The sequence below is a fragment of the Geobacter hydrogenophilus genome (assembly GCF_018501225.1).
Lineage (GTDB): Bacteria > Desulfobacterota > Desulfuromonadia > Geobacterales > Geobacteraceae > Geobacter > Geobacter hydrogenophilus.
Window position 1 is genome coordinate 690547 of sequence record NZ_JAHCZI010000001.1, and the last position, 56678, is coordinate 747224.

A 56678-nucleotide genomic window follows, 5' to 3' on the forward strand; every position below is an offset into this window, starting at 1 on the left:
CTCCATCGTGCCCACGCGGCTACGATCTCCCTCGTCACCTCCGGGTGAAACTGGAGCCCCCAGGCCCGTGCCCCCATGCGGAACGCCTGGTGCGGACAGGCGGGGGACGAGGCGAGGAGTGCCCCTCCATCAGGGATAGCAAAGGTGTCGTTATGCCACTGGAAGGTACGGAAAGAGGAAGAAATACCGGCAAACAGGGGGTCGCTCCCACCGTCGGGGGTCAGGGTGACGGTGAGGGTTCCCTTCTCGCCGTTGGCCCCTGTGGTCACCGGCGCCCCGAGGACATGGGCCAGGAGCTGGCCGCCAAGGCAAATGCCGAGATAGGGGATGCCTGCCGCCACCGTCTTGGCGATGAATCCTTTGACGGCTCTGAGAAAGGGATGTTTGGCCGTGTCGTGAACGCCCATGGCCCCGCCAAGCACCAGGACGGCGGCCGCCTCTTCCGCTGGCGGAAGTTCCTCCCCAGCAAAGGGGCACAGCAGCCGGAAAGACACCCCCATCTCCTCCAGGTAGTGGGCGTAGGCCCCAGCCGGAACCTCGGGATCATTCTGCACGATCAGGAACATTGCAATCCTCCGTTTGCATCGGGTTTGGGCAGAAAGGGGTCGCTGCGCCCCCCTTTGAACCTGTGATGCACGGAGCAGGCCGGAATCGATCCGCGCCGATCGCTGACAGAAGGAGCCCTATCCCTCCGGGCGCTCCCGTCTCCCCTCCCCCTTCAGGTGGACGTACCAGTAGGCAGAGGCCACGAATACCACGCCGCCAAGGATGTTGCCGATGGTCACGGGAAGGAGGTTCGCCATGAAGAAGTTCCCCCAGGTGAGCCCTGGCTCGTTCCTCCCCAGCTCCCCGGACAGAAGGAGCCCCGTGGGGATGAAGTACATGTTGGCCACCGAGTGCTCGAAGCCACTCGCCACAAAGGCCATGATCGGCCCATAGCAGGCCAGGAACTTGCCGGCCACGTCCCGGGCCGCCGTGGCCATGAAAACGGCAAGGCAGACGAGCCAGTTGCAGAGAATCCCCCGGACGAGGGCCACGCCGAAGGGGAGCTGACACTTGACCACAGCGATCCGCAGGGAGTGGTCGACCATGTTCCCCGACGACCAGAGCCGCGACTCGAACATGAGCCACGCAATGAAGAGGGATCCCACCAGGTTGCCGAGAATCACGATCAGCCAGTTTTCCAGCACCTTCCCCCAGCTGATCTCCCCCTGGAGGGCCGAGCCGGATAGGAGGGTGTTGCCGGTGAAGAGCTCGGCCCCGCAGACCACCACGAGCATGAGACCGAGAGAGAAGACGCTCCCGCTCAGAAGCCGCGCTATCCCCTGCCCCACGAAGCCGGCGGCGTCCTGGGTCACCACCGTGGCCAGCTCGGCGCCGAAGGCGATGTAGACCCCGGACAGGAAACTCAGGACGACCGTCCGCAAGCGCGACTGGGTCAGGACCCGCCGGCCGTTTTCCACGATGGCCCGGATTGTTTCGGCCGGGGTCAGGAAGCGCTTTTCCATGGGAGAATCTCCTGGCACGGCGTTCGGTCATCTGCCGAAAAGCCGGTATTTTCCGCACCGTGGGTGCGCGGGGTGAGTGGGTTATACACTGAGCCGGACTTCGGAGCAAGACTCCAGCGCAGTGCTGCAGACAAAAAAAGACCCACGTCAGCGCGGGTCTTTTTTTCCGGAATATGATGGGGGGTGTTTATGCCCGGATCATCACCAGGAGCATCTTGAAGCGGGTCACCGCCCGCAGGGCGTGGGGGTGGTTGGCGGGCATGATGATGAACTGCCCCGCCGTCACCCGGTGATCGGTGCCGTCGATGGTGATGTCCGCCTCGCCGTCGACGATCTCCACGAAGGCGTCGTAGGGGGCCGTGTGCTCGCTCAGCCCCTGTCCCTCTCCGAAGGCGAAGAGGGTGATGGTGCCGACGTTCTTGTCATTGAGGGTCCGGCTCACCACGGAGCCCTCCTGGTAAGCGATCAGTTCCTTCAGGTCAATGGCGCGTCCCACCAGGGTTTCGGTTGTTTCGCTCATGATTTCCTCCTCAATGGTGAAATGGTCTTCCTCTGCAATAACAGTACACCATTCCGGGGCAGGGGGATTTGATCCCCGTCAAAAAACTTTTTCTTCCTAATTTTGAGCTAAGTTTCCCCTGCTATCGTCCTAACCATACAGCACGAACTGCTGACACCAAAAGGGAGGAAACACCCATGAAACGAGCACTGAAGGCAGGATTAGCGCTTGTCGCCATCGCCACCATCGGGACTGTAACAGCAAATGCTTCCAAAGTACCGGAGAATGATGCGCTCATCATCCGTCACGCAGAAACCTCACTTATCCAGGCGGTAAGGGCAGCGGAACAGCAGACCAATGGAAAGGCAACGCGGGCCGAGTTGGAGCAAGGAAAAAAGGGGTGGTTCTACGAAGTTGAAGTCGTTGCCAACGGCACCACCTATGATGTCGCCGTTGATGCGGCCAAGGGGATCGTTCTGGCCTCTACCGTCGATAAAGCCGACAACACCAACGATCAGGACAAGGAAGATTGATCCCGACAGAAACCATCATCCGGGGTAAACAATCTCCCCGGACAGGTAAACGACAATGGAAGTACTGAATCATAGGCTATTTATGCTTCTTAACGCTCCAGCCCATCCCAGCGAACTCATGCTGTTACTGGCCCGCGGTGCGGCCGAGGATCTCATCCTGCTGGTGCCGTTACTTCTGGTGTACGGCTGGCTGTGGGGAAACGAGCAGCGACGCATCGTTATGCTGGAAGCAACGGCAACCGGCTCGCTGGGCCTGCTGGCCAACCAGGTCATCGCCTTTTTCTGGCTGCATCCACGCCCGTTCATGGTCGCCATGGGGCACACATTCTTGCATCATGCGGCGGACTCTTCCTTTCCCAGTGACCACCTGACCCTCATCTGGGGTGTCTCATGCTCGCTCATGATGCGGAAGCGCTTTCGACGGGCGGGTATTGCACTGGCTGTAGCGGGAGTGCCGGTGGCCTGGGCGCGGATCTACCTAGGAGTCCATTTCCCGTTTGATATGGCAGGAGCTGCCTTGGTGGCTCTTATGAGCGCCTGGCTGGTGTTCCGCAGTGAGCGTCTGCTCATTGCTGTCTGTTACCGCCCGATGCTCGCAGCTTACCACCTGATTGCAAAACCACTGATTCAGGGAGGCTGGGTCGATGAATAAGCCATCCATTAATACCGAGAGGGAGATTTCTGACATGAATACACCATCCGAGCGGACAACCAGGCAACTCCTGAACAAAGTGCCGGAAGTCACCATCACCTTCTGGCTCCTCAAGATCGCCGCAACAACCCTCGGCGAAACGGGGGGCGACGCCGTATCCATGTCCATGAACCTGGGGTATCTAGTCGGCACGGGGATCTTCGCGGCGATCTTTGCCATAGCCGTCACCGCCCAGGTTCGCGCCGGACGCTTCCACCCCCTCCTGTACTGGAGCACCATCATAGCCACGACAACGGTGGGAACCACCCTGGCCGACTTTGCCGACCGCTCCCTGGGCATCGGCTATGCCGGCGGGGCATCGATTCTCTTCACCCTGCTCATGGGATCCCTCTTCGTCTGGCATCGAAGCCTCGGTTCCGTCTCCGTCGACACGGTCCGAACCAGGAAGGCGGAGGTGTTCTACTGGGTAACCATCATGTTTTCCCAAACCCTCGGCACCGCCCTGGGAGACTGGACGGCGGATACGGCCGGCCTCGGCTACACAGGGGGGGCGATGATTTTCACCATCCTGCTGGCAGGGGTTGTGGCGGCGTACTACCGGACCCGCATATCCCGCACAGCCCTTTTCTGGACGGCGTTCATCCTGACCCGCCCCCTTGGAGCGGTGGTCGGCGACCTGCTCGACAAACCGGTCAACGCCGGGGGATTCGGATTGAGCCGCTACACGGCATCGACGGTTCTTTTCAGCTTCATCCTCCTGGGGCTGTATGCCTTTCCCCATCGAGCCGCGGAGAAAAGCCACTGAGCCGGGGCGGGGATATTTCCCTGGTGACATCCGCCCGGCCTGGGGTATGGTATAGCTGACGGCATTGACACTGGCTGCACGCGGATAACGGCGGGCTAGCGGCTGTGCCCGCCAAGCCGTCCCCCCGGAGAGATGATGCGGATTTTGCTGATTGAAGATGACAGGATGATCGGCGAGGCGGTCGAACAGGCACTGAAGGATGCCGCCTATGCCGTGGACTGGGTCCGCGACGGTATCGCCGCCTCCGATGCCGTTGAGACCGGTGAGTATCAACTGGTTATCCTCGATCTGGGTCTTCCCGGAAGGGACGGCCTGGAGGTGCTGCGGCGGATGCGCGGGGCGGGAAACTCTGCACCCGTCCTCATCGTCACCGCCCGTGACGCCCTTGACGAGCGGATTCGCGGTCTCGACCTGGGTGCCGACGACTATCTTCTCAAACCATTCGCGGTGGGAGAACTGCTGGCAAGGATACGTGCCGTCACCCGCCGCCAGGCGAGGAGCGCCGTCCCCCTCCTCAGCAACGGAGTCCTGGCCCTCGACCCGGCCACCAAGGAAGCCGTCTGCGGCGACCGGCGCTGCCGCCTCACCAGCCGGGAGTTTTCACTGCTGCAGGCCCTGCTCTTGCGCCCCGGCGCGATCCTCTCCCGCGATGACCTGGAGACCCGCATCTACGGCTGGAATGAGGAAGTGGAGAGCAACGCCGTCGAATTTCTTATCCATGCGGTACGCAAGAAACTGGGGAGCGACGCAATCAAAAATGTCCGGGGGATGGGATGGATGGTGGATCGCAACCAGTGAACGGCTCCCTGCGTCGCCGCCTGTGGCGCTGGATAGCCGGGGTAACTCTTGCAAGCGGCCTGGCGGCAGGGCTCTGTTCATACCTGATATCATTCCGGGAGGCCCAGGAACTTCAGGACGATCAACTCCGCCAGATGGCCCTCCTGATGGAACGCCACCCGGAAACCGCCGATGGCTGGATGAGCCCCCTGGGAAGTGTGGACGGCAATGATCGCGATGCGCGAACTGTCGTCTGCCCCCTGGGGGTCGCCCCCAAAAACCCGAAACTCCCGCTCCTCCCCGGAACCTTGCCTGAGGGATTCCAGACGCGGGTCCACCATGGAACGGCCTGGCGCCTCTATGTCTTTACCCTTCCGTCCGGTGTCCGGCTCGCCACGGGGCAGATGACGGCGGTACGCAATGAGATCGCCCGGGACAGCGCCCTTCTCACCCTGATTCCAATACTGCTGCTGGTGCCGGCCCTCTCTCTTCTGGCAGCCTGGATCATAGGGCGCGCCCTGGCACCGGTAACACATCTTTCCCATCAACTGGACACACGGGATGACACCAACCTGACCCCCCTATCCGCCCATGGAGTCCCCTCGGAGATACGCCCCTTTGTCGCCGCCATCAATGGGCTCATGCAGCGTCTTTCCACGGCCCTTGAGCAGCAGCGCCGTTTCATTGCCGACGCCGCCCACGAACTGCGCTCTCCCCTGACGGCACTAATGGTACAGACGGACAACCTCGAACAAAGCATTTCGTCGCCCGAGGGGAAGCAACGGGTCATGCAACTGAAAGCCGGTCTTGAGCGGGCCGGGAAATTGCTGGAACAGCTCCTGAGTCTGGCGCGGCGCCAGGCTGGCGCCGCGCCCGCGACCGATGTCCCCTTCGACCGCCTGGTTCAGCAGGTTATCGAGGATTACGTGCCGTTCGCCGCAACAAAGGGGATTGACTTCGGCTGTGAGCGGTTTGAGGAGGTTACTCTGACCGCACCGGCAGAAGACCTGCTGGTGCTGGCACGTAACGCCGTTGACAATGCCCTGCGCTATACGCCGCCGGGAGGCAGGGTTGATGTCAATCTGTACCGCGACGGGGGGGAGGTGGTCTTTCAGGTGGAGGACACGGGGCCGGGAGTTCCCGCCGGCGAAGAGGAGCGGTTGTTTGAGCCATTTTATCGTGTGGTGGGGAACGATGAAACCGGCAGCGGTCTTGGACTGGCCATCATACGGAGCATTGCGGACCGCCTGGGGGGCACGGTGAGCCTGAACAACAGAAAGGGGACGAAAGGGGCGCTATTCCGCTACCGGCAACCCCTTACCCAACACAACCGGTGATGGCATCGTCCGGTGGCGTTGACCGTTATCCCCGGTACGCACGCAACTCACGCCTCGGGAAACTCGTCCAGCCCAATGAGAGTCTCCCGCAATTCGTACCGCGCAACGGCGAAGAGCTTCTCCAGGAGGCGCTCCGTGGGGGCCGGAGGATAGAGGGGAAACGAGAGCCGGTAGATGAGGTCCAGGTAGCCGTCGTTCTTGTTCTCCTCAAGGAAAAGGGAGCCGTACGGGTAGATGGGTGCGTAGATGAGCGCCTCCTCCATGACGGCGTCGTCGCTCCAGAAGGGAAGAATCATCTCCAGACAGAGGCAGAGCCCGAGCCCCGTGGGATCGTCGGCCACGAAGAGGAGCAGCTCGTCCTGGGGAGAGCCCCCATGTTCCAACACCTCGGGGCAGACCGTCGCGGCGGGGATCACCATGAGACGCCCGTGCTGGGGGTCGAGGCCATAGAGCCACCCCCTGCGCTCCAGATGGCGCTCGATCCGCTCGTAGGCCTTGACGTGCTGCGGGGCGATACCCGTGTAGAAATCCGCCCGAAGTTCATGGCGCTTCGCGATCAGCACCTCGAAGGGCATGCTGGCATCCTCGCCGGTTGCGGGACGGCTCCCCCGCAATTCGGGGTTGTTCACCACCAGCCGAAGTTGGGGCCGCTTCCGGTCGTCCTTGTCCTGCGTCATGACGTTGTGCACCCTTTCCTGTGTCGAGTCGCAAATCCCAGCTTGTTTCCGTGGGATTATACCCCGAAACGCCGCCGGTGCCTATCCCTGTCAAACCTTTCGGCTCTTGCGGGCACAAAAAAGGGAGCCTCCCGAAGGAAACTCCCCTTTTTCCTATCTATCCAGAGATGACCTACCGCGCCGGACGCATCGCCTCGGCCACCACCTCGGCAATGTCCCGAACCTTTGTCTGGCCGGCCTGCTTGTCCTTGAGGCCGTCCTCGAACATGGTCATGCAGTAGGGACAGGCGACGCAGATGGTGTCGGGATTCTTCGAAAGGGCCTCGGTGACCCGGTTCAGGTTGATCCGGGTGCCGGTCTGCTCCTCCATCCACATCCGGCCGCCGCCGGCGCCGCAACAGAACGACTCTTCCCGCGCCCGGTCGAACTCGGCCGGGGCCGCGCCGGTTACCTTCGTCACCACCTGCCGCGGTGCCTCGTACACATCGTTGTGGCGCCCCAGGTAGCAGGAGTCGTGGAGGATGATCTTCCCCAACTCGCTCACCTGGCGGTTCAGCTTCAGCCGCCCGGCGTCCAGCAGCTGCTGGATCAGCTCGGAATGGTGGATCACCTCCAGCTCGATACCGTACTGGCGGTAGTCGTTCTTGAGGGTAGTGAAACAGTGGGGGCACTGGGTGATGACCTTGGTCACCCCCCGCTCCCTGAAGAGCGCCACGTTTTCCCGGGCCATCCGGTCGAAGACGTATTCGTTCCCCAGCCGCCGGAGGCTGTCGCCGCAGCACTTCTCGTCCTTGCCGAGAATCCCCCAGGAGATGCCCGCCGCGTCAAGGATCGTTGCCACGTTCACCGTCACCTGTTTGCTCCGGGAGTCGAAGGAGCCGGCGCACCCCACATAGAAGAGGTACTCGGTCGCCCCCTTCTCGAAGGGCTTCACCTCCAGGAGCGAGGTCCACTTGGTCCGCTCGCCGGGGGCAATCCCCCAGGGGTTGGAGCGCTGCTCCATGTTCTCGAAGAGGTTCAGGAGCTCCTCGGGGAATTTCGCTTCCATCTCCACCAGGTGCCGCCGCATCTCCACCAGCTTGGGAAGGTGCTCGATGAAGACCGGGCAGGCCTCCATGCAGGCGCCGCAGGAGGTGCAGGACCAGATGGCCTCCTCGCAGACGCTCCCTTCCCCCTCCTCCCCGATGAGGGGGACCGTGGCCGCGCCGCCACGCTTGAGGAGCGGGCCGTTGGCCAGGAGGTTCAACCGGATGTCGTTGATCACCTGACGGGGGTTCAGGGGCTTGCCGGTGGCGCCGGCCGGACAGACGTTCTGGCAGCGTCCGCACTTGGTGCAGGCAAAGCTGTCAAAGAGGTCCTTCCACCCCAGCCGGTCCACCTGGCCTGCCCCGAAGATCCGCCCCTTCTCGAAGACTTCGGGCTCCTGGGTGTTGGGTTTCTCCTCCCGGCGGAGGAAGCAGTTGACAATGGCGGTGAAGACGTGCAGGTGCTTGGTGAAGGGGATCAGCACCGTGATGAAGGCGATGAGGGCCGCGGCGTGGAGCCACCAGTAGAAGTTGAAGGTGGCCTCGATGTGCTTGTCTGACAGCCCCGACAGGAGGTTCCCCAGGAAGGAGGCAACGGGCATGAAGGCGGCGGCCCGTTCCCGCCCCATGGCGATCTCGGCGGCGCTCACCCCGAAGAAGGCAATCATGTGGACGCCGATGAGACAGAGGATCAGGTACGACTCGAAGGTGCGCGCCTCGGGGTATGGCGGGAAGATGGTCCGCCGCACCAGGGCCAGGACGATGGCCACCAGGGTAAGGGCCGACATGACGTCGGAGAGAAAACGGATCGGAACATAGAAGAAATCGGGGAGCACCGCCAGCCGCGCGGCCGGGAAGATGCCGCTCGCCACGAATTCAGCATTGATGACGACCAGAACGATGAATGCCCAGAAGATGATCAGGTGGTTGAAGCCGAAGCCTTGCCGCAGGACCCGCTTCTGGACGAAGGCGTAGAGGAACATCTCCCGGAGCCCTTCGCCGATCCCCCGGAAGGAATAGCCGGGGCGCCCCAGGGTGACGAGGCCGAGCCTGCGGTAGAGGCTCCAGGCGAAGAAGGCAAGGGCCGCCAGAATGAGCGGAGTGAAAATGGCCGGATTTGGATGCATATACAGAAACCTCGTAGTAATGAGCGAGATAGTGAGATGGAGAGGGAGTAGGTTCTTAGATTGTCCCCGGTCCCTGATTCTTCAGTTCCCTGATGCACTGGGTGAGGGCCGGAACAATCTGGAAGAGGTCACCCACGATGCCGTAGGTGGCTACCTGGAAGATGGGAGCCTCCTTGTCCCGGTTGATGGCGATGACCACATCCGAATCCTGCATCCCCACGAGATGCTGGATGGCGCCGGAGATGCCGCAGGCGATGTAGATCTTGGGGCGCACCGTCTTGCCGGTCTGTCCCACCTGGCGGTCGTGGGGCATCCAGCCGGCGTCCACGGCGCTGCGCGAAGCGCCCACCACCCCTCCCAGTTCGTCGGCCAGTTCCTGGAGCATGGTAAAGTTCTCGGGCGCCATCATTCCTCGTCCGCCCGAGACGATGAACTCGGCGCCGGCAATGTCGACCCCCGCCTTCTTGTCCTTGATGATCTCCAGAACCTTGGTGAGGATGCTCGCCTCGTCGATCTCGAACCGCTCCTGGATGATCTCGCCGGTGGCATCTCCCGTTTTTTCCGGCATCTGCATCACGTGGGGACGCACCGTGGCCATCTGGGGACGGAACTTGTCGCACATGATGGTGGCCATGATGTTGCCGCCAAAAGCGGGCCGCGTCTGACGCAGGTTCCGCTTGTCGTCCACATCGAGGCCGGTGCAGTCGGCGGTAAGCCCCGTCTTGACCCGGGTGGCCACGGCGCCGGCCAGGTCACGCCCCATGCCGGTGGCACCCATGAGGATGATCTCCGGCTTGTACTTGGCGATGAGATAGCAGCAGGCGTCCAGGTAGGGCTCGGTGCGGTAGAAGTGGAACACTTTCTGGTCAAGGAGATAGGCTTTGGTGGCGCCGTAGGCGAAGGCCTCGTGGCAGAGATGCTCCACGTTCTCGCCGATGACCATGGCGCAGAGCTCGACACCCAGGCTCTTGGCCAGTTGGGCGCCGACCCCCATCAGTTCCCAGGAGACCTTGGCCGGCTCCCCCTCGGTCTGTTCCACGAAAACCCAGACTCCCCGGTAGGCGGCGAGCATCGTGGCCAGGGCCGCCTCTTCGGCGTCCTCCTCCTCGGCAGCGGCCACACCGCTGGCCTCCTGCTGCTTTGCCAGTTCCTGAAGGATCTGCAGTTCCTCGGGGGTGAAGAACATCTCCATGGCCTCGGCCGGGCAAACCTTCACGCATTTGAGGCAGCCGATGCACTTGTCGGAGAGGACGATCGGCTCCCCGGCCTCATTCATCTCGATGCAGTCCACGGGGCAGGCGCTCTGGCAGCGGGCGCCGCAAGCGATACATTTCCCCGGGATGAGCCGGGCCTTCCCCCGGGGCTTTTTCAGTTTCTTCGGTTCAGTCATGAATTTCCTCTGTGGGGGCGCTGCGTTGCCACGCCCAACGGATCGTATAAGACAGGGACGCGGCAAGCGGCGCCCTGCATTCCATAAATTTATACCGCCAGCAGGTCCTTCTCCAGCAACTGGTCGATGAGGAGGCGGGCCGTCCCTGTCGGGTCGACCAGGCCATCACCGATGATCTCACCCTTGTCCCGCTCGGGGGAGAAGATTCGGCTCACCCAGGTGGGCGACCCCTTGAGGCCAACGGTGTTCGCGTCCATCCGCAGCACCTCGTTGGTCCAGACCTTTACCTGGGCATCGGCGGCGGCAAGGCGCATGGGAACGGAGGGGTAGCGGGGGCGGTTCAGCTCCCGCACGGCGGTTATCATGACCGGCAGAGGAGCTTCAACAACCTCGTAGCGTCCTTCCAGCTTGCGCCGGACCTTGATCCGCCGGTTGACCGGGTCCAGGGCCTCGATGCGGTCCACGAGGGTCAGCTGGGTAAAGCCGAGGCGCACGGCAATGCCGGGGCCCACCTGGGCGGTGTCGCCGTCGATGGTCTGCTTGCCGCAGAAAACGATCCCCACCTCTTCCCCCGTCTCCTGGGCGATCCGCTTGATGGCAGAGGCGAGGACATTGCTCGTGGAGAGGGTGTCGGCGCCGCCGAAGCAGCGGTCGGAGCAGAGAATGGCATCATCGGCCCCCATGGAGAGGGCCTTGCGAAGAGCGGCCTCGGCGTTGGGTGGACCCATGGAGAGGGCCACGGCCCGGAAGCCGAAGCGGTCCTTGATCCGGAGGCTCTCCTCCAGGGCATGGGTGTCGTACGGGTTGACGATGAACGGGATCCCCTCGCGGACGAGGGTGTTGGTGGCAGGATCAATCTTTACCTGGGTAGTGTCCGGCACCTGTTTGATACAGGCAATGGCGAGCATGAAAATCCTCCCGCCCCGTGAAGGGCTCGAAAGTTAGAGACGGGGTCAACGGGTCATTGCCTCCATCTTCAGCAGCAGATAATAATATCAAAAAATCAAACTTGATTTCAAGAATAGTTTGCTTAAATTTTAGGCATATTTTTTATTGTGAATAAAAACTATATTCACCCCGCGCTCCCCAATGTGGCAAGGGCGAAAATCCTTTCCGGCTCATAGGCCGGCTCGTCCCCCGCGCACATGAGGACCGTCCGGCCGCTGGCGGCAAAGCCGGCATGAGAGAGAACAGAGGCGGCGGCACTATTGCGGACCGGCACGTCGAGGAGAACCTGTGTCCCCCCCGGCATGCGGGAGAGCGCCCGCCCCAGGAGCTCCCCGGCAACGCCCCGCCCCTCTGCCGCCCAAGGGCCCAGCTGGAAGCCGCTTCCGCACGGATGGGCCACCAGGAAGCCCCCATCTACCCGCAGCACCATTCCCCGGGCAACCACGGCGCTCAGGATGCACCTGCGGTCATCGCCCCATCCGGCACGATCGAGGGGAACCAATTCGTCCGGAGCAACGGGATCATCGTGCCGTTGCGCCCCCCCCGTGGCCGTTCCGCGCCAGCGAACCACGCCGTCCCGCTCCCGGAAACCCATTTTCTCGTAAAGGGGACGTCCCTGGGTCGATGCGGTGAGCCAGACGGTCCTGGCTCCGGAGTCCAGAAGCTCGCCCATGGCCCGGCCCATGAGGAGGGTTCCGTATCCCCGTTCCCGGCACCCCTCCGCCACGATCAGATTGCCGATCCACCCGCTCGCGCCGTAGCGGACCGCTGTGACGAACGCCACGGGCCGCCCGTTTTCCTCCACGGCGAGGCAACCACGGGGAAAGCTATCGAGGATGAATGCGAACTCCCACGGGTCGCTGATCCACCCCTCGGCAGCGGCAAGGGCCAGGAACAGGGAAACGTCATCGGGACAAAAGGGCCTGATCTTCATGTCAGCCTCAAACGGCAACGGGAAGCGGAGTGCCAGGCTCCGCCACGGTCACGTCCCGTCCGATGAGCCCCACGGCGTCGGCCCGGCACTGGCGGCAGTGCTTGAACTGGCCGATGATCGACTCGTTTCGCTTCCGCACCCGGTCCAGCTCTTCGGGCGGCGGCGGGCTGATATGGGCGAAATCGGCCTGTGGTATGAGTGGCATGATATTCATGACGAAAGCGCCCAGCTCCTTGATTTTTCTACCGATAAGGGGCACCTGCTCTTCGTTGACCCCGGGGATGTAGACGGTGTTCACCTTCACCGTCATTCCGTATCCCACGGCCCGCCGGATCCCCTCCAGCTGGTTGGTCACCAGGATCTCCGCCGCCTCGACGCCCCGGAAAACCTTGCCGTGATAGCCGATGTGTCCGTAAATCCGCGCCCCCACCGCCGGATCGAGGGCATTGAGGGTGACGGTGAGGCTGTGGAGGTCCAGTTCGTGGAGCCGGTCGATGGCGTCGGGGAGGAGGAGCCCGTTGGTGCTCATGCACTTCATGAGATGGGGGAACTCCTCCCCCACAAGACGGAAGGTTTCGAAGGTCTCTTCGTTGGCCAAGGGGTCGCCGGGGCCGGCTATGCCGATCACCTTGATGATGGGGCCCACCACGGGACTCGCCATCACCTCGCGAACCTTGATGATCGCTTCTTCCGGGGTAATGAGCCGGCTCGTGACGCCGGGGCGGGACTCGTTGGCGCAGTCGTGCCTGCGGGTGCAGTAGCCGCACTTGATGTTGCAGCGGGGCGCCACGGCCAGGTGCATCCTGCCGTTCTTGTGGTGGTTGCCGCCGAAACAGGGATGTCCTTGGATCTTCTTCAACTGATCGCATGATGTGGCCATGTCTACCTCCCGTGCCCGGTTGGGCTGCATGAACGAAAAAAGCCCGGCGGATCTCTCGCGCCGGGCTTCTGTGCCTGTCTTCCTCTCCACACTTCGTCGTATGGCCTTTGCCTTATCCATTAACATGAAGCGTGCCAGATCTTCCCTAATCAAGGAATTGACTGCAACATCTTGTATTTAGAGGTATTTTAATCACACTAAAAATAATTATTGTTGCCTGTTTTTTCCAAGACGGATTAAAAAACAGGCAACAACCGAGCAAGAGAACTCCCCCCACTGCTTCACCAACTCGCCACCGTGCTCTCACAACACCTCGTTCCACCAAGGCTTGTTTATTGCAGCAACTTCCACCATGCCCCATTTCCTCGATCATCACGATATCCGCTCCCGGGCCCGGGCCGCCTTCATCGGGCTGGCGGTGGGAGACGCCCTCGGCGCGCCGGTGGAATTCATGACGGCCGGGGAGATACGGTCAAAGCATGGCGTCCTGCGGGAGATCGTCGGTGGCGGATGGCTGCGGCTCAAACCGGGCCAGGTGACCGACGACACCGAGATGTCCCTCTGTGTGGCCCGGGCCATCGTTGCCGCTGGCGGCTGGTCCCTGCGCGGCATCGCCGACGAGTTCGCGGGATGGCTGAGGACAAAGCCGGTGGATGTGGGGGACACCTGCCGCCGAGGCATCCGGAACTTCATGCTCAAAGGCATTCTCGAAACCCCCTTCAACCAGTGGGACGCCGGCAATGGCGCCGCCATGCGGATGCTCCCGGCGGCCCTCTACACTCTCGGCGACGATGACCTCCTGCAGTGCTGCGCCCTGGAGCAGGCCCGCATCACCCATAACCACCCCCTTTCCGACGCCGCCTGCATCACCCTCGGGCGCCTCGTCCACCTGGCGCTCCAGGGCGCATCCAGGAACCGCCTCCGCCGGGAGGCAGACCTCCTCGCCGCCGACCATCCCGCCTTCACCTTCACCCCCTACCGGGGGCTCGCCACCGGCTACGTGGTCGACACCGTGCAGACCGTCTTCCACCATTTTTTCCGGGGACGGAGCTTCGAAGAATGCCTCGTGGGGACCGTGAACCAGGGGGGGGATGCCGACACCACCGGCGCCATCTGCGGCATGGTCGCCGGGGCCTTCTACGGCATGGAAGGGATTCCCCAGCGGTGGCTGAAGCGAATGGAGCGGAGAACCATGACCGAGATTGCAGACCTTTCCGCTCGGCTAATTGCCCTATCGCCGGCCCTTCGCGAATAAACCGGTATTTTGTAGCCCCCTCCTTGACGGTAGATGCTTTTGCTGCTAAACATTAAGCGTAAATTAATCAACGCAGCATAATCACTACCGGTTTTGGTCAAGGAGGAACCAATCATGAAGCGAACGTCGCGCCTCGCCACCACCCTCTTCGTCTGTTTCGCAATCGTCAGTGCCGCCGTGGCGGCCCTGGCAGCATCCCCCGTCTTCCCTGTAGACCGGGAGTTCTACCCCTACTACCCGTCCCTCATCAAGTGGAACAAGTCCTCCGTCCCCTTCAACGCCCCCGAGGTCTGCGGCGGCTGCCACGAGAAGCAGTACAAGGAGTGGAACGGCTCGGTGCATAGCCTCGCCTTCAAGGATCCGGTCTACCAGGGAGAGCTCAATAAGGGGGTCAAGGCCGTGGGTCATGAAATCGCCCGCCAGTGCGAGGGATGCCACACCCCCATCGGCGTGGTCACCGGCGAGATTAAGGGACCGGGGATCAGCGGCCTTTCCCCCATTGCCCTTGCCGGCGTCTCCTGCGACGTCTGCCATTCCATCAGCGGCGTGACCCACCAGCAGACCCCGGCCCGGGTCGCCGAGAACGGTTCCTTCATCATGACCCCCGGCGTGGAGACCGCCAGCGGCCAGACCCTTATCAAGCGGGGTCCCATCCCCAACCACAAGGAGTGCGGCGGCGGCTTCCACCAGTGTGAGGAATCGCCCCTCCACCTCCAGGCCAACCTCTGCGCCTCCTGCCACCAGGTCTATCACTACGACGATCACTTCCCCATCGAAGCCACCTACAACGAGTGGATTGCCGGCCCCTACGCCCAGAAGGCCATCATGTGCCAGGACTGCCACATGGTGGATATCCAGACCTTCAAGCGGACCGCCGACCAGTTCGTGAAGCCGGAGCGCAAGGAGTACAAGCACTACTTCAGCGGCGCCAACTACCTCCTCACCTATCTGGCCTCCGGCGCCGCCAGGAAGGCGGGGGACGAAGAACTGGCCAAGAGCCTCATGAACCAGTACGAGATGGCCGTGGAGCGGCTGAAGTCCGCGGCGGACCTGGAAGTATTCCCCATCTACCACGAGGGCAAGCTCGACGAACTGAAGGTGCGGGTGAAGAACGTCCGGGCCGGGCACAACCTCCCCACATCTCTCACCAACGTCCGCCAGATGTGGCTGGAAATTACCCTCAGGGATGAAACGGGCAAGGCCGTCATGACGAGCGGCACCCTCAACCCCGACGGCTCCCTCTCCGAAGTCGCCCGCAACTTCGCCTCCGACGGCATGACCAGCGAATTCCACTTTGCCGTCGATCCCTGGAAGGTTGTCGGTTTCTCCAAGCACGACACCATTCCGCCCAAGGGATACCGGGACACTTACTACGGACTCCATTTCCCGGCAGACCTCAAGAAAGTAAGCATCGAAGCCAAGCTCCGCTTCCGCCAGGCCGACCAGAAGGTGGCCGAGGCACTCCTGGCCGCCGTGCCCAAGGACATCAACCTGGAGCAGATGTACGGCCTCAAGGCAGTCCCCCCCCTCCCCGTGGTTGACATGGTGGTGAAGCAGGTGACGGTGGATACGAGCAAGTAGGCGGACATATATGTCCTGAAACGTCAAAGCCCCGGCGGATCGCTCCGTCGGGGCTTTTTGCATTCCACAGCCGTATCCCTACACAGTACACATAACCCGCCGCACCCGGTACTCCCCGCCGATAACCAGGTACTCCCCCTCCCCCTTGAGAATGCTGCTGGGGAGGAGTTCGTCGAAGAAAAAGACTTTGGCCAGGGGTGCCCGGATCTCCCAGACCGTAGAACCGAACTCCCAGGCCCGCTCCTCATGGGAGGTGAAGGAGACGAGGTTGTTGAAGCGGATGATTTTCTCCCGCCTGCCGAGATCTTCCACCACGTCGTAGTCGTCAGCCGCGAAGGTCCCACGGTAAAGGGTTATCCACCGCTCTTCGGGGAAGCGGCGGGCCAGTTCGTACTGGCAGAACTCATAGAGGATGTCCAACTGGGAGTTGATGGCGCTGGTCCGCTTGCTGCCGGCGGTGCGGTCCACCACGTAGTCATAGTACGATTCGGTGTGGATACCGGCGATGCAGGCTTTGTGGAAAGTGGGGACGATCCCCATGCGGCTCTCGACCCACCCCTTGAGGACGGCCCCCTCCACGGAATTTGAATCCATCATCCAGCCCCGGAGATAGCGGAGATAGCTGTTTTTCAGGCTCCTGCGGGCCGATGGCGTTGCCTGCTCCTGCCAGAGGTGGAGCTGAAACTTAACCGACATGTAGTCGTTGAATACGGTGGCTCGCTCGTCGGGGGAGTCGATGGCGGCGAGCCGCTCGAAGAGGAAGCGGTTGGCGAGGCGGACCCCCTGGACCTCCAGGGGGTGGGGATTATCGTTGAAGTGGCGGGAGGCGATGACCCACGGCGGCAGGTTGCAGAGATTGAATCCCGAATTGTGCATGGGTCATCACCTCGTTGTGACGGGAAACCGTTATTGGGGGCGGCCAAAACCTGCCCCTACAGTGCCTTGGCGATTTCGATCAGGGTCGGCTTGATGGGGCCGTCGGCTATGAAGGCGTCGATGCCGAGCCGCTCCATCTCCATCTGGGGTGCCTGGCCGATCTGGGCGCAGACCATGGCCCGGCAGCCGGCAAGGGCACCGGCAATGGCCTCAAGGATGTGGCTCCGCAGGGGGTGGTCCACGTCGTAGGAGCAGTAACGCTCCACCTTCTTCTCGTCCACCAGCTTCGCGTCGTTCCCCTCCACCTCGTAGATGAGGAAACGCTCCGCATGGCCGAAGTGCTGGTTGATCTCCCTTCCGTCCTTGGATGCTACGGCAATGAGCATGGCAACCTCCGGTGGAGGAGCGAAGATTTCCGGAACCTGGCGGCGTTGGGCTGCCGGTCCCGTTGTGCGGCGTAGCGCTGCTACGCCTCCGCCCGGACCGTTGCCCGCCTTGCCAGAACCCGAAACTCTTCGCTCCTGTAGAGTTCTAAAAAATGATCGATTCCGGAAGAGCTTGCTCCTACATCTCCACCGGGGCGAAGCTGAAGCACTTCTTCGAACAGGTCCGCCCACAGGCCTGGCAGCCGATACAGTTGCCGGGATTCGAGACCTTCATGAACATCTTGGCCGAATCGTCCTCGTCCACCTCCTCGAAGGTGAGTACGTCATGGGCGCAGACCTTGAAACAGCGGGCGCAGCCGATGCAGGTCTCCTCGTCAATGGAGACGACGAATTCGGGGGTATATTCCGTCTTGTTTCTTCTTAATCCGGTGATGTAGGCCATGGTGCTTCCTCCGTTATGGTTTTGTAGGGGCGCTGCTTGCCGCGCCCATTGATATGACAGGGCGCGGCAAGCAGCGCCGCTTATTCTTCGTCGAACGACACACCCTTCCCCTTGTTCATGGCCTTGCGCAGCCACGGCGGAGGGTTTCCCTTCAACACCTCCTGAAGCCGGCTCACCGTATCGGGGAGGCTGACCGGAGAATTGGTTTTCATGGGATGGATCTTCAGGGCCACGAGCTTGGCAGCGGCCGGCCCGCCGATGGCCATGGTATAGACGATGGCGCACTCCCCGAGGACCGCGGCCCGGGCAGCGATCTTATCCTCCTCGTCATCGCCGTGGGCCCCGATAGTGACCGTCTCCAGGAATGATGAGGCCTCAGGCCCGATCTCCCAGATCTGGAAATTCTTGGCCATGCCGAAGTGCTCGTCGATCATCTCGCCGGTTGTTGATGTGAATGCGACTTTCATGTTGTCATCCTTTCGTCCCCTCACCCCAGCCCCTCTCCCCCAGGGAGAGGGTGGCCGAAGGCCGGGTGAGGGCTTAATTGTGCGCCAATTTCTGGCCCTCCGAGGCGTTGGCCTGGAACAGGTTCGCCGTCTCGAACAAGAGATTCATGGTCCCCCGGTACCCCACCCACATCTTCTGGTGGGCGCCGAGGCGGTCGAAGACCGGGAGCCCCGCTCGCAGGTGGGCCTTGATCCCGAGCTTCGCCGCGGCTTGGCGGCCGTTGGAGTTGGCCACGACCAGGTCGCTCCCCCTGGCCGCCGTCTCCAGATCCTCCAGGTCCCCCACGAATATTTCCCGTGCCGGAAGCGCATCGAGCCCCCGGACCCGTGTCGCCGCGATGGCTGCCTGTATCTCGCACCCCATGCCGGACAGAAAGCCTGCCATGGTCTTGAGGTTATCCGCCTCCAGGGCAACAGTCACCTTCTTCAGGCCGAACTGGTAATGGCTGTCCACCATGGCATCCATGAGCCGGCTCCGCCAGCGGCGAAACTTCTCGGGGATGGGCCTGCCGGAGATGGCCGACAGGGTCTCCATGAAGCGGTCCACCTCGGCCAGCCCAGTGATGGAGGTGAAGCCGTAGTTGGGCATCCCGCATTTCTCCGTCAGGGCCTCGGCCGCCTTTGCCAGGGAATCGCCGATGAAAATGGTGGCGCAGCTTCGCCCCGCCTCCCGAATCCGCGCCATGGAGACCCCACCGGTGGAGAGGGGGGACACCGTCTCGTCGATGTGGCCGTCCAGGGCGTTGGCGATGTCGGGGACGATGATCGGGTCGAGACCGAAGGCCTCGCAGATCTCCCGCACCTCCTCCACGTCGGCCGGGGTCAGGTGGGCGCCGGGGAGGACCGTCACCTGGCCGGGAAGCGTCTCCCCCGATTCGGGAACGCTCCTGACAATGGCCTCCACCGCCGCGGCGTACCCCTCCTGGAGGGAGCCGCAGTAATCGGGGGTGGAGGCCCAGACGATGGGCACCCCGTCGTGCTCCGGATTCTCCTGGCGAAAGTGGACGATGGCGCTCCGCACGTCGTCCCCCATGGTTTCAGTGAGCCCCGAGGTCATGACCCCCACCACCTCCGGACTGAACTTCTCGATCACCTTTTTCAGTCCCTTCTTCAGGTTCTCCCACCCGCCGAAGATGGCGGTGTCCTCGCTCATGGCGGTGGAGTTCAGGGCGATGGGCTCCTTGAAGTGGCGGGAGAGCTGGAGCCGGATAAAGGTGGAGCACCCCTGGGCGCCGTGGAGGAGCGCCAGCATCTGGTCGATCCCCAGGTAGGCCAGGGTCGCGCCGAGGGCCGGCGAGTTCTTCTGGGGGTTCACCGTGGCGTTCTTCGCCGGCACCTTCACTTTCGAATCCTTGAGGTCCTCCGCCAGGTGTGCCGCGGCATGGCCGGCCGCAAAGGCCACGGCGGCCGCCAGTTCCTCGCCGCTCTTCTCCCATGGGGCCGGTGCGTTCAGAACCGGCCAGATGGGGTTGTTGACCGTCAGGTCCAGCTGCTTCGCAAAGGTGACCATCCCCTCGTACCCGGCATAGGGGTGGGAGCGGCCGTGGTTGATGTCCAGGAACGGGGTCTTGGTCTTCAGGGCCAGGAACTTGGTCTTCCCCCCGGCAACGATGAGGTCCGGCATCTTGTCATACATGACCTGGAGAAGCCCGGCGCTGGAGGTGTCCTCGATGATCCGGGCGTCCTGGTGCATGAGGGCCTTCATCCGGTAGAAGTCCTCCAGGGTCGAGTTTTGGGTCCCGGCGGCCAGGATCTCCACCCCCAGCTCCCGCAGGGCGTTCACCATGGACCAGGTCTTGACCCCGCCGGTGAAGAGGACCGACCGCTTCCCCTCCAGCCGCTCCCGGTAGGGGGCGAGACGCTCCCGGCATTTCGCCTCTTCTTCCTCAAGGAGCCTCTCCACCCGGTCCTGCATGGTCCGTTTCTCAAGACCGCCCACGGCGTCGTCCAGCTCCCGAGCGATGTCCCGCAACGCCTTGGCCGTGTCGGTCATGCCGTAGAAGGACTCCTCCAGGTAGGGCATGCCGTAGTTCTTCTGCATCTTCTTGGCGAGGTTGGTGAGGCTCTTGGAGCAGATGATGATATTGAGCTTTGCCCGGTGGGCGTAGCGGAGCTCCTCGAACTTGGCGTCGCCGCTGAAGCAGGAGAGGACCTGGATGCCGAGCCGCTCGAACAGCGGGAGCATCCCCCAGAGATCGCCGGCGATGTTGTACTCGCCAATGAGGTTGATGGGGTAGTCGCCCAATACCGGCGGCTCTGCGGTGCCGATGACGTGCTTGAAGAGCACTTCGCCGGCCAGCCGGTTGCCGATGTTCTTGTCGCCGATGAAGCCGGGGGTGTTGACCGGGATGAGGGGGATGGAGATCTTTTTGCCGGCCGCGGCGCAGACCGCCTCAATGTCGTCGCCGGTCATGGCGGTAACGCAGGTGGCATAGACGAACATGGCCTTCGCCTGCCCCTCATACCGCTCGGCCAGCTCCAGAATCGCCCTGTAGAGCTTCTTCTCGCCGCCAAAGACCACATCGTTCTCCAGCATCTCGGTGGTGAAGCCCCGGCGGTAGAGCTGTGACCCCGAGGAGCGGGCCCCCCGGTTGTCCCAGGAGTTGCCGGCGCAGGCAATGGGGCCGTGCACTAGGTGGATCACGTCGGTGATCGGCATGAGCACCACCCGGGCGCCGTCGTAGGCACAGGAGCGCTCGGCCCCCTCCCCCGGCTCCGACTTCTTGCAGAACTTGGGGGCGCCTTTTTCGTGGGTATCGCAGTCGGCTGCGTCGTAGTAGTCGGGCTTTGCCATAGTGTGCCTCGAAACGGAAAAAGGCGCCCCATTCCATGGAATGGTAGGCGCCTTTGCCAGAAGACCGTCGGAAAACTTCTCGTATTGTTTAACCTTAAGCAGGTGACGTGCCAAGGACGTCAACCTCAGCTAACATGCCGATTTTTCGGCAGCCTCCCTCAAAGCCTCCTGCACAGCGACAAATAATGCACACTATTTAAGCAGCATCCGTCGCCGGACGCACAGCACATAATCGCCACCATAGACTAGAAAATTCAATCCTCCATTGACTCCATACTTTAACTGTTTATAATTTTTTCACCAAAATTCCCGACAACTCAAGGACTAATAAAAGGAGGCTGTATGAAAAACAGAACAAGCCTGAGAGATGCCTCAAAGAGACGACACATCGGAAAATCGATCCTGATGGCAGGGGGAGCGTTGCTCCTTGTGGTTGGGGCAGGGGCCTCGACAGAGGCCAGCTGGTCAAGGGACGGATCGAGCAGTTCGTCATACTCCAGCAGCAGTTCCGGCAGTTGGTCGGGGAGTGGCGACAGCAGTCAGACACCGAAATGCATCGCCTCCAACCTCACCCTTTCACTGACCAAGACAGACTGCCTCAAATGCCACCCCGGCGGCGAGACCTCAACCGCCAATGCGGAAAAACACCACAACCTTCTCAAACCACCGAGAAACCTGCAGTGTCTTGACTGTCACCAAATGGTGGAAAACCCGCCAGGAACCTTCACGCCGGTAGTCATCAGAGACTGCATCGCCTGTCACACCTCTGCTGTCCACAACACTGTAACCCATTGCGTTGTGGACACCTGCCGCGGGTGTCACCCGGGCTCGCTCCCCCAGATCCATTCGGGTGGCGGCAGCAGCTCCGGCAGCTGGAGCAGTTACCACGGCGGCAGCTATGGCTCAAGCTCTTCTTCCAGCAGCAATGTGTCATCATGCTATCTCTGCCACACCAGCAAGGACACTCGCGTACAGCAGGCAATCATCAAGGGGCTCGCCGGCCAGACGGTATCCTGCGACAGCTGTCACGGCGGCGGCAGATAGCCATTTCCCCCACCGCCACGCCCGGAGAAGACCGGAAGGATGCTTCCGGCCTTCTTCCATCAGAGCCAACCCCGTAACACACGCAGAAATTTTTCCCATTCCTTGACTCCCCCCTTTTGCTAGGTATTATTCCTACTTGCAACTAATTACTAATTGCGACACCACTTGGCAACCATGGCAAAACAGAGAGATCACAACCAGGAGCAGATCGACGCCTTTGCACAGGCCTGCCGGAATGCGGGCCTGCGCCTCACCCACCAGCGGCTGGAGATCTACCGGGAGCTGGCCGCGGCCACCGACCATCCCTCGGCGGAGGTACTCCACCAGCGGCTACGCCGCCGGATCCCCACCCTCTCCCTGGACACGGTCTACCGGACCCTGGCTACCTTTGCCCGCCACGGGCTCATCAACAGGGTGGAGACGGTGGAAAGCCAGTCGCGGTTCGAGGCAAAGGGGATGCGGCACCACCACCTGATATGCAGCCGGTGCCGGGAGATCATCGACTTCCAGTGGCCCGCCATCGACGCGACGGCCCTTCCCGAGGAAATCGCCCCCTGGGGGCGCATCGACACCAGAAACGTCGTCGTCTACGGCATATGCCGCACGTGCCTTGAATGACCACACACCCTTCCACCACCTCGAAATGAAAGGAGAACGACGATGAGTGAAGACACCACGTGTCCCGTAACGGGCACATCCGGCAGGACCTCTGCCGGCAGGGGCAGATCGAACCGCGACTGGTGGCCCAACCAGTTGAACATCGGCATCCTTCACCAGCACGCGCCGGCCTCCAACCCGATGGCCCCCGACTTCAACTATGCGGAAGAATTCAAGAAGCTTGACCTGGCCGCCCTGAAGCAGGACCTGGCCGCGCTGATGACCGACTCCCAGGACTGGTGGCCGGCCGACTGGGGACACTACGGCGGCCTGTTTATCCGCATGGCCTGGCACAGCGCCGGCACCTACCGTACCGGTGACGGACGCGGCGGCGGCGGTACCGGCAACCAGCGGTTCGCGCCGGTCAACAGCTGGCCCGACAACGGCAATCTGGACAAGGCGCGCCGCCTGCTCTGGCCCATCAAGCAAAAATACGGCAACCGGATCTCCTGGGCCGACCTGATGATTCTGGCCGGAAACGTGGCGCTGGAGTCCATGGGCTTCAAGACCTTCGGTTTCGGCGGTGGCCGCGTGGATATCTGGCAGCCCGAGGAGGACATCTACTGGGGGGCCGAGGCCGAATGGCTGGGCGACAAGCGCTACACCGGCGACCGCGAGCTGGAAAACCCGCTGGCTGCCGTGCAGATGGGCCTGATCTATGTGAACCCCGAAGGCCCCAACGGCAACCCCGACCCCGTGGCTTCGGGCCGCGATGTGCGTGAGACCTTCGGCCGCATGGGGATGAACGACGAGGAAACCGTCGCCCTCGTCGCCGGCGGCCACACCTTCGGCAAGGCCCACGGCGCGGGGGACCCGAAACTGGTGGGCCCCGAGCCCGAGGCCGCCCCCCTGGAAGAAATGGGCCTGGGCTGGAAGAACAGCTTCGGCACCGGCAAGGGGGTGCACACCACCACCAGCGGCATCGAAGGGGCCTGGAAACTCAATCCCACCACATGGGACATGGGCTACTTCAACACGCTCTTCGGCTACGAGTGGGAGCTGTCCAAGAGCCCGGCCGGCGCTCATCAATGGCTGGCCAAGGACGTGAAGCCGGAGCACATGATTCCGGATGCCCATGACCCATCGCTGAAGCACCGGCCCATGATGACCACGGCCGACCTGTCGCTGCGTTTCGACCCGATCTACGAGCCCATCGCGCGCCGCTTCCACAAGGACCCGCAGGCCCTTGCCGACGCCTTCGCCCGCGCCTGGTTCAAGCTGACCCACCGCGACATGGGTCCCAAGGCCCGCTACCTTGGGCCTGAAGTCCCGGCCGAAGACCTGATCTGGCAGGACCCGCTCCCCGCCGTCGATCATCCCCTCATCGACGCCCGGGACGTCGCCGACCTCAAGGCCAGGATTCTGGCCTCGGGCCTGTCGGTGGCGGAGCTGGTTTCCACCGCCTGGGCCTCGGCCTCCACCTTCCGCGGGTCGGACAAGCGCGGCGGCGCCAACGGCGCCCGCATCCGCCTGGCGCCGCAAAAGGAGTGGGAGGTCAACCAGCCGGCGCGGCTGCCCCGGGTGCTCGGCGTGCTCGAAACCATCCAGCGGGAGTTCAACGGCGCCCAGGCGGGGGGGAAGAAGGTCTCGCTGGCGGACCTCATCGTACTGGCCGGCTGCGCGGCTATTGAAGCGGCGGCCAAGGCTGCCGGCCACCCGATGGAGGTCCCCTTCACCCCGGGCCGCACCGACGCCTCCCAGGACCAGACCGATGTGAAATCATTCGCCGTGCTGGAACCCGAGGCCGACGGTTTCCGCAATTACCGGAAGAAGGCATTCAGTGTTTCGGCCGAGGAAATGCTGGTGGATAAGGCGCACCTGCTGACCCTGAGCGCCCCCGAGATGACGGTGCTCGTGGGCGGCCTGCGAGTGCTGGGGGCCAACGCGGGCCAGTCGCGGCATGGCGTGTTCACGAAACGGCCGGGGGCACTGACCAACGACTTCTTCGTCAACCTGCTCGACATGGGCACCGTGTGGAAGCCCACGTCCGAGGCCGGGGATACGTTCGAAGGGCGCGACCGCGCTACGGGCGACCTCAAGTGGACCGCTACCCGGGTCGATCTGGTATTCGGCTCCAACTCGCAACTGCGGGCCCTGGCCGAGGTGTACGCGCAGGACGATGCACGAGAGAAGTTCGCGCGTGACTTCGTAATGGCCTGGAACAAGGTCATGAACCTGGACCGCTTTGACAGGGAGAAGTAATACTGCTAATAAGAGAGCGCGGAAAACGCTCCACATTGCCCACAAGGAGGAACCAGATGTCCACAAAGGAAAATCTCGCCGAAGCCTTTGCCGGCGAAAGCCAGGCCAACCGGAAATATCTCGCCTTTGCCAAGCAGGCCGAGGTGGACGGCTTGCCCCAGGTGGCCAGACTGTTCAGGGCCGCCGCCCATGCCGAGACCGTCCATGCCCATGCCCACCTGCGCGCCATGGGAGGAATCAAGAAGACCGCCGAGAACCTTCAGGAGGCCATCGCTGGCGAGGGGTTCGAGTTCCAGACCATGTATCCGCCCTACCTGGAAGAGGCAAAGCAGGAGGGGGACCGCATGGCGGAGATCTCCTTCCGCAACGCCCTGGCCGTGGAGGAGATTCACCATGACCTCTACCAGAAGGCCCTGGCGGCGGTGCAGAGTGGCGGCGACCTGGCATCCCGGCAGGTTTACGTCTGCGAGATCTGCGGCAACACCGTCTACGACGCGGCGCCCGACAAGTGCCCCGTATGCGGGGTGCCGAAGGAACGTTTCACCCTGATCGACTAATACCCCACCACGAAGGAGATTGTTAGATGAGCAGCATCAAGGGAACCAAAACCGAGCAGAACCTCCTGAAGTCCTTTGCCGGCGAGAGCCAGGCCCGCAACCGTTACACCTACTTTGCCGCCGCGGCAAAAAAAGAAGGGTACGTGCAGATCGCCGACATCTTCGAGGAGACCGCCAACCAGGAGAAGGAGCACGCCAAGCGCTTCTTCAAGTTCCTGGAAGGGGGCGACCTGGAGATAACCGCCTGCTTCCCGGCCGGCAGGATTGGCACCACGGCCGAGAACCTCCTGGCTGCCGCCACAGGTGAGCACGAGGAGCACACCGTTCTCTATCCCGCCTTCGCCCAGGTGGCCCAGGAAGAGGGGTTCCCCGCCATCGCCGCTGTCTGGCGGGCCATCTCCGTGGCGGAAAAGCAGCATGAAAAGCGCTATCGGGATCTCCTGGCCAACATCGAGGCCAAGCGGGTCTTCACCCGCGAGAACGAAGTGGTCTGGCGCTGCCGCAACTGCGGTTATCTCCACACCGCCGCTGGCGCCCCGGAGCAGTGCCCCGCCTGCGCCCACCCCAAGGATCACTTCGAGCTTCTGGGGGAGAACTGGTAGAACAGCCCAAGGCTTCACGGAAAAACAAAAGGGCGCTTCCCGCGGGGAAGCGCCCTTTTCCCGTATCCCGGCCTCTCTACCGCATCATCTCGAAGAACCGGCCCTCACAGTTTTCGTCCACCTTCTCGATGAACTTGCTGCAGATGGTCGTCACCATGTTGATGACCCCTTGGTAACCGATGATCGGGTAACGGTGCAGGTTTACCCGGTCGAAGATCGGAAAGCCGAAACGGAAGAGCGGAATTTTGGCGTCGCGGGCGATGAATTTGCCGTGGATGTCACCTTGCAGGCAACGGTGTAAAGACAGCAGCAATCTCCTCCACAGAGACAAGGCCTTCTTCCTCTTCAAACAACCGCCCCTTGTGCATTATCGGGTAACGACCTGATTCTGTTACTACCACATCCACACAAGATATCAGTGAAAGCAGTTCGCTGCCCGTTGCGCTCGCAATTTTACAAACAATCTCATGTTCGTCTTTCATTTCTTGCTGAAGACTTTCGGCCTCTTTCTTCAGCCGAAAAAATTCGAGGGAGCTAATGCTCTTCCAGCCGTCTATCTCTTCAACAACGTCAGGACGATCTTCGACAGCCAGGTAGTATGCGCAGCAAGAATTGAATTTTTGTATGAATGGATGTTGTGTCCCTCGCGAAAGAATCCAGAGGCCATTAGGACCACGGCGCGACAGGTGGGGAACAACGACCACTGCAGAGCAAGAAGCGGTTTCCAGCAAGCCTAAATCGATGTAAGGCCGCCCGACCAGAACCTCGGCTCCACCAACCTTGAAGCGCGTCTTTTCGCTATAATCACGGTGCCAGAGATCGCACTTATTGTTATCCTTGAACCACTCAATAACAAACGGCATAACGTCCTGAGTCTTTTTTCCGCAGCACCTTTGAACTCCTTCAAAAAATTCTGTAGCTGAAGGTGACCACGCGTCGGGTTGAACCTTGATATCAGAGACTGCAACCCACTGTGCTGAAAGTATTTCTTGCTCCAACAGATCGACAATCTTATCGAAAATGTCATCATCACCATATTCGGTAATTTGTTCCTTCCGAAGCGGCAAAATGTCGTGCCGTCTTTTGAAACGAGTAGCAGTCGAATCGACGGGAATGGCGTTAATAGCAGCATCCCAGTCAGGTGCCCCAAGGGACCAGACAAGCTTCGCCTCAGGAAAATCAACTCTCGATGTATTTTCCTCTGGCGTTCCGATGTACATGCGGACGTCCGGCGCGTGACCGATTACAGCGCGCGAAACGGTAGGAGTCAACGGCATAGACCCTTCTTCGGCGACAATGTCAGCCACAAGGTCAAGATCCCCGCAATGTAGTGCCCCGCGGGCATAGGAACCAGCAACCCATAGCGCGTTTACCCGCAATCGAGAGTGTTGTAGGCCCGGCAGAAAATCGTATCGATATTCCACATCAAACACCCTGTGGGTATCGATACGTTGACAGATACGCGTCAGTGATCGAGTGAAAGACTCCCGGCTTCTTCTTTTCTCCATGATTAATCCCTCATAGACTACACCAACGCCAGTTCCAGCTTCTGCTTCCGCCTTTCCCAATCGGGCATAACTTTCTCCAGAAGATCATAGAAGGCAGGGCTATGATTGTGGAACTGCACGTGGCACAGTTCGTGGGTGATGACGTAGTCGATACATTCCCGTGGTGCCCGGATCAAGTCGGTATTGACAGTCAGCGTGCCCCCCCTCGACAGGCTCCCCCACCGCTTTTTCATGCGCCGGACCTGCAGTCTCGGCTTGGTCCCGGAGTTCTTTGCGAGACCATGCCAGCATCGATTGAAGCTCTCCGTGAACTTTTCCGTCGCCTTGCGAGCATACCAACGATCGAGGATTTCCTTGACCTTGTCCGAACCGGCACTCTCGGGGATTCCGACATGGAAATGCCCCCGAATCAGCTTCACGCCGCAGCAATCCCCTCGGCCGATCTTGAGTCGATAACGTCTTCCGAGATAGAGGTGCGTTTCTCCGCCGACGTAGCATCTCACCGGCGTTCTCGGTTTAAACTGCTGGAAGTAATCCTGCTGCCGCTTGATCCACCATGCACGCTTCACCACCCTCTTCCGGACTTCCTCAAAGGAAGTTCCCAGAGGAGCCTTTATCAGTACGCGGCTATCCGGTTGAACGGCAATCTCAAGCGTTTTCCGGGCAACAAACTCCACCTTGAAATCGATGTCATGATTCCCATACGTGACCGAACAGCAGGGTAAACTCATGCCATTCTCCTGAGCCTGGCCACCTGCATGGTCCGCTCGATAAGCACGTCCATCTGATCGAGGCTGATCTCAATTCCTTTGTTCCCCTTCACCTCGTCGAACAGGTAGTCGTCGATCTCGTTCATCACCTGCTTCTGGGCATCGCCATCGTCCCAGAAGTGCACCTTCCAGTGGCGGGTCAGGATCTCCTGAACGGCTAGGGCGATATCGGCGGCCACCTCTTCTGTCTGCGCCTCCTCCAGGTGCTGCTGGGCGATAAAGGGCTTGAGGACCCCGTAGTACGCCGATGCATCGTCATTTCCAGACAGTTTCTCCGGCAGGCCGTCATGGTGGCGGGTGACGACCTTGTTCCGGATTTCCGTGACCCTTTTCAGGTATTCCAGGTCCGACAGTCGCCGTGCCCGGAAATCCTCGATGGCCTGCTGGATCAGCTTGGAAAACTTCTCGTAGAACGCCGGATCCTCATCTATCTTCTCCGTGATGACCCGGGCCGTGGCGTGGGCGATGGCGTCCGCCTTGGCCGCCGTGGTCTTGCCGGCGACGTAGACTCCGTGCTCTTCCTTCACCGCGGTAAACAACTTCTCGTCGAAGATGTTCACCGGCTCGTTGAGCTGGATCACTTCATTGGCCTGGATATGGGTGTCGAGGAGTTTCTTGATCTTCGGTTCATAATCCCGGTAGTCGATGGCCTCGGCATAACGGAGCTTCACCGCGGCCTTCAGGTTCTGGAAGCGCTTGAGGTCGTTCTTGTAGCGCCGCAGCTTCTCTTCGTCCGTCCCCATGATGAAGGACTCGGCCGAGAGGGCGATGCCCAGCGTTTTACTGTACTCCGCCAGTCGCCGGTAGAAATCCTCCCTGAGGGCATTGTCGGCCAGCAGCACCTCGTAGGCTTCTTCGTCGTAGCTGTTCTTGACTGCTTTGAAGATGTCCCAGAGGTCGGAGTAGCGCTGGGGGAGTTTCCCGATCTCGGCGTTGATGGAGGTGAGCGTCCCCTGGAGGTCCTCCTCGTCGAACCCCTCGAAGGCTCCGTACATGGTGAGCGCCTTGTCGAGCTCCCCCAGGAGCCCCACGTAGTCGATGACGTAGCCGAACTCCTTGGCCTCGCAGAGTCGGTTGACCCTGGCGATCGCCTGAAGCAGGGTATGCTCCTTCAGCTCCTTGCAGAGGTAGATGACAGCGTTGCGCGGGGCGTCGAACCCAGTCAGGAGCTTATTCACCACGATGAGGATTTCCGGCTCCGCGCCGAACTTGAACTGGTTGATGATCTGCTTGGTGTACTCCTCCTCGCTGCCGTACCGCTTCATCATCTTCTGCCAGAACTTCACCACCTCGTCCGTCGGCTCGTCGTCGGTTTCCTCGTACCCTTCCCGGGTGTCAGGGGAGGAGATGACCACCTCGGAGGTCACGTGACCGATGTCGTTCAGGAACTCGTGGTACCGGAGCGCCGCCGCCTTGCTCGGCGCCACCAGCTGTGCCTTGAAACCGGCAGTGATGGCACTGGTACGGTAATGTTCGCTGATGTCGAAGGCACGCATGTAGATGACCTGGTCCGCCTTGTTCAGCATGGAGGCCCGGGCGTACTTCCGCTTCAGGTCGGCCTTCTGCTCCTTCGTCAGCCCTTGGGTGTGGCGCTCGAACCAGAGGTCGATGGCCGCCCTGTTCTGCTCCATCTCCACGTGGCGCCCTTCGTAGAGAAGCGGCACCACCGCCCCGTCCTCCACCGCCTGGTTGATGGAATAGTGCGGCTCGATGAGCCCGCCGAACTTGACGAAGTTGTTCTTTTCCTTCTTCAGGAGGGGGGTGCCGGTAAAGCCGAGGTAGCAGGCATTGGGGAACATCTGCCGCATCCGGGCCGAGAACGAACCGAAGTTGGTCCGGTGGCTCTCGTCGATGAGCATGAAGATGTCGGGCGAGTCGTCCTGGTACTTCCTGAGGTTGAGCGCCTTGTCGAACTTGTGGATGAGTGTGGTGACGATGGCCGCCTTCTCTTCCGCCACAAGTTCCAGCAGGTTCTTTCCGGAGGTGGCCCTCTCCGGCGCCAGGCCGCAGGCGGCAAAGGTGTTCCCCAGCTGCTTGTCCAGGTCGTCCCGGTCGGTCACGAGCACAAGGCGCGAGTTGGGAACTCCCGGGTCGAGGGCCAGGTTACGGGCGAGCATCACCATGGTGAGGGACTTCCCCGACCCCTGAGTGTGCCAGATGATGCCTCCCCGGCGACGGCCGTCGCTGTCCAGCTGCTTGATTCGCTCCAGGGTTGACTTGATGACGAAGTACTGCTGGTAGCGGGCGATCTTCTTGATGCCGCCGTCGAAGACCGTGAACCGATATGAGAGCTCCAGCAGCCGCTCCGGCCGGCAAAGGCTGTAGATCGCTCGGTCCTGCCCGGTGACCAGCCGGTTTCCTTTGGCCGCCTGGGTCTCGAAGAAGCTCCGGGCAACGCTAAAATCGCCGGTGAAGAGCCGGTCCTGCTGGTCGGCGGTAAGGGGCTGGCTGATGGCCTCCTCGACAGCGCCCTCCTGGTCCCGCAACTCCTTCCAGACCGCCCAGAACTTTGCCTGGGTGCCGGCGGTGGCGTACTGAGCGCCGTTCTTGTTCACTCCCATGAGGAGCTGGCTGTAGACGAAGAGCCGGGGAATGTAGTCGTCGCTCTGGTTGCGGATTGACTGGGAGACCGCCTGTTCCACCTCGACCTTGGGGGATTTGCACTCGATAACTGCCAGGGGGATGCCGTTCACGAACAGAACGATGTCGGGCCGGGCAGCCTCCGTGCTGCGGGAGCGGTCCACGCTGAACTCGGCAGTGACGTGGAAGACGTTGCGCTCCCAGTCGCGCCAGTTGATGTAGTTCAGGGTGAAGCTCTTGGAGTCCCCTTCGATGGACTGCTCCAGGGCCGTACCCAGGGTGATCAGGTCGTAGATCGCCTCGTTGGTCTTCAGCAGGCCGTCGTACTTGACGTTCTTCAGCTTCTGGATGGCGGTCTGGATGTTCTCCTCGCTGAAGAGAAACTCGCGCCCCTTGTAGCTGATCCGGTTGAGACGTTTCAACTGCTCGCGTAGAATCCCCTCCAGCAAGACGTTGCCATACTTCCCCTGGCGCTGTCTGACAACCTCTTCGGTAGGGAGGTACTCGAACCCCAGGTTGATGAGGAGTTGCAGGGCGGGAATCTGGGAGAGGTATTTCTCGTCGAAGCGGAAGCCGGTCATGGTTTTCTCCTGGCCTGGCTGCGGGTGCGGTAGAGGCGCTCGGTGAAGCCGCCCTCCTTTTCGAAGGCTTCGGCCTGGGCGGCCAGTTGGCGGTCCAGCAGGGAGCAGGCTACCGCGATCAGGGTCAAGGCGGCGTTGGCGGAGAGTTCGGGGAAATCTGTGGACGTCATGGACGACGTGGACAAGCCTTTTTGTCCATAAAGTCCACTATGTCCACCAACTCCATGCTTTTGCTCTTTGCACCACCCCGCCACCTCATCCGCTGTTCGACACCTCCGTGCCACCAGCGCCTTCCTGCGTGGGTCCTCCCGCGCCCAGAGCGGCACCCCCCGCTGCCGCAAAAAGTCCTCGTAGTCCAATCGCAGCTCTTCCAGGCTGGCCCTCGCCACGTTGGTCAGCTTCAGCTCGGTCTTCTTGGAGGTGCCGGAGGCCTGGCTTCCCTCGGCGATGTTCTGCACGCCGCTGCGGGCCGCTTGCACCATCTGGTCATGGGTGCGGGAGCGCCTGTCGATGTAGCGGTCGCAAAAACGGACGGTCACGTCATAGACCAGCTGGGCAATCTGAAAGCTCTTCAGATTGCGATAACCGCCATGCTTCGGAATCAGCCCCTCCCCATCAGCCATAAAGCCTCCCCCGTCCAAGCCAGGCCACTACGTCCAGCTAGTCCATGAAGTCCACCTCACCCCACCCGCACCCGCCACGCCCCGGTCAACAGCTTCTGCATCAGCCCGTGCTTCTGTCGCCGCAGAGCATCGACCTGTTGTTTCAGTAGGTCGATTTCCTGGCGGGCGGTGTTTAGGATTGTAGAGATCTGTTGTTGTTCTTCGATTGGTGGCAGCGGGATTGGCAGTTTGGCGAACTCGTTCCACCGTAGACTGCCTCTTCGGTCAACTGAGGCGCTGGTGTTGACCTGAAAAATGTGTCGGTAGGTTTCCGTCTTCAGCACCTTGTAAAGATAGTTGTCATCGAGGGTCTGATTGGTCTTGAAAACCGTGTACATCGGGCTGACCAGCCCTCTATCGTAATAGTCCTGGTACCCAATTGAACCTTCCTCGATATGGTTCGTAGCGTAGGCAAACTCACCTCGGGACACTACCTTATAGGTCGACGTGTCCAGGCTGAATACCTGCTTGCCGAAATACGACAACGAGTCAACAAGCCCTTCGTGCTTGGTGCACGAGAGAACAGGGATGGTTTCTCCCGCCTCATTGGTGGCCTTGACTTCCTTCGCAACATTGCCAATCTTCACGATCTTCCAGTGATTCGGGACGACAAACCACCGGGTCGATTTGGCAGTGGCGGAACCTGTGCCTGAATTACCGAACAGTAGTTTTCCAGAGAGCCCCGAATACCGTTTCTCCTTGGCAGCAATCAGCCGTTCGGTCTTGTCGATGGCCTCGTCCCAGGTGGAGAGCAAATCGGAAATGGCGGTTTGTTCAGGAAGGGGAGGGAGTGATACGATTTGTTTTTTGAGATTGCTTCCGTTAATGACAGGGACTGACCCGTCGTTACAAAATCTTTGAAGATCTTGAGATTCAAACCAATAATACAAGAACTCAGAAAAACACTCTGCTTTGTTTGCTACAGTTATGACAAGAACATTATCGTCCGTAAGACAATCTTGAGTAAGGATCCGCTTGTTATTACAGCGCAATGCGGCACCAACTCTTGGAAAGACGATACTGCCAGCTGAAAATGGCTTAGCCTGCATCTTCAACAATACATCGTCATTAATGTAATTTTGGGTTTTAGATACATATTTTAGATTGCCCTGAGAGTTAAGATCACCTACCTTGACATACATCCATTTCCCCGAAACGTTGCCCTGATACTCAGGCTTAAAGGTGTAGCCTTGCTGAACTGATGCAATTTGACAGAGGGTAAACTTCCTCATTCCCCACCCTCCACCTTCTTCGGCAGCTCCGTCCCCTTGATCAGCCGCTTTTCATCCGACTTCACCCGGCGCTCAAGCTTCTTCAAATCCTCTTCCGCCGGCAGATCCTCCGGCTTGATACCGCGCTCCACCAGCATGTTCCGGACACTGCGGTTGTTCTGCACATGTTCGTCGGTGATGGGGCCTTCCCCCTGCATGTCGTGCTGGCGCACGTTGTGGTTGGTGATTTCTGTGGCAAGGTTCTTGGCGGCAATGGTTACGGTCGGCAGGAAGTCGGCTAGAGGGCGGTTGTCGGGAATGGCAAGTTGTCCCTTCATGGCCTGGGTAGTCTTGCCGAAGAGGGCGGCGTCACCCTTGGAACGGATGCGGCCAAATCCCTGCTCGTCAACCCCTCGCTCATAGATGTTCTTTGAGAGTTCAGTCTCTGATTCCCGCAGCTTCTGGCGAGCATGTAGCCGCTCGTGCAGGCGAATCCGCTCTTCGATGATCTCCTGCTTGCGGGTCTGGATGGCGAAATAGCTCTGGGCGTAGGCGATCTGATCCTTACGTGGGTCGCCATTCTGGGCTATCAGGTAGCAGGCGTAGCGGGTAAGCAGAAAATCTTCGATCTCACGCTTACCCCCCTTGCCCAGTTCGATCATTTTCGTGACGCCACGAAAATGATCGGAAACGATGATACCTGTTGATTCGCAGGAGATAACCGCTTTTTCTATGACCTTATAGAAATTTTCCCAACGGTCATAACCAAGAACCACCTGCAACTCACGCGCATACCAGAATTCAACATCGGAATCGGGCCAAATGTGGGATATCTCATCAAATTGAGTATGCAGCCGAACCATCAATTCCTTATTCATCTCTGCTTTCCTCCATCGTCAAGAGTTGTAAAGAATTTCTTTACAACTGAACCCTCCAACCATTTTTCCCAATCGGTGAATATGGTCGTCTCGAACTATCAAAACACATTGACAGTTGCCTCTCAAGGTGAACTCACAAGTGATACTTGTCAGTTACCGCTCAATCTCCTTCAACATAACCGCCATCTTCGCCCGCACCTCAACAAGCTCCTTCTCAAGCTGATCAATCTCCTGTTGCACGGCATCGATGTCGATCTCCGCCTCCTCCTCGAAGGTGTCCACATAACGGGGGATGTTCAGGTTGAAGTCGTTTTCCTTGATCTCGTCAAAGGGGGCCACATGGGCGTACTTCTCCATCTCCTGGCGGCCCCGGACGGTCTCCATGATCTTCCGGATATGGTCGTCGGAAAGGGCGTTCTGGTTCTTGCCCGGCAGATAGTCGCGGCTGGCATCGACGAAGAGCACGTCCTTGCGATCCTGATTGGCGCCCCCCTTTTCTCGGCTCCTATCGAAGACCAGGATCGCCACGGGGATGGAGGTGGTGGTGAAGAGGTTCCCCGGCAGGCCAATGACGGCGTCCAGCAGGTTCTCCTCGATCATCTTCTGTCGGATGCGCCCCTCGGCGGCCCCCCGGAACAGCACCCCGTGGGGGACTACTACGGAGACCCGTCCTTCTTTTTCAAGGGCCGCCTCCACCATGTGGCTGATGAAGGCCCAGTCCCCCTTGCTCTTGGGGGGAACTCCGCGCCAGAACCGGTTGTAGCGGTCGCTTTCCGCCTCGTCAGCGCCCCACTTGTCGAGAGAGAAGGGCGGATTTGCCACCACCACGTCGAACTTCATCAGCCGGTCGTTCTCCACCAGCGCCGGACTGGTGAGGGTGTCGCACCATTCGATACGGGCGCTGTCGAAACCGTGCAGGAACATGTTCATCCTAGCCAGGGCCCAGGTGCTGCCATTGGATTCCATGCCGAACAGGGCGAAGTTCCGGTCCCCCACCTCCCGGGCCGCCTCGATGAGGAGACCGCCAGAACCGCATGCCGGGTCGCAGACGCGGTTTCCGGGCTTCGGGGCACCCAATAATGCCACTAGCTTTGAAATCATATGTGGCGTGTAGAACTCGCCCGCCTTCTTCCCGGCGTCGGCGGCGAACCGCTCAATCAGGTAGATGTAGGTATTGCCGATGACGTCCTCGGAGACGCGGCGCGGGCTCATGTCGAGCTGCGGCTTGTTGAAGTCCTCCAGGAGGAGCTTCAGCCGCCGGTTCCGGTCCTTGGTCTTACCCAGATTGGCCTCGCTGTTGAAGTCGATGTTGCGGAACACCCCCTCCAGCTTCGCCTTGTTGGTCTCCTCTATGTGGTCCAGGACGATGTTGATGAGCTCACCGATGTTCGCCGCACTGCGCCGCTCGTAGAGGCTGTAGAAGTCCGCCAGGAAGCGGTCTTCCACTTCGCCGGTTTCGGGGTGCTTCAGCTCCACCACCGGCAGCACGAACCGCTCGCGTTCAAGCTTGCGACGGATGCGGACATCATCATCGCCGTACTGCTTGCGGTACACCTCGTAATGATCCTTCCAGACGTCTGAGATATATTTCACGAACAACATCACCAGGATGTAGTCCTTGTACTGGGCCGGGTCCACAACCCCACGGAATGTATCGCAGGCCGCCCAGGCGGCGTTATTGATGTCTTTCTGGTCGATCTTCGGATTCATCGGCGTTCTTCTCCCTTTGCCAGTTCGATTAATTTCGCAGACCAAAACTGCCTTCGTTTCTCGGCGAGCTTCATCATCAGGTTCTGTTCCTGCTCCGCGAGTACTGCCACCTCAACTATTGCCCTTTGCCGTTCCAGCGAAGGCACGAACACCTCCAGATCTTCCAGGGCATCCTTGCTGATCATTTGCTGCGCCGTCCCCTTGGCGTGAGAGGCCAGAAAGGCCTGCGCCGGCGGCTGGTTGATGTACCAGTTCAGATATTGCGGGAGCACCAAGCGGCCCGTGACTCGAATCCGGAACAGTGGTGCCGACACAACAGCCGTTCCGGGATCATCCATCAGGATGGCACAGGTGTTTGTCACACCCCGTGAGCGGAAAACAAGGTCGCCAACCCGCACGAGATGATGCCCCCTGGGCCTCTCCATGTCAATGCGCGCAAGACCGCTGACATCAACAACGCCTGCAGCAAGATCTTTCATCTGAATAACGGCAAGAGCGCCGGAATGCGCTACGTCAAGCCGCCCGCGGAAGGAGTACCCAATCTGGATCGATGCGATGTCGCCTATCTTCACCTTCACAAACATTCTCCGCACGCTACAACTCGATTACTGTAGCAAAAACTATCAAGGAATCACCGCCTCGTCAAGCGATAAAATCGCGAAATATTTCTGCAATCGCGTTGCTACACATTCCCCATTCCGCCACCGAGGACACGGGGCCATCAAGAGCGAGTACCGAAGAGCACAGCCTTGTGGTGCCGTAAAAAAGAAAAAGGCGCCCAAAATGGACGCCCTTTCCTCAAACGTTGATGTCTGTTTTTCTACCGCATCATCTCGAAGAACCGGTCCTCGCAGGTCTCGTCCACAACCTCGATGAACTTGTTGCAGATGGTCGTTACCATGTTGATGACCCCTTGGTAGCCGATGATCGGGTAGCGGTGCAGGTTTACCCGGTCAAAGACAGGGAAGCCGAAGCGGAAGAGCGGAATCTTGGCATCGCGGGCGATGAATTTACCGTGGGTGTCGCCGATAATGGCGTCCACCGGATCGGTCATAATGAGGCTCCGCAGGTGCCAGAGGTCCTTCCCCATGTAAATCTTCCCCTGCTTGCCGTAGGCGGAGGAGTCGAGGAGCGCCTGGATCTCCCTCTCCACTTTCTTGTTCCCCTTGCTACAGAGGATATGGTACGGCACCGCCCCCATCTCCAGCAGGAATGAGACATAGCCGATGAGCTGGTCAGGGTCGCCGTAGAGGGCGAATTTCTTCCCGTGGATGTACTGGTGGGCGTCGGTCATGGCGTCCACGGCGCGGCCGCGCTCGGCCTTCAGCGATTCCGGAACCGGCTTGCCGGTGATCTCGGCAATCTTCATCAGGAAGGCGTCGGTCTTGGCAATCCCCAGCGGCATGGGGATGGCCGTGTGCTTGCCGGCATAGTTGTCCTTGACCCAGGCATAGGTCTTGGTAGCCGAAAAGGGGCCGAGGCTGATGGTGGCCTTGCCGTTAATGGAGTCGGCTGCATCGTCAAGCTTCGTCCCGCCGGGGTAGATCCGGTAGGTGCCGTCCAGGGGCGAATCGAAGACCTCGGAGATGTCCCCCAGGATGGTGTACGGAACGCCGAATGCCTCGAAGATCCGCTTGTACTCCCGGAAATTGCCGGTGTTGGCGTCAAAGCCGGGAATCAGGTTGATCTTTCCCGTGCAGCGTCCCTCCACCTTTTTCCCCTCGGTAAGGGCCTGGAGGATGGAGAGGAACATGGCGTCGTAACCATGGATGTGGGAACCGTTGAAGCTCGGCGTGTTGGCATAGGGAACCGGCATATCGGCAGGAACAATCCCCTTGTTGCGGGCGTTCTTGATGAACGCGGTCAGGTCGTCGCCGATGATCTCCGGCATGCACGAGGTGAAGATGGAGACCATCTTCGGCTTGTAGAGGGCGATGGCGTTCTCCAGCCCCTCGTGGAGGTTGTTCTGGCCGCCGAACACGGCGCCGTCCTCGGTCATGGAGTCGGAGACCGCCGGCGCCGGCTCGCGGAAGTGGCGGTTCAGGGTGGAGCGGTAGTAGGATGCGCACCCCTGGGAGCCGTGGACGAAGGGGAGGCTTCCTTCGAAGGCGTGGGCCGCCAGTTCGGCCCCCAGGGGCTGGCAGGCATGGGGAGGTGCGACCACCAGCGCCTCCCGCTTGAAGTTGAGTTCCTTGTACTCCTCGGTATTGATCCAGGCGGCGACCCGTTCGATCTCCTCGACCGGAGTCTCGGTCACCGGCTTTACTGCAAGGCCCAGGTTGTTAGCCATGATATGTCTCCTCTCCGGGGACTCATCCGTCCCACGGTAGATTTTAAGTTATTACCAACCGGCGTTGGATTTTGAGGTCAGATCGGTAGCTCCCGAGGTGAGCCGCGGAGGCGTAGCAGCGCTACGCCGCACAAGAGCGAACCGAAGGGCACTGCCGAGCTGGCCCAAAAGCCGGCGCCGTCAGAACGGCGACTTCACCAGTTCCCAGGTGGGGCTATTAATCGCCATATCAATATCCCTGGCGAAAATAGGGAACCCCTTGTACCCGTGGTACGGCCCGGAATAGTCCCAGCTGTGCATCTGGCGGAAGGGGAGCCCCATCTTCTGGAAAACATACTTCTCCTTGATGCCGGAGGCGACCAGGTCGGGCTTCAGCACGTGAGCGAACTGCTCCATCTCCAGCTCGGAGGCATCATCGTAGACCACGGTAGCATCGGGCATCTCCGGGGCGGTTCGCTCATAGTCGTCGGTGTGGGCGAACTCGTAGCCGGAGCCGACACAGATCATTCCGAGATCCTCGTAGGCGCCGATGGTGTGGCGCGGGCGCAGCCCCCCCACATACAGCATCACCTTCTTCCCTTCCAGCCGGGGACGGACTTCGTCGATCACCGCCTGCATCTGGGGGTCGTACTTGGCGATGACCGCCTCCACCTTCTCCTTGATGGTGTCGTCGAACAGCTCGGCCAGCTTGCGGAGACTCTCCCTGATCTTGGTGGGGCCGAAGAAGTTCAGCTCAATCCAGGGGATACCGTACTTTTCCTCCATCACCTTGCACATGTAGTTCATGGAGCGGTAGCAGTGGATGACGTTGAGCCGCACCTGGTGGGTGGCGGCGATCTTCTCCATCTCGCCGTCGCCAGTCCAGACCGCCTTGACGTTGAAGCCGCACTCCTCCAGCAGGGGCTTCGTGGACCAGGCGTCGCCGCCGATGTTGTACTCGCCGATGAGGGCGATGTCATAGGGCCCTACGGGTTCGGCGAACTCCCGGGTCTCGATGATGTAGTCCCGGATGGTGTCGTTGGAGATATGGTGCCCCAGGGACTGGGAGACACCCCGGAACCCTTCGCAGTTGCACGGGATGATCGGGATGTCCAGCTCCTTGGCGCTGGTCTTGGCCACGGCGTTGATGTCGTCGCCGATGAGGCCAACCGGGCATTCGGAGAGGACCGAGATCCCCTTTGCCAAGGGAAAGAGCTCCTTGGTCTCCTTGAGCAGCACCTTCAGCTTCTTGTCGCCACCGTAGACGATGTCCTTCTCCTGAAAGTCGGAGGTGAACTGCATGCCGAACTGGTCGACCCCCAGTTTGCCGGTCATCAGGTTGCGCCGAGTTCCCCAGGAGTACCAGCCGCAGCCGACCGGACCGTGGGAGACGTGGACCATGTCGCGGATCGGCCCCCAGACAACCCCCTTTGCGCCGGCATAGGCGCAGCCGCGGGCGCTCATGACGCCGGGAACGGTCTTCTTGTTGGATTTGACGCAGGCGCTGCAGTTCGCCTGATCGTTGGGGGCCAGGTGGGGCGCCCGCTTCTTCCGCCCCTTTTCCGGATAGGCCTCTAGGACCTTGTCGATCATCTCCTGGGTCGACTCTTTTGTTATCCCGTCAACTTTTCTGATTGCTTTTGACATAAAAGCTCCTTGAAGGGCACAGCAAGCAGCGCCCCTACATATAATTGGTTAAACCTACTGGCGAACGATTTCGAGGTCAGGTCGGCGGCTTCCAAGGAAGAGCGCGGAGGCGTGGCAGCGCCACGTCGCACAATTTCACTTGTGAAATTGGACCGCGAAGGCGCCCCGCAGGGGGCGGCCGTCAGGCCGAGTCACAAGCGATGACGCAGGAAACGTCGAGATGGCCCGAAAGCGTTCGTCATTTAGCCGCGGCTTCGGCAACCCCCACGATCGACTCATCCTCCGCTTCCATGATGCCGAACTCCATGAGCAGATCTTCCAGCTCCTCCATCTCCAGCGGGTTCGGCACCACCAGCATCTTGTTGTCGAGGATCTTCTTGGCCAGGGTCCGATACTCATTCGCCTGCGGATGCTCGGGAGAGTACTCGATGACGGTCATACGCCGCAGTTCCGCGCGTTGTACCTGATTATCGCGGGGGACGAAGTGGATCATCTGGGTACCAAGCTTCTTGGCCAGGGCCTCGATCAGGTCGTACTCCCGGTCGGTCTTGCGGGCGTTGCAGATGAGGCCGCCAAGGCGAACTTTGCCGGAGGAGGCATACTTGAGAATACCCTTGGCGATGTTGTTGGCGGCGTACATGGCCATCATCTCGCCGGAACAGACGATGTAGATTTCTTCCGCCTTGTTCTCGCGGATCGGCATGGCGAAGCCGCCGCAGACGACGTCGCCGAGAACGTCGTAGAAGACGAAGTCCAGGTCATCGGTGTAGGCGCCGTTCTCTTCCAGGAAGTTGATGGCGGTGATGACACCGCGGCCGGCGCAGCCTACCCCCGGCTCGGGACCGCCGGACTCGACACACTTCACGTCGCCGAAGCCGACTTTCAAAATGTCGTCCAGCTCCAGGTCTTCAACCGTTCCCAGCTCCCGCACCTTGTCCATAACCGTGGCCTGGGCCTTGGCGTGGAGGATGAGGCGGGTGGAATCCGCCTTCGGGTCGCAGCCGACGATCATCACCTTCTTCCCCAACGAAGCGAGCCCCGCCACCGTGTTCTGGGTTGTGGTGGACTTGCCGATGCCGCCTTTGCCGTAAATTGCGATCTGTCTCATGATGTTTCTCCTTTCGCCTTGGTCCCGCCGCTTTCGCGCGTCTTGCACGCCGGCTTCCTCGTCGGAATCCTCGTCGTAGCGCTGCTACGCCTGCGGTTCCTCCTCCTCGCCGTCGCACAATCCATCACGAAATCGACGGGACTGAGCCTCTAATGGTTTGCGGGGCAACAAAAAAGGCGCCCCAATGGTGATATTGGTGGCGCCCTTGCCTGCGTTCAGCAGCGAATACTCCGGCGTATTCTCGTTATTGATTTTGAAAACAGATAAAGCACTGACCGTGCCAAAAGCCAAAACACTGTAATTACTGAACGTTACCTCGTTACCCTCTTAACGCCACGCCTCTTTCCTGTTCACATGCTCAAGAAATAACCATCGCAAAAGCAAGGAATCCCCTCCGAGGACAAGCCATCGACTCCATGGCAATGGATGCAGAGGGACCGGTATCATCCTGGCGCTAAGGGGCGGAGTATTCCCTTCTTGCAGCTGCCTCATTTTTTTGCGATAGTTGCCCAATTATTTTTCACCAATGCTCATTTTCTAGGCAAGGAGGCAACATGCCCAGGCGCGACGACGTCAAGAAGGTCCTCATCATCGGTTCCGGTCCCATCATCATCGGGCAGGCCTGCGAGTTCGACTACTCCGGCACCCAGGCCTGCAAGGCCCTGCGCAAGCTTGGCTACCGGATCGTGCTGGTGAACTCCAACCCCGCCACCATCATGACCGACCCCGCCATGGCCGACGCCACCTATATCGAACCCCTCAATGTGGATACCCTGACCGAGATCATCCGCAAGGAGCGCCCCGATGCCCTCCTTCCCAACCTGGGAGGGCAGACCGGCCTCAACCTCTCGTCGGCCCTGGCTCAAGCCGGGGTGCTGGACCAGTACGGGGTACGGGTCATCGGCGTCAACCTCGATGCCATCAAACGGGGAGAGGACCGGGAGACCTTCAAGGAGACCATGACACGCCTCGGGATCGAGACCGCCCGCAGCGAGATTGCCACAACCATGGAAGAGGCCCTGAAAGTGGTAGCCCGCATTGGGTTGCCGGTGGTGATCCGCCCCGCCTACACCATGGGGGGGACCGGCGGCGGCTTTGCCTACAACATGGAGGAGTTCCGGACCATTGCCGCCCGCGGCCTCGCCGCCAGTCCGGTGAGCCAGATCCTCGTGGAGGAGTCGGTTCTCGGGTGGGAGGAACTGGAACTGGAGGTGGTGCGGGACGCCAGGAGCCAGAAAATCACTGTATGCTTCATCGAAAACGTGGACGCCATGGGGGTCCACACCGGCGACTCCTACTGCACGGCCCCGATGCTTACCATCTCTCCTGAACTCCAGGCCCGGCTCCAGGATTACGCCTACCGCATCGTCGACGCCATCGAGGTGATCGGCGGCACCAACGTCCAATTCGCCCATGACCCCAAAACCGGCCGGGTGGTGGTCATCGAGATCAACCCCCGCACCTCCCGCTCCTCGGCCCTGGCGTCCAAGGCCACCGGCTTCCCCATCGCCATGGTCTCGTCGCTCCTTGCCGCAGGGCTAACCCTGGACGAGATCCCGTACTGGCGCGACGGCTCCCTGGAGAAGTACACCCCGAGCGGCGACTACGTGGTGGTTAAGTTCGCCCGCTGGGCTTTCGAGAAGTTCAAGGGGGTCGAGGACAAGCTCGGCACCCAGATGCGGGCCGTGGGCGAGGTCATGAGTATCGGCAAGAACTACAAGGAGGCGCTCCAGAAGGCGATCCGCTCCTTGGAGATCGGCCGGTACGGCCTCGGCTTTGCCCGGGACTTCAACGCCACGCCCCTGCCGAAGCTCCTGGAGATGCTGGAGGAACCCTCCAGCGAGCGCCAGTTCATCCTCTACGAGGCGCTGCGCAAGGGGGCCGACCTGGACCACCTCCACCGGCTGACCCACATCAAGCTCTGGTTCCTGCAGCAGATGAAGGAGCTGGTGGAACTGGAGGAGCAAATTCTCCGGCACCGGGGAGCCCTCCCCCCCGACGACCTGCTGCTCCGGGCCAAACGAGACGGCTTTGCGGACCGCTACCTGGCAAAGCTGCTTGAGGTGCCTGAGGCAAGGGTCCGTGAAAAGCGGCTGGCCTTGGGGCTTGCCGAGGCGTGGGAGGCGGTACCGGTGAGCGGGGTGGAAAACGCCGCCTACTACTTCTCCACCTACAATGCGCCGGACACGGTGCCGGTCAGCGACCGGAAGAAGATCATGGTGCTGGGGGGCGGCCCCAACCGGATCGGCCAGGGAATCGAGTTCGACTACTGCTGCGTCCACACCGCCTTTGCCCTGCGGGAGGCCGGCTACGAGACCATCATGGTCAACTGCAACCCGGAGACGGTCTCCACCGACTACGACACCTCGGACAAACTCTACTTCGAGCCCCTCACCGTGGAGGACGTCCTCTCCATCTATGCCAAGGAGAAGCCCGAGGGGGTGGTGGTCCAGTTCGGGGGGCAGACCCCCCTCAACATCGCCGCCGAACTGGAGGCGGCTGGGGTCCGGATCATCGGCACCACGCCGGAAACCATTGACCTGGCCGAGGACCGGCAGCGCTTCGCCGCGGTCATGCGAGACCTGCGGATCCCTCAGCCCGAATCGGGGATGGCAAGCACCCTGGATGAGGCCCTGGCGGTGGCGGCCCGCATCGGCTACCCCCTCATGGTGCGCCCCTCCTACGTCCTGGGGGGGAGGGCCATGGAGGTGGTCCACGACGAGGAGATGCTCCGGGAGTACGTGGCCAAAGCGGTGGATGTCTCGCCGGAGCGTCCGATCCTCATCGACCGGTTCCTGGAGAACGCCATCGAGGCCGAGGCCGACGCCATCAGCGACGGGACCGACGCCTTCGTGCCGGCGGTCATGGAGCACATCGAGCTGGCCGGGGTCCACTCGGGGGACTCGGCCTGCGTCATCCCACCGGTGAGCATCCCCGAGAAGCACATCGCCACCATCGATGAATACACCCGCAGGATCGCCGTGGCCATGGGGGTCGTGGGGCTCATGAACATCCAGTACGCCATCGCCGACGACACCGTCTACATCCTGGAGGCGAACCCCCGGGCGAGCCGCACCGTGCCCCTGGTCTCCAAGGTCTGCAACATCCCCATGCCCCGCATCGCTGTGCAGGTCATGCTCGGGGCAAAGCTGAAGGAGATGGGGCTCGCCCGCCGCGCCTTCCCCCACTTCGGGGTCAAGGAGGCGGTCTTCCCCTTCCCCATGTTCCCCGAGGTGGACCCGGTGCTCGGCCCGGAGATGCGCTCCACCGGCGAGGTGCTGGGGCTTGCGGGGAACTACGGCCTCGCCTTCTACAAGGCCCAGGAAGGGGCCAACGCCCAGCTTCCCGTCTCCGGCTCGATCCTCTTCACCATTGCCGACCGGGACAAGGACGAGGCCCTGAAGGCGGCGCGCCGCTTTGCCGACCTGGGCTTCACCATCCGGGCCACGGAAGGGACCTGCCGGTTCCTGGCCGGCCACGGCATCGCCGCGACCCCGGTCACCAAGCTCCACGAGGGGCGCCCCAACCTGGTGGACGCCATCAAGAACCGGGAAATCCACCTGGTGGTCAACACCCCGGCCGGGAAGCAGAGCGCCCATGACGACTCCTACATCCGCAAAGCAGCCATCGCCAACAAGATCCCCCACATCACCACCGTCGCAGCAGCCGTAGCCGCCGCAGAGGGGATCGCGGCCCGCCGCAATGGCAAGGAGCCGGTCATGAGCCTGCAGGAGTACCATGCCGGCATCCGCTAGGGGAACAGTCCCCCGATGAATGCATGATGCACAAATGGCCCGCCGGGATTGACCGGCGGGCCATTTGTGCATCGGGAAAAAGTCATCCCGCCCTTCTTATGTATGCGGCGGTCCGATGTTCAACGCAAGCCAGTAGACCCCCAACTGCCGTACCGATTTGCTGAATTCTTCGAAATTCACCGGTTTTCCGATGTAGCTGTTGGCCCCCAACCGGTAGCTGTCCACCCGATCCCGGTCCTCGTCGGACGTAGTGAGGACCACGACCGGGAGGAGTTGGGTCCGGGCATCGGAGCGAATCCGCTTCAAAACGTCCAGGCCGCTGAGTTTGGGGAGATTGAGGTCCAGCAGCACCAATTCCGGCATATTCGTAGTGTCACGGCCGGCATAGGCACCGGTGCCGAACAGGAAATCCAACGCCTCGGCTCCGTCGCGGGCCACCACAATCTCATTGAGCAGGTTGTTCATCTTGAGCGCCCGGATTGTCAGGGCCTCGTCGTCGGAATTGTCCTCCACCAGCAGAATCATCTTTTCACTCACGATGCCTGTCCTCCAACGGTGAAATAGAAAACTGCCCCTTCCCCTTCTGTCCCCTCCGCCCAGATCCGCCCTCCGTGGCGCAGTATGATCCGCTGCACCGAGGCGAGGCCGATGCCTGTCCCCTCGAACTCGTCAGCCCGGTGCAACCGCTGGAACGGCGTAAACAGCTTGTCCGCATACTCCATATTGAAGCCGGCGCCGTTGTCCTTGACAAAGAAAGCCGGTCCCTCGCCGGTAGTCATTGAGCCGAACTCGATTCGGGCTGCGGGATTATTTCGGGAATATTTCCAGGCATTGTCGATCATGTTTTGCATGACCGAATGCATCAGGGTTGGATCCGCCTCCACTTCAGGGACATCATGCACGACAAATTCGACAGTTCTATCCGGCTCGCGCTGCGTATACTCCTCTGCAATCTGCCGCGTCATCTCGCCAAGGCTTACCGTTTTGGGGCAGATCTCGCACCGGGTTATGCGGGAGAGCCGCAGCATCTCGTCAATCAATTTCCCCATCCTGAGGCAGCCATTCCGGACCCGGTTGAGATAATCCTTCCCCTCATCGTTCAGCTTGTCGCCGTAATCCTGCACCAGGGCCAGGCTGAAACCGTCGATACCGCGCAACGGTGCCCGCAGGTCGTGGGAAACCGAATAGGCAAAGGCGTCGAGCTCCCTGTTGGCGACGGCAAGCTGCTCCGTCCGTTCCGCTACGCGCTCTTCGAGTTGAGCGTTGAGATGTTGCAGGTCCAATGCCGCTTGCAGCCGTTCTGCCGACAGTGCCTTGAAGGTACTGATCAGTTCCGCCACTTCCGAGCTTTTCGGGTTAATGGCGCGTGCTTTCAGATCGTCCAACTCGCCATAGGAGCTGAGGGCGCTGACAAGATCATCCACCTCCCGGGTGGTCCGGCGCGCCACCACATGGGCCAGCCATAGTCCCAGCACGATTGCGGCCCCTCCGACCAGGACAATCGAGGTCAGCAGAGGGGCCATTTTCCGGTCGATTTCCCGACGATTGAGCCCCAGGTGGAGAACGGTCCCGGATTCGTCCACCCGTTTCGCGATGTCGTAGACAACCTCTCCCTCCAATCCCTGAAACTCCCAGACCGCTGGGAGTCCGGTGGCCGGCACCCTTTCCAGCAATGCAGTCGGCACCCCTTTGGCAAAGGTTGAGATGTACGGTTCCTTCTTCCTGGCGATAAATGCATAAAGCAGGACCGTACTCTTCTCGATTTCGCTGTCCAGCTGCTCCTTGAGGGCTATCCGGTCATCCCAGAGGATCAGTCGCTCCACAGCATCCGCAAGCACCTCCGACCTGGTCTTCCAGGTCTGGAGGGTCAACTGGCGATGACGGTCCAGAACAAAATACGCAAAAAAACCGCTGATGAGCAGAATCATCATCGTCAGAAGCCCGGCGATTCTTATGAAGATAATCTTTTTGAGGTGCATGGACCCAGCCTAACGGCCTTTCTCCTTTTCCAGCCAGCGACTCATCTCGCGGACCGTGTCATAGGCCTTGTCGTCACCCTCCGCAAACCGGTCGATCTGGAGCTTGGCGAGCAGCTCCGCCGACTCTTTATGTTCATGGAGCGTGAGTAAGACCTGTTTCAGCTTTTTTTTCGTGGCCGGGTCCATGGCCGGGTGCACAACGATGGGAGGGATGCCGTAGGGGGAGGATTTCTCGATAATTCTTGTCCGTGAGGTAACATTCGGGTCGATGGTGTTCATGAACTCCCAGATCAGGGAATCCACTGCGGCGCCGTCAGCCTGCCCATTGGCAACCGCCTTGATGGAATTGTCGTGGCTGTTGCTGAAAAAATGATCACCAAAAAATGAATCCGGGGTTTCACCCCGTTTTGCCAGCATATAGGTCGGCACCATACTGCCGGTATTGGAATCCGGGTCGGTGAAGGCGAATTTCTTGCCGCGCAAATCGTTTAACGATGTGTAGCTGCTGTTACGGTTGGCAATGATGTAGGAATGGTAGACCTTAACCCCGTGTACCACCGGAACGGCCAGTATCTCCATGCCGAACTGCTCATGCCCCTGGACATAGGGGCCGGCGCAGACAAAGGCGGCGTCAACCTCCTTGTTCATCACCATGGTATTTACTTCCGCGTATGTCCGCCGTTGGGAGAAGACCGCACGGCGCCCCATCCGGTCGGCCACCAGCCGCAGTAACTCTTCGTAGTACTGCCTGGTGGTTTCGGGGGAGATCATGGCGGCAACGGCAATATGGAGGGGCGGCCGAGTGTCCTTAACCTGCGTTCCAGCAGCATCAGGGGTAACCTTTGCCATGTCGACGCGGGGCCTGTCGTTGTTGCAGGCGGCAAGGAGCAGCACCAGGGGCAAAAGCAGCAAAGACCGGCGTAATGAAACTATTATCTGCCCAACGATTGCGAGTCCGGCAAACACTCTCTGCAGAACAAGCGAGTTCATCCGCACCTCTTAGACGTACTCGACCCCGTTACTTATCGTTCAATAATAAACCGCTTTTCACGTATCGCAACCCACCCTGCGCAACAAATGGGCACTGTCGCTTTCCATCCCGCAAACAACGAAGGCGCCGGCAAACGCCGACGCCCTCTTATCGTCCCCGGATATGTCTCTTCCGCAACGGATGGTTCTACGATTCCGTAAGCAGGATCGCCTCGGCGATCTGCCGCATGCTCTTGCGCTTATCCATGGCCAGCTTCTGCATCCTGCGGAACGCCTCGGGTTCCGAAAGCCCCTGGTTCCGCATCAGGACCCCCTTGGCCTTCTCGATGACCTTGCGGCTCTCCAGGGTTTCCCTAAGGTCCTCCACCTCTTCCTTGAGGGTTTCCACCTCGTCGGCATGGGCACAGGCAAGTTCAATGGCGGGCCAGAGGTCCTGCTCCCGGAAAGGCTTGGCCAGAAAGCCGCCGATGCCGCTCTCCTTGGCCCGCCTGACCGTATCAGGGTCACAACAGGCCGTCAGGAGGATAATCGGGATCTTCAGCCGCTGCCGAATTTCCCGGGCCGCCGTGATCCCGTCTTTCTTGGGCATCGAGACATCGAGAATAACGATGTCGGGCATGGTGGACAGCGCCGTCGCCACCGCCTGCTCCCCGTCCCCGCACTCCCGGATTTCATCGAAACCCAACTCCTTGAGCTTATTTTTTAGGCTCATCCTGATAATCGGCTCATCATCGCACACGAGAACACTTCTCAATGAAATCACCACCTTATTGATGTTTTTACCTGCAATTTTCTCCATACCCCTTGGCTTTCAGCATAAACCGTTCCAAGGGAGGGGCTGGCGTTCCCTTCCGCCATCCTTTACAATGCCCACCACGGTGCCACAATAGATGCTGACGCGCCCACGGGCGCCGCACCGTTCCGGAGGATCATCCATGAAGAAGAAGGTAGCCCTGATCGCCATCCTGCTTCTGGCCGTCGCGGCCATTGCCTGGTTCGTTACCCGCCGCACGGGGAATGACGGCAGTACCGTTGCCGTTTCGGGAACCATCGAGGTGACCGAGGTGGAGGTGAGCTTCAAGATTCCTGGACGGGTACGGGAGCGGCTCGTTGACGAGGGTGAGCTGGTGAAGGCGGGACAGGTGGTGGCACGGCTCGACGATGATGACCTGCGCCTGGAAGTGGCTCAGCGGGAGCGGGACGCGGAAGCCGTGGCGGCAAACCTGCGGGAACTGGAGACCGGTTTCAGGAAGGAGGACATCGCCCGGGCCGACGCCGCCGTGAACAGGGTCAAGGCCGAGACCGACCGCCTCAAGGCCGATTTCGCCCGGCAGGAGGCCCTGTTCCGGCGCGAGGTCATCTCCCGCCGTGATTACGATGCCGCCAAGGCCGCCTCCGAGTCGTCCCAGGCGGCTCTCCGCGAGGCCATGGCCCAGCAGGCGCTCATGCACCGGGGTCCCCGGAAGGAACAGATCGACGCGGCCCGGGCGCGCCTCGGCCAGACACGGGAGGCGCTGGAGCTTGCCCGCACCCGCCTCGGCTACACCACCCTCGCCGCCCCCATGGCGGGGCTCGTGCTGGCCAAGCACGTGGAGCCGGGGGAACAGGTGGCCGCCGGCACTCCCATCATCAGTGTGGGCGATATGCCTAACACCTGGATGCGGGCCTACATCGCCGAGACCGACCTGGGGCGGGTGAAGGTGGGGCAGAAAGCCCGGGTGAAGAGCGACACCTGGCCCGATCGCCGCTACGAGGGGACCGTCACCTTTATCTCACCGGAGGCGGAATTCACCCCCAAGAGCGTGCAGACGGAGAAGGAGCGGGTGAAGCTCGTCTACCGGATCAAGATCACCATCCCGAACCCCGCCATGGAGCTGAAACCGGGGATGCCGGTGGACGCGGAGATAGAGACAAGGAGCCAGTAAACGGAAGTCAGAATTCAGGAGAAACGACATCAGGTTTTTCCCTCCTGCCTCCTGCATTCTGACTTCTGAATTCTTCCCCTATGGACGCCATAACCACCGACAATCTCACCAAACGCTTCGGCAACCTGACCGCCGTGGACGGACTCACCCTCTCCGTGGCGCCGGGGGAGCTCTTCGGCCTCGTGGGCTCCGACGGCGCCGGCAAGACCACCACCATGCGGATGCTGACCGGCATCATGGACCCCACGGAGGGGTCGGCCCGGGTCATGGGGCGCCACACGGTGCGGGAGGCTGAGCCCCTCAAGGAGGAGATCGGCTACATGAGCCAGCGGTTCGGCCTCTATCCGGACCTGACCGTGCTGGAAAACCTCCACTTCTACGCCGACATCTATGGACTCCCCCGGCGGGGGCGCGACGAGAAAATCGGCCTCCTCCTCTCCTTCAGCAACCTGACCCCCTTCGGCAAGCGGCTCGCCGGCAACCTCTCCGGTGGCATGAAGCAGAAGCTGGGGCTTGCCTGCGCCCTCATCCATACCCCCAAGGTCCTCTTCCTGGACGAGCCCACCAACGGGGTCGACCCGGTCTCCCGCCGGGACTTCTGGCGCATCCTCTACCAACTCCTGCGGGAAGGGGTGACGGTTTTCGTGGCCACCGCCTACCTGGACGAGGCGGACCGGTGCAATCGCGTGGGGCTCATCCACCGGGGCAAACTCCTAGCCTGCGACACCCCCGACAACCTCCGGGGGCTCATGGACGGCACCATCCTCGAAGTGAGGACCCCTGACCCGAGACGGGCCGCCCTGCTTCTAAGGGAGCGCCTGGAGGGAGAATCGGTGGGAATCTTCGGCGACCGGCTCCACGTGGTCACGCGGGATGCGGAGGAGACAGGCCGTGCCATCAAGGCGATCATGGAGGGGGCGGGGGTGACGGTCCAGAGCATCCGCCCCGTCGAGCCGAGCCTTGAGGATGTGCTGGTATCGGTGCTTTCCGGGGAGGCAACCCGATGAGCGACCTGGCCGTCACCCTCCGCGACCTGGAAAAGCGCTTCGGCGACTTCGTTGCCGTGAACCGGGTAAGCCTCGACGTGAAGCGGGGCGAGATCTTCGGCTTCCTGGGCCCCAACGGCGCGGGGAAATCCACCACCATCCGGATGCTCTGCGGCATCCTCCAGCCCACCGCCGGGAGCGGCACCGTGGCCGGCTTCGACATCGTCCGCCAGCCCGAGGAGATCAAGAAGAACATCGGCTACATGAGCCAGAAGTTCTCCCTCTACGAGGACCTGACCGTGGAGGAGAACATCGATTTCTACAGCGGCATCTACCGGATTCCCGACGCCAAAAAGAAGGATCGCAAGGAGTGGGTCATCCGGATGGCGGGGCTCACGGAGCACCGGGCCTCCAAGACCGCAATCCTCTCCGGCGGCTGGAAGCAGCGGCTGGCCTTGGGATGCGCCGTTCTCCACGAGCCCCCCATCATCTTCCTGGACGAACCCACCTCCGGCGTAGACCCCATCAGCCGCCGCAACTTCTGGGACCTGATCTACCACCTGGCCGGCGGGGGGGTCACCGTCTTCGTCACCACCCACTACATGGACGAGGCCGAATACTGCGACCGCCTGGCCCTCATCTACCGGGGGGAACTCATCGCCCTGGGAACCCCGGCGGAGCTGAAGACCCGCTTCATGGAGGAGGAGATCGTGGAGGTGCGCTGCAGCCGTCCCCAGGATGCCATGGAGATCATCGAGGCCATCCCCGGCATCGGGCACGCCGCCCTCTTCGGACGGACGCTCCATGTGGTGGCCCAACGGGCCGACGAGTCGATCCCGGCCATCCGGGAGTCGCTTGCCGCCGGAGGCTTCACCGTGGACGGCATCGAGCGGATCGTCCCCTCCCTGGAGGATGTCTTCGTCTCCCTCATCGAGGCCAGGGACCGGGAGACCACTCCCCAGCAGGAGTTCAGCCGATGAAGCTCCAGCGCGTGGCGGCCGTGGCCCGCAAGGAATTCATCCACGTCTTTCGGGACCCCCGGAGCCTCGGCATGGGGATCGCGATTCCGATGTTGCTGCTCTTCCTCTTCGGCTACGCGCTCACCCTGGACGTGGACCGAGTGCCGCTCATGGTCTGGGACCAGAGCGCCACCCCCGAGAGCCGGGACTTCATCAGCCGCTTCGCCGGCTCCCGTTACTTCACCCTGGCTGGGCGCGTCGGCACCTACCGGGAAATCGAGATTGCCATCGACCGGCGCGACGTCCTCATGGCCCTGGTGATCCCCACCGATTTCGCCCGCAAGCTCCGGACAGGTGCACAGGCGCCGGTGCAACTGATCCTGGACGGAAGCGACTCCAACACTGCCACCATCGCCCTGGGGTATGCCGAGGCCGCGACCTCTGCCTGGTCCCGGGACGTCATCCTTGAGCAGAGCCGGCGCTTCGGCCCTGTTCCCGCCGCCGGCATCGTGGATGTACGCCCCCGGGTCTGGTTCAACACCGACATGGTCTCCCGCAACTACATCTTCCCGGGGCTCATCGCGGTCATCATGATGGTCATCGCCGCGCTCCTCACCTCCCTCACGGTGGCCCGTGAGTGGGAAACCGGCACCATGGAACAGCTCATCACCACTCCGCTCCGAGGGGCGGAGCTCATCGCCGGCAAGCTCATCCCCTACTTCGCCATCGGCATCCTCGACCTGGTCCTCTCGGTCCTGGTGGGGGATTTCTTCTTTGACATCCCGTTGCGGGGGAGCCTCTGGCTCCTGTTCGCCATGTCGCTCATCTTTCTCACCTGCGCCCTCGCCTTCGGGCTCCTCATCAGCATCGTCACCAAGAACCAGCGGCTCGCCTCCCAGATCGCCATGGTGACCACCATGCTCCCGGCGTTCCTCCTCTCCGGCTTCATCTTTCCCATCGAGAACATGCCTCCCCCCATCCAGGCGGTGACCCACATCATCACGGCCCGCTACTTCGTCACCATCCTGCGTGATATCTATCTAAAGGGAGTGGGGCTCGGCGTGCTGGCACCGGAGGCGGCGTTCCTGGCGGTCTTCGGGGTGGTGGTCCTGGCCCTGGCGGTGAAAAAATTCCGGAAGAAGGTGGAGTGAGGCGATGCTGGAGCGGCTCAGATGCATGCTGGTAAAAGAGATCATCCAGGCCCTTCGGGATCCCCGGATGCGCTTCATCCTCTTCATAATCCCCGCCGTTCAGACGGTTATCTTCGGCTATGCGGTGAACACCGACGTGCGGAACGTAAAGACCGCTGTCTACGACCAGGACAATACCCCCGAGAGCCGTGACCTGGCCGCCCGGTTCCAGCGGTCGGGGTACTTTCTCATCACCGAGCGGATCGGCCGCGAAAGCCGCGTGCGGGAGCTTATGGACCGGGGGGAGGTGAAGGCAATCCTCCGGATAAATCGGGGCTTCGGCGCCGAACTGGGGGGAGGGCGCACGGCTCCGCTCCAGATCATCCTGGACGGCACCGACTCCAACACCGCCGGCATCGTCCTGAACTATGCATCGCGGATCACAGCCCGCTTTAACGACGAGCTGCGGGGAACCCAACTCCCCCGAAGCAGAGGGGCACGTGTCTTCGCTGGTGGCGTCCAACTCCAGAGCCGCGCCTGGTTCAACGAGAACCTGGAGAGCAGCAACTACTACGTGCCAGCGGTCATCGCCAACATCGTCCTCATCATCACCATGCTCCTCTCCAGCATGGCCGTGGTGCGCGAGAAGGAGATCGGCACCATGGAGCAGATGATCGTCACCCCCATCTCCAGGAGCGAATTCATCCTCGGCAAGACCATCCCCTTCGTCCTCATCGGCTTCATCGATGTGGCAGTCATCACTGCCGTTTCAAAATTCTGGTTCCAGGTTCCCATCCGGGGAAGCCTGCTCCTCCTTTTCGGCGCCACGGCCCTCTTTCTCATGAGCACCCTCGGTTTCGGGCTCTTCATCTCCACCATCAGCACCACCCAGCAGCAGGCCATGATGAGCTCATTCTTCTTTATCTTCCCCGCCATGCTCCTCTCGGGGTTCGCCTTCCCCATCGAGAACATGCCGCGGGTGATCCAGTACTTCACCTACCTGAACCCGCTCCGCTACTATCTGGTCATCATTCGGGGGATATTTCTGAAAGGGGTGGGGGCCGACATCCTCTGGCCCCAGATGGCGGGTCTGCTGGTGCTGGGGAGTGTCATTCTGGGATTTGCCGTGAAGCGGTTCCGGAAGACCCTCGCATAGGCAGAACGAGGGAGTGAACTAGGGCGGCAGGCGCCCTTCTCATCTTGAGGGATTTGGCGTTAGAGTTTCTTCTTTGTCTTGGCATCCTAACGTATCAGGTAGCGCACAAAACAATTCATTACTGTGGAAAAAACAAAGAGGCAAGGTTTCCCTTGCCTCTTCGATTTTGATGATAGTGAGTTAACAGGCTAGTCTGCTTTCCCCTCACACTCCTCGGCTGCATCGTTGACTGTGGTCAGCGGAGCATCTTCCCCGGCAACTGCCGGTTCTTCTGCAAGCGAAGCAGCAGCTTGCTCAACAACAGGCGCTGCTGCAGCAATTGTAGCTTTAGCCGGTTTAGCCTTTTTTCCCTTCTTGTTCAACTGCTCCTCAACCAGTTCTATGACAGACAGTGGCGCATTGTCGCCCGGACGGATGCCGAGCTTGATGATACGCGTATATCCACCATCACGCTCCTTGTAGCGGGGGGCTATGGTCGAGAAAAGCTTGGTAACGACTTTCTTGTCCCGGATATAGGAGGCAGCCTGACGCAGTGCATGCAGATCACCTCTTTTGCCCAACGTAATCATTTTCTCCGCGATGGAACGGAGCTCTTTTGCCTTCGCATCAGTGGTAGTAATCCGCTCATGCTCAAGAAACGAGGTCACCATGTTACGAAACATCGCTATCCGGTGGCTCGTGGTTCTTCCAAGTCTTCTCCCTGCTTTATTGTGACGCATGACCTATAATCCTTTCTTCAGGAAACCTAGCAATTATTCTTCGTCCTTCCGCTCCCCACGGATCCTGCGCATAACCTCAGGGTCAGGGAAGCCATCCAGCTTCATCCCAAGAGTAAGTCCCATATCAGCGAGAATATCCTTAATCTCGTTCAGGGATTTGCGCCCGAAGTTTTGTGTCTTGAGCATCTCAGCCTCGGAACGTGAAACAAGTTCGCCAATCATCTTGATGCCGGCATTTTTGAGGCAGTTTGCCGAGCGTACGGACAGTTCAAGCTCGTCCACGGAGCGATAGAGATTCTCATTAACCCGCTCACGCTCCTCCTCGGTTTCCGCTTCCTCAGCAGGTTCGGCTTCTTCATCGAAGTTGATAAAAATGCTCAGTTGCTCTTTCAGAATCTTTGCAGCAAACGCAACAGCATCTTCAGGAACAACACTGCCGTTCGTCCAGACTTCAAGAGTCAACTTGTCATAGTCGGTCATTTGGCCTACGCGAGCATTTGAGACGGTGAAATTCACTTTCTTGATGGGAGAGAATATGGCATCGATCGGCATCGTTCCAACCGGAGCCTTTTCGTCGCGGTTACGGTCCGAAGGCACATACCCCTTGCCCAGCTTGACCACCATCTCCATCTCCAGATTGGCATCCTTTGAACAGGTAGCGATATGGTGGTCTGGGTTCAGAATTTCAACATTGGCATCAGTGACAATATCACCTGCCTTAACGATCCCGTCACCCTTGTGAATAATCCGTATTGTGCGGGCCTCATTTCCATGCATCTTGAGGCTGACACCTTTGAGATTGAGTATGATATTCGTAACATCCTCAGTCACACCGGGGATGGATGAAAACTCGTGGAGCACTCCCTTGATTTTCACGGAAGTAATCGCTGCACCTTGAAGTGATGAAAGGAGCACTCTTCTCAGCGAGTTTCCGAGTGTCGTTCCGAATCCGCGTTCAAAGGGCTCAGCAAAAAATTTTCCGTATGTATTGGTAAGCGATTCACTCTCAACCTGAAGCTTCTTGGGGCTGATCAGGTCACGCCAGTTTCTGTACATGCATATCCTCCCTGTTACGGGTCTGTTCGCTTGTTACTTGGAGTAAAGCTCGACGATCAGTTGCTCCTGAATCGGCATTGCAATGTCCTCGCGGGCGGGGAGCAGCTTCACAACGCCTTTGTAGCCTTCCTTGTCAAGCTCAAGCCACTGGGGGGTCCCACGGCGAACGACCGCATCAAGGGATTCATTGATGCAGGCAATCTTGCGGCTCTTTTCCTTCAGCTCAACCACATCACCAGCCTTGAGTTGGATAGAGGGGATATTCGCCTTTCTCCCATTAAGGGTGAAGTGATTGTGGCGGACCAGAATCCTTGCCTCTGTACGAGAGGAAGCAAAACCGAGGCGATATACAACGTTATCAAGGCGCCGCTCAAGGAGTGAAAGCAGGTTCTCACCCGTAACGCCCCGCATCCGGTCAGCCTCTTCAAAGTAACTGCGGAATTGTTTCTCAAGTACGCCGTAAATCCGACGAACCTTCTGCTTCTCCCGAAGCTGAATCCCATAGTTGGAAACCTTCGGCCTTCCCTGCCCGTGCTGACCGGGAGGATAATTCCTACGCTTTATGGCACACTTGTCAGTGTAACAACGCTCACCCTTGAGAAACAACTCCATGTTTTCCCGCCTGCAGAGCCTGCAGGAAGGACCTGTATATCTAGCCAACGTTGACCTCCTTTACTTAAAACGTACTCGACGTGCTGTTATTAGACCCTTCTGCGCTTCGGCGGACGACAGCCGTTATGGGGAATCGGCGTGACGTCACGGATGAAGTTGACATGAAAACCAGCAGCCTGAAGAGCACGCAACGCAGACTCACGACCAGATCCAGGGCCTTTCACATAAACTTCGACACTACGCATACCATGATCCTGGGCCTTACGCGCGCAATCCTCTGCTGCTACCTGAGCAGCGAACGGCGTACTCTTACGAGAGCCCTTAAAACCTTTGCCGCCAGCAGAAGACCAAGCAACCACATTACCGGCAGGATCAGTTATGGTGATGATAGTATTATTGAACGTAGCCTGAATATGGGCCACTCCATTGGGAATATTCTTCTTTTCCTTCTTCTTCTTGACAACTTTTTTAGCCGGGCTTGCCATTATTCCTC

At 60.6% G+C, this 56678-nt stretch carries 51 protein-coding genes and 1 pseudogene (1 of these 52 running past the window's edge); 18 read left to right on the top strand and 34 right to left on the bottom strand.

Annotation, left to right across the window (positions count from 1 at the left end):
* From KI811_RS03045 to KI811_RS03055, 3 genes are all read right to left on the bottom strand, one after another.
* Nucleotides 1-566 carry the 5' portion of a type 1 glutamine amidotransferase gene (locus KI811_RS03045; RefSeq protein WP_214185009.1) on the bottom strand. The gene continues 121 nt to the left of window position 1, outside the view, so 566 of the gene's 687 nt are visible here — the first part of the coding sequence; it begins with the start codon at nt 564-566; its stop codon lies off the left edge, out of view.
* A 117-nt stretch (nt 567-683) separates the two neighbouring features.
* Nucleotides 684-1508, bottom strand: a complete 825-nt coding sequence (locus KI811_RS03050; RefSeq protein ID WP_214185010.1) for a formate/nitrite transporter family protein — start codon at nt 1506-1508, stop codon at nt 684-686.
* A 187-nt stretch (nt 1509-1695) separates the two neighbouring features.
* On the bottom strand, nt 1696-2028 hold the full coding sequence (locus tag KI811_RS03055) for a cupin domain-containing protein (RefSeq protein ID WP_214185011.1): 333 nt from the start codon (nt 2026-2028) through the stop codon (nt 1696-1698).
* 176 nt (nt 2029-2204) lie between these two features.
* Between KI811_RS03055 and KI811_RS03060 the strand changes: the two genes are divergently transcribed.
* The 5 genes from KI811_RS03060 (at nt 2205) to KI811_RS03080 (ending at nt 6111) form a co-directional block, all read left to right on the top strand.
* Nucleotides 2205-2540 carry a PepSY domain-containing protein gene (locus KI811_RS03060; RefSeq protein WP_214185012.1) on the top strand — a complete coding sequence of 112 codons (336 nt, stop codon included), beginning with the start codon at nt 2205-2207 and terminating at the stop codon, nt 2538-2540.
* A gap of 55 nt (nt 2541-2595) precedes the next feature.
* On the top strand, nt 2596-3192 hold the full coding sequence (locus tag KI811_RS03065) for an undecaprenyl-diphosphatase (protein WP_214185013.1): 597 nt from the start codon (nt 2596-2598) through the stop codon (nt 3190-3192).
* Nucleotides 3193-3226: 34 nt separating this feature from the next.
* Nucleotides 3227-3997 (top strand): COG4705 family protein, encoded by a 771-nt coding sequence (locus KI811_RS03070; protein ID WP_214185014.1) that lies wholly within the window; start codon nt 3227-3229, stop codon nt 3995-3997.
* A 135-nt stretch (nt 3998-4132) separates the two neighbouring features.
* On the top strand, nt 4133-4795 hold the full coding sequence (locus KI811_RS03075; RefSeq protein WP_214185015.1) for a response regulator: 663 nt from the start codon (nt 4133-4135) through the stop codon (nt 4793-4795).
* The gene (locus tag KI811_RS03080) at nt 4771-6111 is read left to right on the top strand and encodes an ATP-binding protein (protein WP_214185016.1); all 1341 of its coding nucleotides are present in this window, start codon (nt 4771-4773) and stop codon (nt 6109-6111) included. The genes KI811_RS03075 and KI811_RS03080 overlap by 25 nt, the downstream gene beginning before the upstream one ends.
* A 47-nt stretch (nt 6112-6158) precedes the next feature.
* Here KI811_RS03080 and KI811_RS03085 read toward each other — a convergent pair whose 3' ends face one another.
* The 6 genes from KI811_RS03085 to KI811_RS03110 form a co-directional block, all read right to left on the bottom strand.
* Complete coding sequence (locus KI811_RS03085) at nt 6159-6788, bottom strand: hypothetical protein (RefSeq protein WP_214185017.1); 630 nt, start codon at nt 6786-6788, stop codon at nt 6159-6161.
* A 172-nt stretch (nt 6789-6960) separates the two neighbouring features.
* Nucleotides 6961-8940 (bottom strand): heterodisulfide reductase-related iron-sulfur binding cluster, encoded by a 1980-nt coding sequence (locus tag KI811_RS03090; protein WP_214185018.1) that lies wholly within the window; start codon nt 8938-8940, stop codon nt 6961-6963.
* A gap of 55 nt (nt 8941-8995) precedes the next feature.
* Nucleotides 8996-10330 (bottom strand): electron transfer flavoprotein subunit alpha, encoded by a 1335-nt coding sequence (locus KI811_RS03095; RefSeq protein ID WP_214185019.1) that lies wholly within the window; start codon nt 10328-10330, stop codon nt 8996-8998.
* Between the two features lie 89 nt (nt 10331-10419).
* Nucleotides 10420-11238: an electron transfer flavoprotein subunit beta/FixA family protein gene (locus KI811_RS03100; protein ID WP_214185020.1), complete on the bottom strand. Its 819-nt coding sequence runs from the start codon at nt 11236-11238 to the stop codon at nt 10420-10422.
* A 164-nt stretch (nt 11239-11402) separates the two neighbouring features.
* Nucleotides 11403-12212 carry a GNAT family N-acetyltransferase gene (locus KI811_RS03105; protein WP_214185021.1) on the bottom strand — a complete coding sequence of 270 codons (810 nt, stop codon included), beginning with the start codon at nt 12210-12212 and terminating at the stop codon, nt 11403-11405.
* A gap of 7 nt (nt 12213-12219) precedes the next feature.
* Nucleotides 12220-13092 (bottom strand): radical SAM protein, encoded by an 873-nt coding sequence (locus tag KI811_RS03110; RefSeq protein ID WP_214185022.1) that lies wholly within the window; start codon nt 13090-13092, stop codon nt 12220-12222.
* 352 nt (nt 13093-13444) lie between these two features.
* On the opposite strand from KI811_RS03110, the gene draG reads away from it, so the two are divergent.
* Together draG and KI811_RS03120 are read left to right on the top strand one after the other, a co-directional pair.
* On the top strand, nt 13445-14347 hold the full coding sequence (gene draG, locus KI811_RS03115; RefSeq protein ID WP_214185023.1) for an ADP-ribosyl-[dinitrogen reductase] hydrolase: 903 nt from the start codon (nt 13445-13447) through the stop codon (nt 14345-14347).
* Between the two features lie 114 nt (nt 14348-14461).
* Nucleotides 14462-15928, top strand: coding sequence for a cytochrome c family protein (locus KI811_RS03120; RefSeq protein ID WP_214185024.1), 1467 nt, complete (start codon nt 14462-14464; stop codon nt 15926-15928).
* 78 nt (nt 15929-16006) lie between these two features.
* On the opposite strand, the gene KI811_RS03125 is transcribed toward KI811_RS03120, so the two are convergent.
* The 5 genes from KI811_RS03125 to KI811_RS03145 form a co-directional block, all read right to left on the bottom strand.
* Nucleotides 16007-16804 (bottom strand): NAD(+)--dinitrogen-reductase ADP-D-ribosyltransferase, encoded by a 798-nt coding sequence (locus KI811_RS03125; protein ID WP_214185025.1) that lies wholly within the window; start codon nt 16802-16804, stop codon nt 16007-16009.
* A gap of 56 nt (nt 16805-16860) precedes the next feature.
* Entirely contained in the window at nt 16861-17190 is a 330-nt protein-coding gene (locus KI811_RS03130; RefSeq protein WP_214185026.1) for a NifB/NifX family molybdenum-iron cluster-binding protein, read from the bottom strand.
* Between the two features lie 178 nt (nt 17191-17368).
* Entirely contained in the window at nt 17369-17632 is a 264-nt protein-coding gene (gene fdxB / locus KI811_RS03135) for a ferredoxin III, nif-specific (protein WP_214185027.1), read from the bottom strand.
* Between the two features lie 80 nt (nt 17633-17712).
* Entirely contained in the window at nt 17713-18099 is a 387-nt protein-coding gene (nifX, locus tag KI811_RS03140; RefSeq protein WP_214185028.1) for a nitrogen fixation protein NifX, read from the bottom strand.
* A 73-nt stretch (nt 18100-18172) separates the two neighbouring features.
* Nucleotides 18173-20932 carry a bifunctional nitrogenase iron-molybdenum cofactor biosynthesis protein NifEN gene (locus tag KI811_RS03145; RefSeq protein WP_214185029.1) on the bottom strand — a complete coding sequence of 920 codons (2760 nt, stop codon included), beginning with the start codon at nt 20930-20932 and terminating at the stop codon, nt 18173-18175.
* A 342-nt stretch (nt 20933-21274) separates the two neighbouring features.
* Between KI811_RS03145 and KI811_RS03150 the strand changes: the two genes are divergently transcribed.
* The 5 genes from KI811_RS03150 (at nt 21275) to rbr (ending at nt 25994) form a co-directional block, all read left to right on the top strand.
* Nucleotides 21275-21976 (top strand): multiheme c-type cytochrome, encoded by a 702-nt coding sequence (locus tag KI811_RS03150; protein ID WP_214185030.1) that lies wholly within the window; start codon nt 21275-21277, stop codon nt 21974-21976.
* Between the two features lie 174 nt (nt 21977-22150).
* Nucleotides 22151-22594 carry a Fur family transcriptional regulator gene (locus KI811_RS03155; protein WP_214185031.1) on the top strand — a complete coding sequence of 148 codons (444 nt, stop codon included), beginning with the start codon at nt 22151-22153 and terminating at the stop codon, nt 22592-22594.
* A gap of 42 nt (nt 22595-22636) precedes the next feature.
* Nucleotides 22637-24835 carry a catalase/peroxidase HPI gene (katG, locus tag KI811_RS03160; RefSeq protein WP_214185032.1) on the top strand — a complete coding sequence of 733 codons (2199 nt, stop codon included), beginning with the start codon at nt 22637-22639 and terminating at the stop codon, nt 24833-24835.
* A 56-nt stretch (nt 24836-24891) separates the two neighbouring features.
* A complete protein-coding gene (locus tag KI811_RS03165) occupies nt 24892-25392 on the top strand; it encodes a rubrerythrin family protein (RefSeq protein ID WP_214185033.1) in 501 nt (166 codons plus the stop codon).
* Nucleotides 25393-25418: 26 nt separating this feature from the next.
* Nucleotides 25419-25994 (top strand): rubrerythrin, encoded by a 576-nt coding sequence (rbr, locus tag KI811_RS03170; protein ID WP_214185034.1) that lies wholly within the window; start codon nt 25419-25421, stop codon nt 25992-25994.
* Nucleotides 25995-26070: 76 nt separating this feature from the next.
* On the opposite strand, the pseudogene KI811_RS03175 reads toward rbr, so the two are convergent.
* The 12 genes and pseudogenes from KI811_RS03175 to nifH all read right to left on the bottom strand — a co-directional run.
* A pseudogene (locus KI811_RS03175) lies at nt 26071-26277 on the bottom strand (nitrogenase component 1); the annotation flags it as partial.
* Nucleotides 26273-27502 (bottom strand): hypothetical protein, encoded by a 1230-nt coding sequence (locus KI811_RS03180; protein WP_214185035.1) that lies wholly within the window; start codon nt 27500-27502, stop codon nt 26273-26275. The pseudogene KI811_RS03175 and the gene KI811_RS03180, both read right to left, overlap by 5 nt.
* A 17-nt stretch (nt 27503-27519) precedes the next feature.
* On the bottom strand, nt 27520-28233 hold the full coding sequence (locus KI811_RS03185; protein WP_214185036.1) for a M48 family metallopeptidase: 714 nt from the start codon (nt 28231-28233) through the stop codon (nt 27520-27522).
* A complete protein-coding gene (locus tag KI811_RS03190) occupies nt 28230-31433 on the bottom strand; it encodes a type I restriction endonuclease subunit R (protein ID WP_214185037.1) in 3204 nt (1067 codons plus the stop codon). Before KI811_RS03190 ends, KI811_RS03185 begins: the two co-directional genes overlap by 4 nt.
* Nucleotides 31430-32056, bottom strand: a complete 627-nt coding sequence (locus KI811_RS03195) for a four helix bundle suffix domain-containing protein (RefSeq protein ID WP_214185038.1) — start codon at nt 32054-32056, stop codon at nt 31430-31432. The genes KI811_RS03190 and KI811_RS03195 overlap by 4 nt, the downstream gene beginning before the upstream one ends.
* A 56-nt stretch (nt 32057-32112) precedes the next feature.
* Nucleotides 32113-33327 carry a restriction endonuclease subunit S gene (locus KI811_RS03200; RefSeq protein WP_214185039.1) on the bottom strand — a complete coding sequence of 405 codons (1215 nt, stop codon included), beginning with the start codon at nt 33325-33327 and terminating at the stop codon, nt 32113-32115.
* Complete coding sequence (gene dinD, locus KI811_RS03205) at nt 33324-34184, bottom strand: DNA damage-inducible protein D (RefSeq protein ID WP_214185040.1); 861 nt, start codon at nt 34182-34184, stop codon at nt 33324-33326. The genes KI811_RS03200 and dinD overlap by 4 nt, the downstream gene beginning before the upstream one ends.
* 153 nt (nt 34185-34337) lie before the next feature.
* Entirely contained in the window at nt 34338-35894 is a 1557-nt protein-coding gene (locus KI811_RS03210; protein ID WP_214185041.1) for a type I restriction-modification system subunit M, read from the bottom strand.
* On the bottom strand, nt 35891-36472 hold the full coding sequence (locus KI811_RS03215) for a restriction endonuclease subunit S domain-containing protein (protein WP_214185042.1): 582 nt from the start codon (nt 36470-36472) through the stop codon (nt 35891-35893). The genes KI811_RS03210 and KI811_RS03215 overlap by 4 nt, the downstream gene beginning before the upstream one ends.
* A 242-nt stretch (nt 36473-36714) precedes the next feature.
* On the bottom strand, nt 36715-38184 hold the full coding sequence (nifK, locus tag KI811_RS03220; protein ID WP_214185043.1) for a nitrogenase molybdenum-iron protein subunit beta: 1470 nt from the start codon (nt 38182-38184) through the stop codon (nt 36715-36717).
* Nucleotides 38185-38364: 180 nt separating this feature from the next.
* Complete coding sequence (nifD, locus tag KI811_RS03225; RefSeq protein WP_214185044.1) at nt 38365-39810, bottom strand: nitrogenase molybdenum-iron protein alpha chain; 1446 nt, start codon at nt 39808-39810, stop codon at nt 38365-38367.
* A 238-nt stretch (nt 39811-40048) separates the two neighbouring features.
* Complete coding sequence (nifH, locus tag KI811_RS03230) at nt 40049-40918, bottom strand: nitrogenase iron protein (protein WP_214185045.1); 870 nt, start codon at nt 40916-40918, stop codon at nt 40049-40051.
* A 554-nt stretch (nt 40919-41472) separates the two neighbouring features.
* Here nifH and carB point away from each other — a divergent pair.
* Nucleotides 41473-44673 (top strand): carbamoyl-phosphate synthase large subunit, encoded by a 3201-nt coding sequence (carB, locus tag KI811_RS03235; RefSeq protein ID WP_214185046.1) that lies wholly within the window; start codon nt 41473-41475, stop codon nt 44671-44673.
* Between the two features lie 96 nt (nt 44674-44769).
* Here carB and KI811_RS03240 read toward each other — a convergent pair whose 3' ends face one another.
* From KI811_RS03240 to KI811_RS03255, 4 genes are all read right to left on the bottom strand, one after another.
* Nucleotides 44770-45210 carry a response regulator gene (locus KI811_RS03240; protein WP_281875353.1) on the bottom strand — a complete coding sequence of 147 codons (441 nt, stop codon included), beginning with the start codon at nt 45208-45210 and terminating at the stop codon, nt 44770-44772.
* Complete coding sequence (locus KI811_RS03245) at nt 45207-46652, bottom strand: sensor histidine kinase (protein WP_214185047.1); 1446 nt, start codon at nt 46650-46652, stop codon at nt 45207-45209. The genes KI811_RS03240 and KI811_RS03245 overlap by 4 nt, the downstream gene beginning before the upstream one ends.
* Before the next feature lie 9 nt (nt 46653-46661).
* Nucleotides 46662-47642: a substrate-binding domain-containing protein gene (locus KI811_RS03250; protein ID WP_214185048.1), complete on the bottom strand. Its 981-nt coding sequence runs from the start codon at nt 47640-47642 to the stop codon at nt 46662-46664.
* Nucleotides 47643-47829: 187 nt separating this feature from the next.
* The gene (locus KI811_RS03255; protein WP_214185049.1) at nt 47830-48396 is read right to left on the bottom strand and encodes an ANTAR domain-containing response regulator; all 567 of its coding nucleotides are present in this window, start codon (nt 48394-48396) and stop codon (nt 47830-47832) included.
* Between the two features lie 181 nt (nt 48397-48577).
* On the opposite strand from KI811_RS03255, the gene KI811_RS03260 reads away from it, so the two are divergent.
* The 5 genes from KI811_RS03260 (at nt 48578) to KI811_RS03280 (ending at nt 53798) form a co-directional block, all read left to right on the top strand.
* On the top strand, nt 48578-49567 hold the full coding sequence (locus KI811_RS03260; RefSeq protein WP_214185050.1) for an HlyD family secretion protein: 990 nt from the start codon (nt 48578-48580) through the stop codon (nt 49565-49567).
* An 80-nt stretch (nt 49568-49647) separates the two neighbouring features.
* Nucleotides 49648-50574: an ABC transporter ATP-binding protein gene (locus tag KI811_RS03265; RefSeq protein ID WP_214185051.1), complete on the top strand. Its 927-nt coding sequence runs from the start codon at nt 49648-49650 to the stop codon at nt 50572-50574.
* Nucleotides 50571-51533, top strand: a complete 963-nt coding sequence (locus tag KI811_RS03270) for an ABC transporter ATP-binding protein (protein WP_214185052.1) — start codon at nt 50571-50573, stop codon at nt 51531-51533. The genes KI811_RS03265 and KI811_RS03270 overlap by 4 nt, the downstream gene beginning before the upstream one ends.
* Nucleotides 51530-52663, top strand: a complete 1134-nt coding sequence (locus tag KI811_RS03275) for an ABC transporter permease (RefSeq protein WP_214185053.1) — start codon at nt 51530-51532, stop codon at nt 52661-52663. Before KI811_RS03270 ends, KI811_RS03275 begins: the two co-directional genes overlap by 4 nt.
* A 4-nt stretch (nt 52664-52667) precedes the next feature.
* Complete coding sequence (locus tag KI811_RS03280) at nt 52668-53798, top strand: ABC transporter permease (RefSeq protein ID WP_214185054.1); 1131 nt, start codon at nt 52668-52670, stop codon at nt 53796-53798.
* 188 nt (nt 53799-53986) lie between these two features.
* On the opposite strand, the gene rplQ is transcribed toward KI811_RS03280, so the two are convergent.
* The 4 genes from rplQ to rpsK are packed head-to-tail and all read right to left on the bottom strand — an operon-like array spanning nt 53987 to nt 56670.
* Entirely contained in the window at nt 53987-54517 is a 531-nt protein-coding gene (gene rplQ / locus KI811_RS03285) for a 50S ribosomal protein L17 (RefSeq protein ID WP_214185055.1), read from the bottom strand.
* Between the two features lie 33 nt (nt 54518-54550).
* The gene (locus tag KI811_RS03290; RefSeq protein WP_214185056.1) at nt 54551-55573 is read right to left on the bottom strand and encodes a DNA-directed RNA polymerase subunit alpha; all 1023 of its coding nucleotides are present in this window, start codon (nt 55571-55573) and stop codon (nt 54551-54553) included.
* A 33-nt stretch (nt 55574-55606) separates the two neighbouring features.
* Complete coding sequence (rpsD, locus tag KI811_RS03295; protein ID WP_214185057.1) at nt 55607-56233, bottom strand: 30S ribosomal protein S4; 627 nt, start codon at nt 56231-56233, stop codon at nt 55607-55609.
* Nucleotides 56234-56274: 41 nt separating this feature from the next.
* Nucleotides 56275-56670 carry a 30S ribosomal protein S11 gene (gene rpsK, locus KI811_RS03300; protein WP_214185058.1) on the bottom strand — a complete coding sequence of 132 codons (396 nt, stop codon included), beginning with the start codon at nt 56668-56670 and terminating at the stop codon, nt 56275-56277.
* Between the last annotated feature and the right edge of the window lie 8 nt (nt 56671-56678).

What these genes read in the sequence shown, in the direction of transcription:
- KI811_RS03050 (WP_214185010.1), bottom strand. Translation starts at nt 1,508, where the DNA reads ATGGAAAAGCGCTTCCTGACCCCGGCCGAAACAATCCGGGCCATCGTG.
- KI811_RS03055 (WP_214185011.1), bottom strand. Translation starts at nt 2,028, where the DNA reads ATGAGCGAAACAACCGAAACCCTGGTGGGACGCGCCATTGACCTGAAG.
- KI811_RS03060 (WP_214185012.1), top strand. Translation starts at nt 2,205, where the DNA reads ATGAAACGAGCACTGAAGGCAGGATTAGCGCTTGTCGCCATCGCCACC.
- KI811_RS03065 (WP_214185013.1), top strand. Translation starts at nt 2,596, where the DNA reads ATGGAAGTACTGAATCATAGGCTATTTATGCTTCTTAACGCTCCAGCC.
- KI811_RS03070 (WP_214185014.1), top strand. Translation starts at nt 3,227, where the DNA reads ATGAATACACCATCCGAGCGGACAACCAGGCAACTCCTGAACAAAGTG.
- KI811_RS03075 (WP_214185015.1), top strand. Translation starts at nt 4,133, where the DNA reads ATGCGGATTTTGCTGATTGAAGATGACAGGATGATCGGCGAGGCGGTC.
- KI811_RS03080 (WP_214185016.1), top strand. Translation starts at nt 4,771, where the DNA reads ATGGATGGTGGATCGCAACCAGTGAACGGCTCCCTGCGTCGCCGCCTG.
- KI811_RS03085 (WP_214185017.1), bottom strand. Translation starts at nt 6,788, where the DNA reads ATGACGCAGGACAAGGACGACCGGAAGCGGCCCCAACTTCGGCTGGTG.
- KI811_RS03090 (WP_214185018.1), bottom strand. Translation starts at nt 8,940, where the DNA reads ATGCATCCAAATCCGGCCATTTTCACTCCGCTCATTCTGGCGGCCCTT.
- KI811_RS03095 (WP_214185019.1), bottom strand. Translation starts at nt 10,330, where the DNA reads ATGACTGAACCGAAGAAACTGAAAAAGCCCCGGGGGAAGGCCCGGCTC.
- KI811_RS03100 (WP_214185020.1), bottom strand. Translation starts at nt 11,238, where the DNA reads ATGCTCGCCATTGCCTGTATCAAACAGGTGCCGGACACTACCCAGGTA.
- KI811_RS03105 (WP_214185021.1), bottom strand. Translation starts at nt 12,212, where the DNA reads ATGAAGATCAGGCCCTTTTGTCCCGATGACGTTTCCCTGTTCCTGGCC.
- KI811_RS03110 (WP_214185022.1), bottom strand. Translation starts at nt 13,092, where the DNA reads ATGGCCACATCATGCGATCAGTTGAAGAAGATCCAAGGACATCCCTGT.
- draG (WP_214185023.1), top strand. Translation starts at nt 13,445, where the DNA reads ATGCCCCATTTCCTCGATCATCACGATATCCGCTCCCGGGCCCGGGCC.
- KI811_RS03120 (WP_214185024.1), top strand. Translation starts at nt 14,462, where the DNA reads ATGAAGCGAACGTCGCGCCTCGCCACCACCCTCTTCGTCTGTTTCGCA.
- KI811_RS03125 (WP_214185025.1), bottom strand. Translation starts at nt 16,804, where the DNA reads ATGCACAATTCGGGATTCAATCTCTGCAACCTGCCGCCGTGGGTCATC.
- KI811_RS03130 (WP_214185026.1), bottom strand. Translation starts at nt 17,190, where the DNA reads ATGCTCATTGCCGTAGCATCCAAGGACGGAAGGGAGATCAACCAGCAC.
- fdxB (WP_214185027.1), bottom strand. Translation starts at nt 17,632, where the DNA reads ATGGCCTACATCACCGGATTAAGAAGAAACAAGACGGAATATACCCCC.
- nifX (WP_214185028.1), bottom strand. Translation starts at nt 18,099, where the DNA reads ATGAAAGTCGCATTCACATCAACAACCGGCGAGATGATCGACGAGCAC.
- KI811_RS03145 (WP_214185029.1), bottom strand. Translation starts at nt 20,932, where the DNA reads ATGGCAAAGCCCGACTACTACGACGCAGCCGACTGCGATACCCACGAA.
- KI811_RS03150 (WP_214185030.1), top strand. Translation starts at nt 21,275, where the DNA reads ATGAAAAACAGAACAAGCCTGAGAGATGCCTCAAAGAGACGACACATC.
- KI811_RS03155 (WP_214185031.1), top strand. Translation starts at nt 22,151, where the DNA reads ATGGCAAAACAGAGAGATCACAACCAGGAGCAGATCGACGCCTTTGCA.
- katG (WP_214185032.1), top strand. Translation starts at nt 22,637, where the DNA reads ATGAGTGAAGACACCACGTGTCCCGTAACGGGCACATCCGGCAGGACC.
- KI811_RS03165 (WP_214185033.1), top strand. Translation starts at nt 24,892, where the DNA reads ATGTCCACAAAGGAAAATCTCGCCGAAGCCTTTGCCGGCGAAAGCCAG.
- rbr (WP_214185034.1), top strand. Translation starts at nt 25,419, where the DNA reads ATGAGCAGCATCAAGGGAACCAAAACCGAGCAGAACCTCCTGAAGTCC.
- KI811_RS03180 (WP_214185035.1), bottom strand. Translation starts at nt 27,502, where the DNA reads ATGGAGAAAAGAAGAAGCCGGGAGTCTTTCACTCGATCACTGACGCGT.
- KI811_RS03185 (WP_214185036.1), bottom strand. Translation starts at nt 28,233, where the DNA reads ATGAGTTTACCCTGCTGTTCGGTCACGTATGGGAATCATGACATCGAT.
- KI811_RS03190 (WP_214185037.1), bottom strand. Translation starts at nt 31,433, where the DNA reads ATGACCGGCTTCCGCTTCGACGAGAAATACCTCTCCCAGATTCCCGCC.
- KI811_RS03195 (WP_214185038.1), bottom strand. Translation starts at nt 32,056, where the DNA reads ATGGCTGATGGGGAGGGGCTGATTCCGAAGCATGGCGGTTATCGCAAT.
- KI811_RS03200 (WP_214185039.1), bottom strand. Translation starts at nt 33,327, where the DNA reads ATGAGGAAGTTTACCCTCTGTCAAATTGCATCAGTTCAGCAAGGCTAC.
- dinD (WP_214185040.1), bottom strand. Translation starts at nt 34,184, where the DNA reads ATGAATAAGGAATTGATGGTTCGGCTGCATACTCAATTTGATGAGATA.
- KI811_RS03210 (WP_214185041.1), bottom strand. Translation starts at nt 35,894, where the DNA reads ATGAATCCGAAGATCGACCAGAAAGACATCAATAACGCCGCCTGGGCG.
- nifK (WP_214185043.1), bottom strand. Translation starts at nt 38,184, where the DNA reads ATGGCTAACAACCTGGGCCTTGCAGTAAAGCCGGTGACCGAGACTCCG.
- nifD (WP_214185044.1), bottom strand. Translation starts at nt 39,810, where the DNA reads ATGTCAAAAGCAATCAGAAAAGTTGACGGGATAACAAAAGAGTCGACC.
- nifH (WP_214185045.1), bottom strand. Translation starts at nt 40,918, where the DNA reads ATGAGACAGATCGCAATTTACGGCAAAGGCGGCATCGGCAAGTCCACC.
- carB (WP_214185046.1), top strand. Translation starts at nt 41,473, where the DNA reads ATGCCCAGGCGCGACGACGTCAAGAAGGTCCTCATCATCGGTTCCGGT.
- KI811_RS03245 (WP_214185047.1), bottom strand. Translation starts at nt 46,652, where the DNA reads ATGCACCTCAAAAAGATTATCTTCATAAGAATCGCCGGGCTTCTGACG.
- KI811_RS03250 (WP_214185048.1), bottom strand. Translation starts at nt 47,642, where the DNA reads ATGAACTCGCTTGTTCTGCAGAGAGTGTTTGCCGGACTCGCAATCGTT.
- KI811_RS03260 (WP_214185050.1), top strand. Translation starts at nt 48,578, where the DNA reads ATGAAGAAGAAGGTAGCCCTGATCGCCATCCTGCTTCTGGCCGTCGCG.
- KI811_RS03265 (WP_214185051.1), top strand. Translation starts at nt 49,648, where the DNA reads ATGGACGCCATAACCACCGACAATCTCACCAAACGCTTCGGCAACCTG.
- KI811_RS03270 (WP_214185052.1), top strand. Translation starts at nt 50,571, where the DNA reads ATGAGCGACCTGGCCGTCACCCTCCGCGACCTGGAAAAGCGCTTCGGC.
- KI811_RS03275 (WP_214185053.1), top strand. Translation starts at nt 51,530, where the DNA reads ATGAAGCTCCAGCGCGTGGCGGCCGTGGCCCGCAAGGAATTCATCCAC.
- KI811_RS03280 (WP_214185054.1), top strand. Translation starts at nt 52,668, where the DNA reads ATGCTGGAGCGGCTCAGATGCATGCTGGTAAAAGAGATCATCCAGGCC.
- rplQ (WP_214185055.1), bottom strand. Translation starts at nt 54,517, where the DNA reads ATGCGTCACAATAAAGCAGGGAGAAGACTTGGAAGAACCACGAGCCAC.
- KI811_RS03290 (WP_214185056.1), bottom strand. Translation starts at nt 55,573, where the DNA reads ATGTACAGAAACTGGCGTGACCTGATCAGCCCCAAGAAGCTTCAGGTT.
- rpsK (WP_214185058.1), bottom strand. Translation starts at nt 56,670, where the DNA reads ATGGCAAGCCCGGCTAAAAAAGTTGTCAAGAAGAAGAAGGAAAAGAAG.